Source organism: Pseudomonas petroselini, assembly GCF_045037875.1.
GTDB classification, from domain to species: Bacteria; Pseudomonadota; Gammaproteobacteria; order Pseudomonadales; family Pseudomonadaceae; genus Aquipseudomonas; species Aquipseudomonas petroselini.
Genome location: NZ_CP173614.1, coordinates 2034744 through 2092414 on the forward strand (window position 1 = coordinate 2034744; position 57671 = coordinate 2092414).

Here is a 57671-nt window from a genome sequence, read left to right on the forward strand (position 1 = left end):
CAGGTCGAGGATCAGTGCGCTCAGCACCAGCAGGCCCAGGCTTGTCTGACCGGCGGATTCGTCCGCGTGCTGCCCATACCACTGCAGTGCCGTGATCAGCTGTTGGCCCAACGCACGCGCGGGCTCCAGGCCGAGCAGTTGCTTGAGCAGAGCGTCGGCCTGTGTGCGGATCTGCTCAGGCGTTTTGCCGTTCAGCAGGGCGCCGCACAGCTGATCGAGCAGGCGTGGGCTGCGGTTCTGCCGCCCGGTATTGATCGTCTCGATAATGGTTTTTCGTTGGGCGGTATCCAGTTGCACCGGCGAGCGGGCCGTGGCGCTCAACAGCGCGTGGTAGTCACCGAATGCAGGGGGCCTCGGCAGGGTCATGTGCAGGCTCAGCAGGGTGTCGTCGGCGGCGGCCACCGTGTCGGGTATGTCGAGTTCATGGTGGTGCAACAGCTGCTTGAGGCTGAACGGGCCGCAAGCGGAGCGGGCACTCACGGCGGGATGGCGGGCGCTGTCGGGCTGGCGGGCGCTGGAGTCTGGATCGGGTGTCAGTGGCACGCCGGCGGTGTCGATCAGGGTGTCACTGTCCTTGCCCAGGACCAGGGCCTTCAACGCGTCTGCCATGAGCGCCCGGTCGTGATCCAGCGCCAGCCATTGCAGGTATTGCATCAGGGCGATGTCGGCGTTGGCCAGGTCGGCGACGGGCAGTACCGTCAGCGCCGTCGACTGGCGCAGGGTGTCGATCAGTGCCCGGGCCTCCTCAGGTGTGTCGGGTACCGGTTGGTCGTGGCACTGCAGGAGTTGGGCAACGCTGAACAGGCCACTCTGGTGGACAAGGGTGCAGAGCTGTTCGGCGACGTCGACCAACTGCTGCAGCTGGGCTTCGGGCGGCAACGCCAGCAACTGTTCGATGCCGATGTCGACCAACATGCCCAAGGCATTCTTGCCGCTGAGCCGGCGCGTGGCGGGGTCGAACGCATACATGCCGGGTTGCAGGTTTTGCGCCGAATCGAGCGCCAAGAAATCTGCATGGGTGGTGAGGATTGTAAGCAGCGCTGCGCCGGCTTGCTGGGTCGTGGCCCAAAACGAGCCGGACTCGAGCTTGAGGTAGGTCTTGTAGGTGGAAAACAGATTGAAATCGTCTTCATCCACCAGGTTTTCCAGGCGGTCGGCGAGTTGGTGCAGGTCCTGGTTCAACCGCTTGAGGCTGTCATTCAGGCCCACCTTGGGGTCGGCAAAGGTGTTCAGCTGGTCCAGGGCCTGGGTGATCACCCGGCGCTCCCCGTGATGGCGGGGGTGTGGATAACCGTAAAAGTTCAGCACCTGTTCTGCGCCAAGCGCCAGCTGCGTGGTGTCTTGTTGCACGTTCAGGCCACCCAGGTCCAGTGGCAGTCGTGTGAGCCAAGCCTGCACGTTCGGCCGGTTGAGCGCTTTGCGGTAGAGCTGCAGCCAGCAGCCCAGTGACGAACATTCTGGAATGCGCAAGGCGGTGGTGTCGGTGGATTCCAGGTGATTGATCAGCGCGGTCATCAAGTGGCTATCGGCCGCCAGGCGCAGCGCCTGACCCTGCTTGAGTACGTCGAGGGTGTTTTGCATGAGGATGTCCCTTCGGTGTCATTGCCGTCCTGGCAATCGAGGATTGCTGATCGTGAAGGGCCTGCGCCTGAAGCGGTATCGGCACGGTGCGCCTCAACCCGTGGCCGAGTTCGGTGTTGGCGGTGTGATGGGCTGAACAGGCTGAAATAGAGCCTTTTGCCAGGCCCGTCCGATCAGGCGAGGGGCATGACGCTGCACGGCGGCTGTGCAATACTCGCCCGCCTCGCAACACCTGGAAAACGTCTGAACACAGGTCATGCTTTCTCGTAGAAAGTACATTTGCCCAGACTAATCGCTGAATTTAGTCGTTTATAGAGTGAAAGGCCCCGCGTTCGGGTTTTTATACTGCATGCCCCACCGATCCTGCAGGACGGGCCTGTTTACCCCTCAGGCCCGATCAGAGTCGCCCCGGACCTATCGGTCTTACGGCGGCAAGTTCGGTGGTTCATCCAATAACAAGACGAGGTTGTACCCTTATGCCAGTTGGCAACTCCCTGCCCCATGGCGAGACCGCTCAGGGCGGCCCGCTCAAACGCGAATTGGGCGAACGGCATATCCGCCTGATGGCCCTCGGCGCCTGTATCGGTGTCGGCCTGTTCCTGGGTTCGGCCAAGGCCATTGAAATGGCCGGCCCGGCGATCATGCTGTCCTACATCATCGGCGGTCTGGCGATCCTGGTGATCATGCGCGCCCTCGGCGAGATGGCCGTGCACAATCCGGTCGCCGGCTCCTTCAGCCGCTATGCACAAGACTACCTGGGCCCGTTGGCGGGCTTTCTGACCGGCTGGAATTATTGGTTCCTGTGGCTGGTGACTTGTGTGGCGGAAATCACTGCCGTCGCGGTGTACATGGGCGTCTGGTTCCCCGACACGCCGCGTTGGATCTGGGCCCTGGCGGCCCTGATCAGCATGGGCACCATCAACCTCATCGCGGTCAAGGCGTTCGGCGAGTTCGAGTTCTGGTTCGCACTGATCAAGATCGTCACCATCATTGCCATGGTGATCGGCGGTGTCGGCATCATTGCGTTCGGTTTCGGCAATGACGGCGTGGCATTGGGCATTTCCAACCTGTGGGCCCACGGCGGCTTCATGCCCAACGGCGTGACAGGCGTACTGATGTCGCTGCAAATGGTGATGTTCGCCTACCTCGGTGTGGAGATGATCGGCCTCACCGCCGGTGAAGCGAAGAACCCGCAGAAGACCATCCCCAGCGCCATCGGCTCGGTGTTCTGGCGCATTCTGTTGTTCTACGTCGGCGCGCTGTTTGTGATTTTGTCGATCTACCCGTGGAACGAAATCGGCACCCAGGGCAGCCCCTTTGTGATGACCTTCGAACGCTTGGGCATCAAGACGGCGGCCGGCATCATCAACTTCGTGGTGATCACGGCGGCACTGTCCTCGTGCAACGGCGGCATCTTCAGTACCGGGCGCATGCTTTACAGCCTGGCGCAGAACGGCCAGGCCCCGGCCACCTTCGGCACCACCTCCAGCAATGGCGTGCCGCGCAAGGCCCTGCTGTTATCGATCTTTGCCTTGCTGTTGGGCGTGCTGCTCAACTATCTGGTGCCGGAGAAGGTCTTCGTCTGGGTCACCTCCATTGCCACCTTCGGCGCGATCTGGACCTGGGCGATGATCCTGCTGGCCCAGCTCAGGTTCCGTCGTGGCTTGAGCCCGGCCGAACGTGACGGGCTCAAGTACCGCATGTGGCTGTACCCGCTCAGTTCCTACCTGGCCCTGGCGTTCCTGGTGCTGGTGGTGGGCCTGATGGCGTACTTCCCCGATACGCGCGTGGCGCTCTATGTCGGGCCGGCGTTCCTGGTAATGCTGACGGTGCTGTTCTACGTGTTCAAGTTGCAGCCGACGCAAGCCACCGTGCCCGCCCGATAGGCCCTATCGCCGGAGCGGTCAGTGGACCCTTTGGGCCAACTGCGCCGCTTCGGTCAATTGCCGGACCAGGCGGTATTGCTCCAGTTTTTCTCGCTCTATCAGTGACTGGCGTCGTTCCAGGTATTCGTCGGAGCGCTTGTTCTGCACCTGCTGATCCAGTTCCTGCTGCTTGAGCTTGGATGCATCCCGCACCGTCAGGAACGGCTCCGGGTAGCTGAGTGCCAGGTATTCGATCCAGAATTCGCGCTCCAGTATCGAGTCCTGCAACGCCGGTGTGCTGCGCAAGGCATTCAGGTGGTCGCGGGCTTCCTGCACGTGCTGTTCGGTCACGCGCTCGTCAATGGCATACAGCATCTGTTCGGGGTGCACCGGCAGGCTGAATTCTTCGGTGAGCCTGACCCTGAAAAACAGCGTGACTTCGGCCGCATCCAGCGGTTCTTCCGGCGTTTCCAGGCGAGCGATGAGGTCCTCGGAAAACTGGTCGAGCTGTTCGATCAAGTAACTGCCTTGCGCCAGCACCAGCAAGTCCTTGTCCACTTGATAGCTTCCCTGTTGAGACTTGGCCTGGTGCGCCCGGTGCATGAGCTCCATGTTGCTGAACGTCAAAATCGCGCCGTCACCGCAGGTGCCTGCGGCGTAAGTGTTGAGGAAGATTGTCTCGCACAGGTGGTTCGAGTTGCCCATGGCAATCAACAGCGTCCACACCCGCTGAGTCAGGCCGGCCCTGATCCGCCCGCCCTGTCGATAATCGTATGACTGGGTCAAGTCCCTCAGCACCCTGAAGGTGTCGTCGGGGCTTGCCCCTTCGTGCTCGCGCAAGGCGTCCCAGAGAAATCGCAGGCTCTCATGTTTATTGGCGTGTACGCCCGACAGCCAGTGATTGAAGTCCTTGGACGGACCCGGCAGGTGCACGATTCCGGGCCTCGCGCCGCGCAGGTTGACCCGGGTTTCGGCGCTGTACCGGCCGAGCCGCTGGCGTGTCTCGAGGGTCAGTGGGTTGTCATGCAACAGCGTACGCCGTTGACGTTCCAGGGCCTGTGGGCTGCTGAAGAGGCTCTCGGGAAGGGTGGTGATGTGGTTCTCCTCCAGGTGCAACAGGCTGAGGTTGGGCAATGCCCACGCGCTGTGTGGCCACTGAGTCAAGCCGGTGTTGCGCAGGTTCAGGGTTTGCAGCTCGGTCAGTGCGGCGAAGTCCGGAACCACCCCCAGTGGGTTATCGCTCACGTTCAGCTCGCGCAGATTGACCAGCCTGCTCAGGCGTTCGGCGGAGGTGGCTGTCAGCACGATACGGTTGTCTGCCAGGTCCAGGTGGGTGAGGTGGGCCATATCGCTGATTGCGCTGGGCAGTTCGTTCAGGTCACAGTCGATTTTCAACGCGCGCAGCTCGCTGAAATGGCGCAGGAAGGCATCCCCTTGGACGGGGAAAGTATCGCCTGCGAGGTGCAGGTATTCGATGTGTTCGAACGTGCGCGAATCGATGCTCAGGGTCGGCAATGTATTGATGGTGTCCAGTTGCAGGGTCAACGAGGACAGGTGAAATAACCCGAAAATGAAGCGCTGAGGGTTTTCCCGTCGGGCGGCTTCGCACAGGCGTAGGGCAAGTGCGCGTCGTGTTGTGAGGTTGCTCCAGGATTGCCGGTCACTGTCGCTATCACTGTCGCTTTCCAGGTTGTCATCTTGGCTGTAGGTCGCATCGGACCAGCGTTGCAGCTCGGTCGGCAATGCTTGGATTTCGGCCTGGCGCCGATCCAGTTCAATCAGCGCAGCGGGTTCGCTGAGGTTCAGTGAACGAATGAAGCGCCGAGCGTCGTCGTTGGAAAAACGCGGGTAGACCTGCTGGACCCTCGACATCAGGTCAGGCGGACGATTGCCGCCGAAGGGCCACAGCCCACTCCACAGCGGGTAGGCCAGGAACGTTCGATTCACGCCCAGCGGCGGCACCATCCAGGGTTGCACGTGAGGCAGGTCCAGCAGACGTTTGATTTCGACCCGGCGCCCCAGGGCAAGGGCGGCGATTTGTTCGCGTAAGTCAGCAATACCCGGTTCGCCCACGCCCCCCAGCGCGGCTTTTTCGCTGTCGGACAGTGTCTTGACGATGACGTCCAGCAGCGCGGGCGATGGGGCACCCAGGTGTGCGCCGTCCGCCGCGTAGCCTTGATAGCCGCGTTGGGTGCGAGCGAGTACCCGGCGTACCGAACCGTCCAAGTTCCCGGCGCTTTCCAGCAGGCGCCCGCGCGAGTCACCTTCGTGGATATCGATACGCAGCCCCTTAGGCCAGGTGGGCAGGGATTTGAGCAGGTGCAGGGTGATTTTGTCGCTGTCGGGGTGGGTCCAGGCGCTCAGGTAAAGCCCTTCATAAGCCCGGTTCAAGCGCAGGTCATGGCTGGACAGGCGCACCTGTTCGGCAAGCCGCAGGCTCACTTGGTGCTTGTCGCGAAGTTGCCTGAGTTCACGCGGGCTGGCGTGTTCGAGTATGGCCTTGACCAGCGGGGTGGGTAGTTCCGGGAACTTGGCTTTGAAGCGTTTATCGCGCAGGTTGCCGGTGGTCTCGCTCTGGGCGTAGAGCGAATTGAAGATGTCGGCTTTTTCGCGTTGGGCAAATTCGACGATTTTCTTAACCAGCTTGAACAGGCGTTCGTCGTGGGACGCGGGTAATTCACCGAGCAGGCCTTGGGTGATGGCGTCGTTTTGACTCAGCACTTCCAGCAGTTTGGCGTCTTTGTAATCGTGCTCGGTGACCTTCACGGCCTGGGCATCGGGTGCCTGACTGACCGGGTATTGTTGCAGCACCCGGTTCTGGCGATCGACGATCTGCAGCACGTGGCTCGATGGCCAGTCCGGCAGGCTCGATATCACCAACATCTGCAAGTGCGGCTGGGCGCTGCGCGAGGTCGGCTCGGCGCGCATGGCCTCGATGAACCGGTGGATTTCCTGCTCGATCTTCAAGCGTTTGCAGGTGTCTGCCAGCAGCGGAGGTACGGCGCGACCATTGCGGTGGACTTGGCGCAACAGCGGCGCGGAGGTGTCGGTCAGGGCCAGGATTTTAGCGGCCATGTCCCGTGTGAAGGCGTACGCGTGGTTACCCAGCCGATAGAGCAGGCGATGGTCGTCCCAGGTCATCGGGTTTTCGCTCGACAGGCGCCAGGTGCCTTCGCCGTTGTGTTCAAGGGTGGGGGTATCGACGCCGATTTTCGTCGGGTGGTGCAGCCGCCATTTGAGGCGCTTTTTGTCGAAGGCAATCCGGTAGAGCGCATCCAGCAACGGCAGGTAGTGGCGCCCGTCGAGTACGAAAATGCCGTTGGCGGTGGGCGCCAGGTCCGGTGGCAGGTCCAGGCGTTGTTCGTATTGCACCAGCGAGCCGTTGACCAGGCTGACAAACCCTTCGGTATTGCGCTGGTTGCTCATGTAATCCCCCAGCGTGTTACGCAGGCCTTGGCTATCGCTGGCGCTGTTCATACCCAGTAGCTGGCGTTCATGGGGGTGCAGCACCGAACCGATGGCCAGGTAGAAACTCTCGTTGTCGGGAGCTACCGGAATCGTTCCGCCGTTACGCAGGTCGTACGCTTCATAGCGCCCACGGCCGTAATGGCGCAGTTCCACGGTCGGGTCGTCCGAGCCGCTGGAGATGTAAGGGGTGGCGATGTCACCGGCGACCACTTCGGTGATCACGAAAGGCCGTTTAAGCGTGTTGCGCACCAAGGCCGAGGCAAACTCCCGGGCCCATTGGTCAATGTCGTCATTGTGCGCGCGTGGGTGATACAGCCCGTCTATTGCGGCGTCGATACGCAGCGCCGTGCGGTGGTGATCCAACCATTCGGCAAACGCCGTCGGCAGGGTGCCGGCGTCAAGAAAGGCCTGATGCTGGCGTGGCGTGAGTGGGTTAACCGTGAGCAGTTGCTCAAGGTGGGCGGGCGACAGCGGCCGGTTCAGGTCGCGCATTTTTTTCAGCAGCGGCGTGACGGCCACCCAGGGAGGTGATGCCTTGAACGGCAAGAACCGTCGCACATCGGCGGGAGGAAGTCGCTCGCCTTTTTCGTAACCCGAAAAGTCGACCACGGCACTGAACAGTGTCATCCGCTCCTGCCGAGCGAGGGCCACGACCTGCTCACGAATGGCGACGACCCGTTGGTCCGGCGAACGGTTGTGGTGGGTTTCCTGGCCCAGGGTCGAACCACTGGGTTGCAGCTGGAGGATGAGTAACAGCAACGTGTCGGCGGAACCGGGCGATACCCGCTGGCCATCGGTGGCCAGGTAGCTGCCGTCCTCACGACGCGTCAGGCTGATCAGGTGAGGCCTGGTCGGCGCGTGTTCAAGTTTGCTATAAATTTCAATCACTTCGCCGGCTTCCTCACGGATGCTCAACAGGGCGTCGACCGGCCAGCCCGCCAATTGCGTCAGCAGGCAAAACACCGTGCTGTCGCCGTGCGGGGGCATGTACCCCGGCTGGTCGAAGTGGTCGATGATTTGCTGGATAACCCGGTCGGCTTGCAGGCGCCTGACCCCTTCGATCAGGTTCAGCGGTGCGCTGTGTCCGGCCCAGACCCGGTCCAGGGTGGCGCGCGGTGTGGCGGTGCTCTTGAGCATGTGCTCCAGGTCGGCCACGGGTGCATGGGAAGAGCCGTTGGGCAGCATGCGCTGCAGCAATTTGATGTCGGACAGCGTGTGGACGTTATGCAGGTCGAACTTCCAGGCCTGCCAGGCGGGTTCGAAAATGATCGGTGGGTTATAGGTGTCAGCGTTTGCGTGTTTGAGCACGTAACGCATGCTCTGCGAGTCGTGCCGCACTTCCACCACCAGTGCCTGGTCGTCGTGGCGCAGTTTGACGTAGCGTTTGCCCTTGACGGAAAAGACCCCCAGGGCGTCCGGGGTTTTGCCGTTAAGCAGGGCCTGGTTGGCCACCGCGTACGGTTGCGCGTCGGGTTTCCAGAGTGCTTCGACGCCGTCCGGGCGCGTGACTTTGCGTGGGTTGCCCAGCCGGTTCAGGTAGTCGAGCATGCGCTGGCGGTGCAGCCTGCCGGCAGTGGAGATCAGTCGGCCGCTGACGGCCAGGTCGGCGACATCCGCCATGGCGCTGGCGAAACCACTTGCATCACCCTGGATCGCTTCACTCAGGCCTTGGCCGACGCTGTAGGTCAGGCTGCCCATGACGGCCAGTTGCATCACGCGGTTCAGCCCGGTCACGCCGCCGGGCAGTGGTGTCAGCAGCAGTTGCAGGACTTCGCCGGCAATCGCGGCCACCGCGTCCGTGAGGGCCTGCCAGTCGGCTTCGGAACGCGGGGTCGCCAGGGTGTCCAGGTCGGCCTGGAAGCGTTGAATCTGCTGGTGAGTGAACGCTTCGACCAGCGTCAACGGGCGATCCGGGCGCATGGCTGTCGAGAAGCGCACGCTGTCGAGGGTCCGCTGCGGGAAGGCTTTGTGAAAACCGTCATACAGCAATCCAGTCAGCCAATTCATGTCCTTGGGACGCGGCTCTTGGCGCAGCAGCGATTTAAAGGTCGCCAGGCCAATCAGCGGCAGTTGTCGCGAAAACCAACCCAGGTCCTGTTGCTGGTGGCTGGCATTGAGTTGCTCGCGCCAGGCGTTTTCGGCCGCCTGCGCGTCAACGTGATAGCGCAGCGCGCCGCCTGGGCGAAAAGGGAAATACGACAACACCCCGAGGCTGGCCACATTGATCAGCAGTAAGGGGATGGGCATTGCGGTGTGCCAGGCGGTGTGCGGCTTGGGGAGGATGGGCGTGCGACTGGACGTCAGGCTCAGCATGTCGAAAGCCGGTTGCGGGCCATCGCCGTTGAGGGCGGCGTGCAGCGTGTCATACATCGGGCGGGTCAAGCCGGTGACGACGCGGTTGCGCCAGGCGTCGAGCAAGTCGAACAGCAGCAGCGCCTTGGATGAGGCCTTGATCAGGTTTCGCAGCGTGCCGTCGCTGCTTAACGTCGGGTTGATGAGTGCCCGCAATCGCCCCCCCAGGTTCAGCTTGCGGGCTACGGCGATGAAGTCTTTGACCGGCAGGCTCCGGTCGTCGTTGCCGCCGATGATTTCACTGGCTTCTGCCAGGCTATAACCCGAGGCCTGAATGACCGAGCTGGTGAACCCGAAGTTCAGGCAGGCGGCTTCCCACAGGGTCATGCTTTTGGTGTGCTCGATGTACTGCCATTCATCCAGGGCGCGGCGAGGGCGATACGGCGGTTCGGTGACGCGGGGCTCCCAGGGAAAGGGTTGTTCGCGTTTTTCCAGGTAGGTGGTGTAGAGGCGGTAGTTTTCCGGATCACGTCCGCCGATCTTCTCGCGCAGCTCAGCCAAGCCCTCGACTTTGAAGGCCTGGATCAGGCGGTTTTTTTCGGCTTCGACGGCGTTGACGGCAGCCAGGGCTTCGCGTTGCAGCTGGAGGTAACGGGTTTGCTCTGGCGGCGTCAGGCCTTGCATGGCCTGCGCGACAGTGTGCTGAATCAGTTCGAGGGATTGTTGCCGGGCCCAGGCTGTGCTGGATTGCAGGTTGCCGGATAAGCCGTTGAGCAGTTGGTGGGTGGGCATGTGTTGGGGCCTTTCACAATGGGTGGAAGGCCAAGGGGACCATGGCGCCTTGGGCGCCTGGGGTTAACTATGTACCTGGGTTGCAGACTTCATGGGCGTGTTCAGGCGCTTGTTGAACTCCAGCCACGCGGCCAGCGTCGCCATCAGCGCAGCGCCGGCCAGGGCGGTTAAAACCTGCATGGTAAAGGCATCGCCAGCCAGGGCGTTGACCATATCGGCCAGCGGCGCCAGCAACACGCCCAGGCAGAACACTTCCAGCGAATAGCGCCCCATCCGGCAGGTTTGCCGTGCCAGCCAGTTTTGCGTCCAGGTACGCCCCGGCAACAGTTTGGCGGTGACATAGGCCAGGGCCAGGAAGTGCAGCAAACGGACCGGCGACAGGTCGGTCTTGCTGATCGGGTAGAGCAGCTCGCTGAGTGCGGAAGGCATCAACGCGTCATGTACGTCGGGCCAGCGCCAGGCAATCGTGATCACGCAGGCCACCAGCGAATAGACCGCTGCGGTGACGAACAGCGGCTGGCGTAGCAGGGGGCGATCATCCTGCGCCCGTGGCGTTTGCCCGTGAATGGCCGCCGCACCGCCCAGTATGAACAGGAACTGCCAGGTGACCGGGTTGAAGTACCACACACCGTCTGCGATCGCCGCCAGGTTCCAGCCCAGGTGCGGCGCCAGCAGGTACACCGCCATCGATACCGCGACCACCGCCCAGGTCTTGCGCAGGAGCAACGGCAGCACCAACGGCAGGCCGGCCAGCAGCACGATATACAGCGGCAACGGGTCCATCAGGTTCGGCTTGAAGCGCAGCAGCAATTCATCCACCAGGGCTTGCTGCGGGTGTGTGACGAAATGCGTCAGGCCCATCTCCTCTACCAGGTCGCGGGTTTCCACATGGCTGTTGGCGAAGAACACGATACCCATCAGCATCGCCAGCAAAAAGATATGCACCACGTACAGCACCCACGTGCGCCGCAGGATCTTCAAGCAGGCCATCCAGTAGCCTTCGCGCTGCAGGACCTTGCCGTAGGCCAGCACGGACGCGTAGCCAGCAAGAAACACGAAGACTTCAGCCGCGTCGCTGAAGCCGATATTGCGCAGGGTAATCTGGCCAAGGGGATTGTGGGGGACGTGATCCCAGAAAATGAAGATCAACGCCAGGCCCCGAAAAAAATCGATGCGCGGGTCGCGTCCGTTCAGCATGGCAGCGGGCTCTTGAACAAATAGTTTAGTAATGACAGGCGCGTGGCAGGGATGTCGCACGCCGCACGTCGGGCGGGCGCAGGTTGGCGGTATTTGTAAGCAATTGCAAAGCCGGGATATTACTGAATGTCTCTAGATATCCATGATCACTCACGCAGCGTGGTAGCCGGCGAATACGCCATGGGCGCTGCCGGCTTGCACGCAATACGAGCGGCCTAGAAAGCATCCATCAGCAGTACACGGCAGGGCTTTGCCTGGTACTCATTGATTTTCGGTACCGGCTTGATGAAATCTTCGGCGATGACTTTTAACACGGTATCGCTCCCTTACGCTGCCGCCACTTCATGCGGCTCAAAACTGTCCGCTCGCGCCATCTGCCACATGCGCGAATAAAACTCGCCGTTCACCTCGCCCGTCAGCAACTCGCCCGGCTTGAGGAACACATGCAACTGCGAGAACAGCTTGATCTCAGTCGCCGACATGCGCCGCACCAAGTGCTTGGCCGACAGCTGTGACGGATGATCCAGGCCGGCCGCCGCGAGCATTTCCGCCAGCGCCTTGAGCGTGTTGCGGTGGAAGTTGAACACCCGCTGGGCCTTATCCGGCACCACCAGGGCGCGCTGGCGCAGTGGGTCTTGGGTGGCGACGCCGGTGGGGCATTTATTGGTGTGACAGCTTTGCGACTGAATGCAGCCGATGGCAAACATGAAACCGCGCGCCGAGTTGGCCCAGTCGGCGCCGATGGCCAAGACGCTGGCGATATCGAATGCACTGACGATTTTGCCACTGGCGCCGAGCTTGATCTTGTCGCGCAGGTTCAGGCCCACCAGGGTGTTGTGCACGAACAGCAGGCCCTCACGCAGCGGCACGCCGATATGGTCGGTGAACTCCACGGGCGCGGCGCCGGTGCCGCCTTCCTTGCCGTCGACCACGATAAAATCCGGGAGGATACCGGTGTCGAGCATGGCCTTGGCGATGCCCATGAATTCCCACGGGTGGCCGAGGCAGAACTTGAAACCCACCGGTTTACCACCGGAGAGTTCACGCAGTTGGGCGATGAACTGCATCAGTTCGATCGGCGTGGAAAATGCGCTGTGGCGCGACGGCGAGATGCAATCCTCGCCCATCATGATGCCGCGGGTGTCGGCAATTTCACGGGTGACTTTGTGCTTGGGCAGGATCCCGCCATGGCCGGGCTTGGCGCCCTGGCTCATCTTGATTTCAATCATGCGCACTTGTGGGTTTTGTGCCTGCACGGCGAAGCGTTCCGGGTCGAAGCGGCCGTCGCTGGTGCGGCAGCCAAAGTAGCCGCTGCCCAGTTCCCAGGTCAGGTCGCCGCCGTGTTCGCGGTGGTAGGGGCTGATGCTGCCTTCGCCGGTGTCGTGGGCAAAGTTACCCAGCTTGGCACCCTGATTGAGCGCGCGGATGGCGTTGGCGCTCAACGAACCAAAACTCATCGCCGAGATGTTGAACACCGACGCCGAGTACGGTTGCGTGCACTGTGGGCCACCCACCATCACGCGAAACGCGTTGGGGTCGCTCAGGGGCGCGGGACGCATGGAGTGGCCGATGAATTCGAAGCCCGACTGGTACACGTCGATCAGGGTGCCGAAGGGTTTGTCCGCCGTTTCGTTCTTGGCGCGCGAGTAAACCAGCGAGCGCTGGGACCGCGAGAAGGGCAGGGCATCGCTGTCGGACTCAAGCAGGTATTGGCGGATTTCCGGGCGAATGGCTTCCACCAGGTAACGGATATTGCCCAGGATCGGGTAATTGCGGCGCACGGCGTGGGGGCTTTGCAGCAGGTCGAAAATGCCGATCAGGCTCAACACGCCGGTGACCAGGGTGATGGGCCACAGCCATTCGTGGTGGATAAAAGGGAGGCTGGCGAGGGTGAAAATGACGCACACGGCAAAGAAGGCGTAACGGCTCAGTAACGACAGGCTCATACGGTTTTTTCCTCAGGTTCAACGCTACAGGTCGATCCGCCATTCTGCGCCTGTAGGGAAAGCCGGGACAACCGATAAGGGCATTGAAATGGGGCTTATCCTTATTGCAATCGGTTCTCGTTTGGGTGCATTATTTGCGTTACTGTATAACACATCGAATCCACCCAGACGCCCAGGAGGCCTTATGAAAGCTGGTATCCATCCCGACTACCGTACCGTGTTGTTCCACGACACCGCCGCCGACGTGTTCTTCCTGATCGGCTCCACCGCCGACAGCGACCGCACCCATGTACACAGCGACGGCAACACCTACCCGTACATCCCGCTGGACGTCTCCAGCGCCTCGCACCCGATCTACACCGGCCAGCAGCGCAAGACTCAGGTTGAAGGCCGGATTGCCGGTTTCAACAAGCGGTTTGCATCGTTTGGCTCCGGTGCGAAGAAAGCTGAGGAGTGAGGGACTCACCTTTCACCTCAAAGGCCGCTGCCGCTCCCGGAGCGGCTTTTTTTGACTATTGTCGACCGCTCGTCGCAACCCCTCAGTGGCTATTCAACTGCCAGTTGAATATCCCGAAAACCAATGTAGAGTTAGTCGTTAACGCATAACGTTAAGCATTAAAAGATGATAAGAAGCTTTAAATGCGCTGATACCAGAACCCTTTTTGAAACCGGTCGAACGCGTCGTTGGTCAGCCATCCTTTCAGTGGCGGAACGAAAGTTGAGCATGCTGGATGCTGCGGTTGAACTCACCGACCTGCGTTCGCCGCCGGGAAACCGATTGGAACAGCTATATGGTGACCGCGAGGGGCAACACAGCATACGAATCAATGGTCAATTCCGAATCTGTTTCATCTGGGGGCCAAATGGTCCGGAAAACGTTGAAATTGTGGATTACCACTGAGGTGAATCATGTTTAAGAATGGCATGCGTCCCGTACACCCTGGGGAAATTCTCAAGGAAGAGTACTTGGAACCGCTGGGCCTTACCGCCGCTGCTCTCGCAAGGGCGCTGCATGTTTCCGCGCCTACGGTCAATGACATCGTATTGATGCGCCGCAGCATCAGCGCGGATGTCGCGTTACGTTTGGCTGCTGCCTTTGAAACATCCGCGCAATTCTGGCTGAACCTGCAGACTGCCTATGATCTGCGCACAGCGGAAATCACCAAGGGGGCTCAGATTTACAAGGAAGTCGAAAAAGTTGCGCATTGCGCATGATGTTTTACTTGGTGCATTAAAAACCCGGCAAATAGCCGGGTTTTTAATGCTGATCGTTTCGTGGGGTTGTTTAACCCTCTCTATACAGCCCTACGCCGCCGTTTGCCGTATCGGCAACACCACCCGAAAGGTCGTTCCCTTGCCCACCTCGCTGCTGACGGAGATGTTGCCATGGTGTTTCTTGATGATGCCGTAGGAGAGTGACAACCCCAGCCCGGTGCCTTCGCCCACCGGCTTGGTGGTAAAGAACGGGTCGAAGATCTTCTGCACGGTTTCGGGTGTAATCCCACAGCCGTTGTCCGCCACTTCCAGCCAGATATTCTCGCCTTCCACACCGTTGCTGATGGTAATGGTGCCGCGTTCCGGCCCCATGGCTTGTGCGGCGTTGATCACCAGGTTCATCACCACCTGGTTGAGCTGTGAGGCCAGGCATTCGATTTCCGGCAGTGGGTTGTAGTGTTTGACCACATCGGCCCTGTACTTGAGTTCACTGGCGACGATGTTCAGCGTCGAATCGATGCCCTGTTGCAGGTTCGCAAATTGCCAGGTCTGGTCGTTGTCGACACGGGAGAAGTTCTTCAGGTCCTTGACGATCTGCACCACGCGGCCGATGCCTTCCTTGGACTCCCGGATCAGAATCGGAATGTCCTCCTTGAGAAAATCCAGCTCCAGGCCGGTTCGCAGGGCTTTGAGTTGATCGCGCTGTTCTTGCGGGGCAATCAGTTCTTCGGCGCTTTGATAGGCATCGAGCATCTGTTGCAGCTGGTTGAAGTAGCTGTCCAGGGTGCTGAGGTTGGATGAGATAAAACCCACCGGGTTGTTGATTTCATGGGCCACACCCGCCGCGAGTTGGCCAAGCGAGGCGAGTTTTTCCGACTGCACCAGTTGGCTTTCCAGGTGTTTGCGCTCGTCGATTTCCAGTTGCAGCGCCTGGGTGCGTTGTTCCACCAACTGCTCCAAGTGAGTGGTTTGCAGCGTGGCGCGACGGGCCATGTCCCATTTATTGGCCAGGGTATTGGCCATTTGCTGGACTTCAATGTTATCGAACGGTTTTTTCAGGATCAGCAAGCGATCATGGCCGTGCAGGCGGTCCAGCAGGTCTTCCCAGGCATAGTCCGAGTAGGCGGTGCACACCACCACCTGCAGGTCGGGGGCGATTTTCCAGAGTTCTTCTATGGTCTTCGCACCGTCCCAGCCCTGGGGCATACGCATGTCGACGAACGCCAGGGCATAGGGCTGCTGCTGTGCCATCGCCGAGATGAGCAATTGCAGGCCTTCCTCTCCGCCGTAGGCTGAGTGCAGCTCGAAGCCCGGGCCCTTGGCTTTGACCGTAGCGCCAAACAGTGCTGACTCCATCTCATCCAGCACTGGGTTGGAATCAACCACAGGCATCAGGATCTTGCGGAAGTCGTCGTGAATCGACGGCGTGTCATCAATCAACAGGATGCGTCGGTTTGGGGGCTTGTTCATGCGGGACTTCCGGCAAGGGTCATAGGAATGGTCAAGGTAAATACCGCGCCCCGGCCCGGCCCGTCGCTGTGGGCGGTGAGCTGGCCATTCATCTCCACAGCGGCCAGGGCGCAGCTGTGCAGGCCAAAGCCGTGGCCTTCCTTGCGGGTGGTAAAACCGTGGGTAAAGATGCGGGTCATGTTTTCGGCCGGTATGCCTTCGCCATCGTCCTTCACGCTGATCTGCAGGGTATCGTCATCCCTCTGCTCGACCCTGAGGGTCATCTGCCGTGGCCGGTCGCTGAGGTTGGACATGGCATATTTGGCGTTGCTGATCAGGTTGACCATGATCAACAGCAACCGGTGTTTGTCTGCCAGGATTTCCGGCACCTGCGCGTAGTGCTTGACCACCGTCACATTGTGGCGGCTCAGCGCACCGGCATTCATCCGCAAGGCATCTTCCATCAACACGCTGATATGCACCGGCTCCAGCAGCGTTGACGCCCCGGCATAGGATTGCTGGGTTGAGACGATGTCCTTGATGTGGTCGACGCTTTTGCTCAGTTGCGCCAGTTCGTCGGTCATGCCTTGCTGCTCGACGGCAATCGCCTCAACCAGTTGGTTCAGGTAGCCGGGCAGCAACTTACCCTTTTCATCCTGAGTCAGGAAGGTACCCAGGTCCCCCTGGTGTTCGTTGATCAACTGCATGGCCTTGCCCAGGCCCTGGGCCTTGCTGCTGCGTAATTTGCGCGCAACCATGTCGGCGGAAATGTTCACGCTGTTAAGCACGTTGCCGACGTTGTGCAGCACGTTGGTAGCAATCTCCGCCATGCCGGCCTGACGGGCGCTGTCGAGTAACTCACTCTGGGCATCCTTGAGCTGCTGCGTGCGCCGCTCCACGCGTTGCTCCAGGGTTTCATTGGCGGCCTGCAAGGCCCGATTGACGCGGTTGATCTCGGCAAAGCTGCGCAACAGGCGCACGGCCAGGTACAGCAGCAAAACCACCAGCAGGGTGGCGAACACCAGCAGGTAACGGTGGTACTTCTGGTCGACGAGGTCGGCCGTCTGTTGATCCTGGTTGAGGTAATGGGTCAGCTCATCCAGGCGGTCGGCCACGGGAATGGCTGCAATCCGTTCGAGCAAATTATTGACCAGCGGTTGTTCGCGCAAAATCAGCTCGATGTGCTTGCTCAGGATCTCAACCGGTGCCTGGAACTCGGTTGGCAACTGTTCCTTGTTCACCGCCAGCTTGCCCAGGCCCACCAGGATATCGGCGGCACGCTCGTCGCTGGTGACCTGGGCGAACTCCAGGCTGCTGAGCAGCAGGTCGTAGGTGTCGGTGGCGACGCTTTGCAATTGCCGCCTGCCGTCCTCGTCATAACGGCTGAACTGGGCCTGGATATCGTCTTCGGCGGTCGGCAAGAAGGCCAGGGAGTTGCGCAGCACCGCGTTGTGGGATTTGAACTGATCCACCAACCGGGCTTTTTCCTGGATCGCCGCCTGGTAACCCTCCAGGGTGGCTTGCCAGCGGGACAGGTCTTCTGGGGCGTGATAGGTGGGGTGACTCTGCAGATCTGCCCACAGCCGCGTCATTTCCCGCAGGGGAGTAACCAGAGGGTCGTAGTTGTGCGTGACGGCGATCCTGGCCTTGAGCACCTCGCTGTCCCATTGGGCATTGAGTTGCTGCAGTTGGCGGATCAGGTCGCGGGACTGGGTGTAAGTGGCCGTCTGATCGCGGGACGACTTCACGTACAGAAACACCAGGATCGAGGCCAGCAGCAGCGTCATCAGGCTGAGCAGAAACTGGCTGGTACGGCGGCGAGAAAGGGTCATGAGAGTTGGCTCATAGCGGCTTGCCTGCCCATTCGCCGGTCAGGGTCTTGAGAAACTGCACGATCAGCGCCTTGTCTTCGGCGGAGGGCGTGCGGCCCAGTTGGTACGTGAACATCACATCCACCGCTTCTTCCAGTGTTTTGGCCGACGCGTCGTGAAAATACGGCGCGGTGACCGCCACGTTGCGCAGGCTGGGCACTTTGAACACATGGCGATCTTCCTCGTCCTGGGTCAGCAGGTAGCGCCCCAGGTCCGATTCGACCGGGTTGCCGCGCGCCTTGAAGTAGTCCCCCATCACGCCGAACTTCTGGAACATATTGCCGCCGATATTGATGCCCTGGTGGCAGGCGATACAGCCGTACTCCTTGAAGCGCTGGTAGCCGTACTTTTCCTGGATCGTGAGGATATCGGTATCGCCCAACAGGTAACGGTCGAACCGCGAGTTGGGGGTCAGCAGCGTTCGCTCATAAGTGGCCAGCGCATTTTGCACGTTGGCGGCGGTGACGCCGTCGGGGTACGACTGGCTGAAGGCGGCCTGGTAAGCGGGCAGGGCGGACAGGTTCTGCACCACGGTTTTCCAGTCGCTGCCCATCTCCACCGGGCTGATGACCACTTGTTCGATCTGCGCTTCCAGCGTGTCCACCCGGCCGTTCCAGAACTGTTTGAAATTCTGGCTGGCGTTAAACACCGTGGGCGTGTTGATCTCCACCGGGTGGCCATCGAAGCCAATGGAGAACGGTTTGTTATCGGCACCGCCGCTGTCCAGTCGATGGCAACTGGCGCAGGACAAGGTGTTATTGGCCGACAGCCGCGGCTCGTTGAACAGCTGGCGGCCCAGTTCGACTTTAGCCGGGTCCAGGGCCGGCGCCGCCGGCAACGGCTTGAGCGGCTCGTCCAACGGGGCGGCCACCAAGGGCGCTGCCGTGACCAGCCAACACGTGAACATCAGGCCAATTCGAGTAGTTGAGACTGCGCTCAAACGAGCACTCCTTGTGTTCGGCTATTGATCGGGCATCAGGGGCGCGGAGCCCACTTGCAGCAACTGGGCGAAATCCTTTGAAGGTACAGCCTTACTGAACAGATGGCCTTGGCCTTCTTCACATTGCTGGGTTTGCAGGAACTTCAGCTGCTCCAGCGTCTCCACCCCTTCGGCGATAATGCTCAACCGCAGGCTCTTGCCCATGCTGATGATAGCGCTGATCAACTGTTCGTCTTGGTTATTCACATTCAGGCCTTGCACAAAAGACTGATCGATTTTCAGCACGTCAATGGGGAAGCGTCGCAGGTAGCTGAGGCTGGAGTAACCGGTGCCGAAATCATCCAGGGCCAGGCGTACGCCCATGGCTTTGATCTTGTTCAGCATTTCAACGGTGTCGTCGACATTTTGCATCAACACGCTTTCGGTGATCTCCAACTCCAGTCGGTCGGGAGGCAGGCCGCTTTGCTTCAGGATCGCGGCCAGGTTGTCGACAAAATCCCGCTGGCGGAAGTCAATCGCCGAGATATTCACCGAGATGCACAGCGAGGGCAGGCCCATCACGCGCCACGCCTGTGCCTGCTGGCAGGCTTCGCGCAGTACCCATTGGGTCAGGCGCACGATCAGGCCACTGTCCTCAGCCACGGGAATGAAATCCACCGGGCTGACCCACCCTGAGCGGGGTTGAAACCAACGTATCAGGGCTTCCGCCCCCACGATCTGCCCGGATTTCAAGTTCAGCTTCGGTTGGTAGTGCAGCACAAACTCATCGCGCTCCAAGGCCTGGCGGATCGCACTTTCCAGGTTTTGCTGATGCTGGGCGCGCAGGTTCATGGCGTCGGTATAAAAGCTGAAACTGTCGGGGCCGCGCTCTTTACTGGTGTGCATGGCCGTTTCAGCATGTTTGATCAACTCCACCGCGGTGCCGCTGTCATTGGGGTAAATGCTGATGCCCAGGCTGGCCGTGATGCTCAGGTCATGCCCCGCGACGTGGCGAGTCGCGCTGATGACCTTGAGGAGTTTCTGGGCAACGCCCTGGGTCTGCTGGGGGTGCAGGATATCGTTGAGCACGATCACGAACGTGTCGGAGCCGTAGCGGAACACCGAGTCCGACTCACGCACCGCCGCCACCAGGCTTTGGCTGACCTGCTGCAGCACCTCGTCGCCTACCGGATAGCCCAGGGCATTGTTGATGCGCTTGAAACGGTCCAGCCCGATGAACATGACCGCCAGTTGGGTGTCATGCCGACGGCCCAAGGCCATGGCCTGGGTCAGCCGGTCGCCCAGCAGCGTACTGTTGGGCAATTCGGTCAGCGCGTCGTATTGCAGCAAGTGCGAGACTTTCAGCAGTTCCTGCACACGTTCTTCAACGGTGCGCTCCAGGCTGCTCACTTTGAGCGCGACGTCCTGGGCCAGCTGCCACTTCCACGTCAAGGCGCTGGCCATCTGGCGGATTTCCAGGTTGTCGAAGGGCTTTTTGAGGATCAGCAACTGGTCGTTGTATTTCAATCGCGCTTCGATGGCCTCGAAGGAATAGTCGGAATACGCCGTGCACAGGGCAATCTGCAGGTTGGGGTCGGCATTCCAGAGGGCTTCGATGGTTTGCAAACCATCCCAACCCGGCGGCATGCGCATGTCGAGGAACGCCATGGCATAGGGAGCGCCGGCGGCGAGTGCCTTGTGGACCAGGGCCAGGGCTTCCTCACCCTGGTAGGCGGAGTCCAGCTCAAACACCTGGCGCACTTTGGCCGGGGTGCCGAACAGCGTGTGTTCAAGGGTGTCCAGCGAGGGCTGGGCGTCTGCGTCGGCACAGAGGATCTTGCGAAAGTCCTGGTGGATGGAGGCGGTGTCATCGACGATCAGAATACGACGGTTGGCCCTGACTGAATCCGGGGTCATACGGCGCACGGCGACTGCAAAAGGTGCGACTGCATAATGACTTCTTCCCTGGTTGCACGTCTGAGCGGGGTGCCAGCGGCTATGAGAGCATAGTCGAGCTCCCTTGATATCGACGGCCAGTTGGCGTCAAATCAACCCCACGCCTTAAGCGAGGGAAGACGGCTTGGGACAAGGGCTCAATGTAGCTCAATTCTGTTTAACTTGAAGGCGCAGTCGGCATGGATGAACAACTCGCGAAGCTTTCCACCGAAAAACCCACCATTTTGCTGGTCGACGATGAAGAGTCGATCCTCAATAGCCTGCGCCGTTTGTTGCGCGGCCAGCCCTACGATGTGCTGCTCGCCGGCAGCGGTGCCCAGGCCCTGGAAATCATGGCGTCACAGCCCATCGACCTGGTCATGAGCGATGCGCGCATGCCGGGCATGGACGGGGCCACGTTGTTGGCCAAGGTGCATGATGTGTATCCCACCACCAGCCGCATCCTGCTGACCGGGTATGCCGACCTCCCGACGATCATCAAGGCGATCAACGAAGGCCAGATCCACCGTTACATCGGCAAACCCTGGAATGACGATGAACTGAAGCTGATCCTGCAGCAGGCCCTGGAACATCAGCGCCTGGAGCGCCTGACCCAGGCGCAGAACGAGCAGCTCAAGGTGCTCAATGCGACCCTTGAAAAGCGCGTGGAGTCGCGCACCGGCGAGCTGCAGCAGACCGCCGACATGCTCGACCTGGCCTACGAAGAACTCAAACGCAGCTACGTGACGGGCACCGAAGTGTTTTCGCTGTTGGCCAACTTGCGCCTGCCCAAGGACAAGCAGACCAACCGCCAGTTGATCGACCTGATCCGGGTGTACTGCAACGCCCAGGCCATGGACGAGGTCAGCACGCGCGACCTGACCATGGCCGCCGCGCTCTACAACATCGGCAAACTCAGCTGGACCGACAGCATGATGACCGCCCCGTCCGATAGGCTGCACAGCACCGACCGCGATCTGTACCGCGCTTATCCAACGCAGAGCGAGTCGCTGCTGATGACGCTGGAGCCGATGAAGGATGCGGCGCGGATCATTCGTCATCACCAGGAACGCTATGACGGCAGCGGCTTTCCCGATCACCTCAAGGAGGAGGCGATCCCGTTCGGTTCACGCCTGCTGAAACTGGCGGTGGATTTCATCGAGTTGCAGAAAGGCCTGATCCTTGAGCGGCAGATGAACAGTGATGAAGCGCTGCTCTACATCCAGAAGTATGCCGGGCGCCTTTACGACCCAAGCCTGGTCGACGATTTTATTCAGGCCTGTGCCAAGTTCCTCAGTGATGTGACGCTGGGCGATCCCACCGTCAAGGTCCTGACCACCCGTGAACTGGCGGACGGCATGGTCCTGGCGCGTAACCTCAATGCCGATAACGGCATGTTGCTGCTCAACGCCGGCAAGGTGCTGAACCTGCCGCTGGTGGACAAGCTCATTGCGTTTGAGGCAATGGAAGGCGCCAAATACGCCATTTTTATCAAAGTACCCGAAGAGACCGCGAACCTTTCATGAGCACCTCTACTATCCGCATCGCCGCCGCCCTCCTGATCGGCAGCGACGGCCAAACATTGCTTGTACGCAAGCGTGGCACCCAAGCGTTCATGCAGCCTGGCGGCAAGATCGACGCCGGCGAGCAACCTGCCGAGGCCCTGGCCCGCGAGCTGCACGAAGAGCTGAACCTGCGCATCGACCCCAGCGATGCCCTCTACCTCGGCAACTTCAGCGCGCCCGCGGTCAACGAGCCGGGCTTTACCGTCGAAGCTGAGTTGTTCCAGGTACGCATCGATGTGCCGGTCACCCCCGCTGCTGAAATCGAAGAGGTACGCTGGATCGATCCTGCCGGTGATGGCGGGTTGCACTTGGCGCCGTTGACACGCGACCTGATCCTGCCGTTTTACCGTGCGTCACTGACCGCAACGGCCTGAAGCCTATGATCATCCGTGCACTGGGGGCCCACGACGCCGAGGCTTATCGGGCCTTGATGCTGGAGGCGTACGGCGCCTATCCGCAGGCATTCACCTCCAGTGTGGCCGAGCGGGCGGCGATGCCGTTGAGCTGGTGGCAAAAGCGCCTCGACAACCCACTGGATCGGCTGCTGGGCGGTTTCGACGGCGATGAACTGGCGGGTATTGTCGGTCTGGCGTACGAGCCACGCGAGAAGGCGCGGCACAAGGTGACCCTGTTCGGTATGTACGTGACCGGGGCCTATCAGCAAAGAGGCCTGGGCCTGCGGTTGGTCGAGGCGGCCCTGGATGAAGCGCGCCGACATCCGCGCTTGAAAGTGATCCAGCTGACCGTCACCGCCGGTAATGACGCCGCGTTTGCGCTGTACCAGCGCTGTGGGTTCACTCAATACGGTCTGGAACCGCTGGCGGTGCGGGTGGGCGTGGATTACTTCGACAAAATCCACATGTGGCGCGAACTGCAAGACCAGTGATACGCCCTGTGGGAGGGGGAAAGCCCCCTTCCACCGGTTGAGCTGAGCCTTTCAACGCACCGCGCTGACCCCATCCAAGGTGGAAAACGAGGTGTCCTTCGCGGTCAGCAGAAAGTCGCGCATATACGGCGCATCCAGCATGTCCGCGCGAATCCCTGCATACAGCGTCGCAAACAAACCCTTCTCACCCAGCCGCTTGGCTTTCACGTAGCCGCGCGAGCTGTATTCATGCAGCGCCCAGTGGGGCATGCCGCACACGCCACGGCCGCTGGCCACCAGTTGCATCATCATCACCGTAAGTTCCGAGGTGCGCACCTGCGCCGGCTCAACATCGGCCGGTTCGAGGAAGCGGGTGAAGATGTCCAGGCGGTCGCGCTCCACCGGGTAGGTGATCAGGGTTTCGGTCAGCAAGTCTTGCGGCACGATGTAGGCCTTGTTCGCCAGCGCGTGCTGGTTGGCCACGGCGAGCATGGCTTCATAGGTGAACAGCGGCACATAGGTAATGCCTGGCAGTTCCAGCGGGTCGGACGTCACAACCAAGTCCAGGTCACCCCGGGCCAACGCCGGCAGCGGCGCGAAGGCAAAGCCCGAGGCCAGGTCCAGCTCGACTTCCGGCCAGGCATCGCGGAACTGGTCGATGGTCGGCATCAGCCACTGGAAGCAGCTGTGGCACTCGATGGCCATGTGCAAACGCCCGGCGGTGCCGCCGGCCAAGCGTGCAATGTCGCGCTCGGCGCCGCGCAGCAGCGGCAGGGTGGCGTCGGCCAGTTGCAGCAAGCGCAGGCCGGCGCTGGTGAAGCGCAGCGGCTTGGTCTTGCGCACGAACAACGGCATGCCCAGGCGCTCCTCCAGTTCCTTGAACTGATGAGAAAGCGCCGATTGAGTCAGGTGCAGGCGTTCAGCGGCTTCGACCAGGCTGTCGGCTTCGCGCAAGGCGTGCAGGGTCTTGAGGTGGCGGATCTCTAGCACGGGTTATCCATGAGTAAATTTGATGTTTGAGAGGGAATGATTGAATTTGTCTCATGTTTACAGCCTCTCATTCAACCCCTGCCGAGCGTCACGACGCCGAAACCTCGTCGGCAGCGACCCACAACGGACGGATATGAGGCAGCGCCGAGGATTTTTTGCCGATATCGGAAAACGGCAATGTCGGGTCATCACCGTGAGTCAGGCCTCGATGCTCCGGCAGCTTCAAGTGGGCTTTCTCGAACTGATCGAATGTGGCTGCGCGCCGGTTGTAGTGAAAGTGCGCGTACCACAGCGGCGTTGGCGGCAAGGCGGTTAAATCCCAGATTTCATATTCCTGCATGAAATCCGGACGCCCTTCACGTAACAGGGGCAGGCGTTTCAACCCGCTGTTACGCCTTACCTCGACCACGTTATGCCTGGCCAGGTCATCAAGCATGCCATCGGTGGGCTTTTTACTGGACAGGGAAAACTCCGTCCGCAGGGCACGGCCGGTTGTCGTCAGCTGTGTGGCGCCGTCCTGCAGCTGTTTGAGGGTTATATGATCGGGTGCCAAGGGCGCGATGGTTCGCGCCCGGGTGAGCAGCTCATCGGCCTCTCTTGCCAGCATCTCCTCCATCTCCACCGGCAACAGGCCTTGACGGGCGTAGTCACGCACTTTTTTGATGTAAGCCGCCACGGCCTTCAGTCGCGCTTGCGCTTCACTGATCAGGGCGTTGAGGCTCCTGGCGGCGACAACCTCGGCAATCGGCTCGGGGTTGGTCAGGTAATACCGGCCATTGGCGGTTTGCTCCCAGATTTCGGTACGGCCTTGGGCACCGGTGATGGTGTAGCGACGTACGCGGGTCGAGGGTTCCCAGCTTTCCACACCGATCAGCAGCGTGTTGTCTTCAGTTTCGAAAATTCTGCGGGGGCTGCTGATAGGCTTGCGCGGTGCAGGCTCACGCAAGGTTTTACGGGCGCGCTCGGCCATCTTTTCCAGTTCGGCGCGCAGTTGGGGGACGTAAACCGCGTCGAAATGTTGGGGGTAACTGGTTGACCAGCGGTCCAGGTTCATCCGCATGTTTTCGTAGGCATCAATGCAGAAATTGAGGATCGTGTTGCGTTGGTTGAGGTTCGAACTGATTTCCAGCAAGTCGGTTTGCAGATCCAACGCACGCCAGGTCGTGGTTTTGGCGTTCTTCAGCGCACCTTGCAGGTAATGCCAGGAGACGTCCGACAGTGCCTTGCCATGATCGATGACGTCCAGCAGGGCGGCGACCTTGGTGTAGTTACGTTTTCTCTCGGACAGGTGCCGGTTTATCACCTCTGAGGCAATGTTTATTCGTTGTCGGTGCTCACGGAGGGAGACCCGGCTGTTCCAAGTGTTCATGGTCTCCATCGCGGTCTCGGTGTGGCGAAAGTGCTCAAGGTTGGCAATGTGTTTGCCCCTGATCTGTTCTCTGAGGGCCGCCCGTACCGTCACCTGCTCATAGGGCATGGCCTCTAGGAGAGCGGTCAGTTTTTCAATGTCATCGGAATGGGTGACCATCCGTTCTCCCCTGAGCTTGATCAGCCATTGTGACTTCCAGACCACTTCATACGCGGCATCACTTTTGGCTTTAGTCCCAACGCTGGCCCGGTTGCCGCGGGAAAATGGAAGGACTTGCTCGAACTGCTCATGAAGCTGTTTGGCAAGCGCTATGCCTTGCGTCAGGTCGGTTACAAGCTCGTCGAACAGGGCGGTCTCGCCGTTTTCGTAGCGATCTACCAGAGTCCCTACGCGCTTATGGTTTTGGTCGAAACGATGATAGATCTGGTCAATGCTGGCCTCGAGTGCGTACTGCCGGCGGTAGACCTGATCGGTCCACCAGCGCGGCAGACGCTCACGAATTGCCAACGGCCACAGCGGGTCCAGCCTGTCCGCCAGGTGCCCGAGCGCCGCACCGCCGCCTGCCAGGCCACCGGGGTGTGAGGTGCCGTAGACACCGAAGTGCGTGTCCCATTGCCCGGTTTCATCCAGGGCAATCGGCTGCTTGTAGGTTTTTTTCGAGTTGCCGCTCAGGCGCCAGTGACCATCCTGCAACTCAACCTGATAGAGCGCATGCCTGCGCAGGATGAAGTCGCCGTCGGCATGCCGGTAGATGTGACGATAAAGGCCGTACGTCGCCGGCTGCAGGTGGCCGAGCGAGAGCGCTTTCTCGTATTCGTAACCGCTGAACCGCAGGCCTATATGGGCACTGCGGCTCGGTGGCGGACGCAAATAACCGCTCACGTTGAACGCGTTGCGCAGTTGGCGCGCGGCGGTGCGTGCACGCGCGGCATTCGGGGTGATGAGCACGCCGGTGCCCACGTCGATGGCGGCATCGATCAGTGATTGCAGGACCTGCGTTACCGCCTGTAATCCTTCAACCGGGTCGCCGCGCCGAAACGCACGGACGGCGTCGTTGGCGCTGGTCCAACCATCGTGTAGACCGATGGCGGTACCCACGATGGGTACCACGCCCATGGCCATCTTGATCCAGGTAAAGGCCTGCTCACCCTTCATCGCATAGCGTTCCCGGTACAGCTCGCTGTTGGAGCGTGAGGTGGCGCGGTGAGCCTCAAGCAAGCGGCCCATGTGGGCGTTGAACACGTGAGTGGCCAGCGACGGTGCGCCTGGCCAGGGTTTGCCGATGGCAATCAGGGCACTATAGTTTTTCAGCGCGGCCTGGTTGATCCGACCGGCATGGCGTTCGACGTCTCCGGGCACTGCGCGTGCGGCCAGGTAACTGACCATGTCGCTGGACAGGCACAGGTTGTAGAGGGCCTGGCGGGCTTGCTCGCGGGTATCGAAGCGCCGCACGTACTGGCGGTCCGGGCTGTCGGGCAGGTAGAGGAGGGTCAGCCCGGTGCTTTTTTCTTCAATGAAGCTGATGCCGGACAACGTGCTGGGGCCGTCATCGGTGTCCGCCCCGCCGACACTGAGTACGGCGGGCAGCACAACGAGACCCACCGGCTTGGCCTGCTCGGCGGCCCGGTTGAACACCTGCAGTTCATCCGCCGTGAGGGTGCCGTTCAAGTGCGCCAACCGACCCTGAATCTTCAGTATCAGGCGGTGGGGTTCCATCAGGCATTCCAGGCGAGCGTCGCGAGTAAACGAGGCTTCTCGGTCGGTGCCCAGCCATGTCTCCTTGATCAGGTCCTCATACTGTTGTGCCACGTCCAGCTCGGTGACCATTGTTTTCACGTAGCGCGGGGTGAGGGCTGCCGCGAGGACTTCACGCTCATTCGTATCGAGCGTGCTGACGAGCACTTTCATAAAGCCCAGGCGTTCACTGAGTGCGTTATCGATGTTACCCAACGCCAGGTCTTCAAGGCTCAGGCTGACTCGGGCCGTGCTGGGTTCCAGCACGGTTTTGGTCGGGGTTCCCGGTGCGCCGGGCGCGGCGAAAAAGTGCTGCCGGTGGGCAACGGTTTCGGGCAAATCCAGTGTCACGGAAAAGGGCTGTTTGAGGGCGAAATCCCGGTTCAGGCGCTTTTCAAGCTGGGTCTTGCAGTAGGTGTGGCTCAGGGGCAGTTTTTGTTCCAGCGCGTGATCGGCCCTGCGCATGGCCCGCCAATAGTCTTCGATCCATGCCTTGAGCTGGGCTCGGTCTTCGGCGCTGACGGTAGTGAGCCAGGTGGTCAGGTGTTCGGCCAGGGCGCCCGTCTGCTGTCGCTCACGCCACTGGGTATAAGCCAGTTCGCGTGCTTCATTCGCCGGTACGCCCAGTTCGTGCAGCAGTTTTACGCGGATGGCTTGCAGTTCGGTGGCTTGTTGCAGGGCCTGTTCGGGCTCGGATGTACGGTGCAACAGCGCTTCAATCTGCTGCACACCGTTGGAAAGCTGCTGGTGCAAGCTGTAGTCGAAGGCCTTCTGGCTCAGCAGGCGGGGCTCAAGCGTCAGCGCCGGCTGAGTGGAGGTTTGGACGAAGAACCACGCTTGCAACTGCGCAAAGTTTTCAAAGCGATGCACACCACCATTGTGGCCTGGCCAGTAGAGCAGCAGGCTGTTGGGCGAGGAGGGCAATGCTTTCAAGGTGCTGGCTTGGGTAATCAGCAGCACACCCTCGAGTTCTTTTTGGCTGATGGTTTTTTCGCCGTTCTTCTGCTCGATCATGGACAGGACGAGGCAGGCGACCGCGATGTCCTTGGCGGGTGGTTTGTCGGGGTCCAGCCCATCCATCAGCCACTGATACTCAGCGGTGTTGATTTGCTTCAACTGTCGTAGCAGCTCGGCTTCCTGCTTCAACCCCTGCCATCGCGCCTGCAGCAGGGCGGTGTATTGAGGGGTGTGCTTCTGCAGTAGCTCCGACAGCATGAGCGCCGGTTTTTGATCGAGCAAAGCGCCGGCTGCTGTGTAGGCCTGCTGCCGGGCCTGATGCAGTGCATCGAATAGAGGGGTGAGTAAGGCCAGGCGCGAGTCGTCCTCGCCCACGAAGATTTCAAGGGCGTTTTGCTGTTGTTTCAAGGCCTGGCGGCGTAGCCCCAATGGCACATCGGCGGTCAAGCCAGTAAAGGGCGGCGGGTTTTCGGTACTGTCGGGTGCAGCGGGTAGTTCTGGGGCTGCAGCGAACAGTGGCTCCCGTTGCAGGCGGTCGATCCGCTCGGCAGTGTGCAGCGAGCTCGCGCCGTGCTCGGCCAAATCACCGTCGGTCGCAGACGTCAGGGTGTCTTGTTTTTGCTTGATCCAATGCTCCTGAAGGTGTGTCAGCCCTGCCTGCAAGGGGGGCTCAACCGTGCGGTACTCGATGCTGTGCTCGCGGGTTATCTGTGCGACGCCGGGGAACAATTCCGGCTGATCACGTAGCCAGGTTTCCAGGCGGACGCGGTCGCCAAACACCATCAGCGCCGGCTGTCGGGTGGGCAAGTACACACACTGAGTCACAGGGTTGTCCTGGTCGGTACGGGTCATGACCAATGCACCCGGCACCTCGACCGTAGGGCCGCTGGCAGACGTCAACAGCAGTTGCTCGACATACAGGGCCTGGCCGTCGGCGGGTTGTTCGTCGGCAGGTGGATCGACCAGCCGTAGGAGCGGGGCCACCTGGTCGGTATTGATCTCGCCCACGGCGACGGCATGTTGGGCGGCGGCCAGGAAATGCTGGCGGTACAGTTGGTTGGCCAGTTCGCGCCGGGCCATCGGGGTGCCGGGCGCGCGGGCAATCCACCAGGTGATCCAGTGGCTTCTGATCCCATGCCGCAGGTTCAGCTTCAGCAATCGTTGCAGCAGCGCAACCGGTGTCGTCTCTTCAGAGAGACCAGTGAGTGTGCAGCGTTGGTCGAGGGTGGGGTCCACGCCCGCGAACGCATAGTGTTGTTGAGCGTAGGCCCAGGCGTCCGTGAGCGTGACATCCCGGGCAGGGGCATCACCTTGCGCGGCGAAGTGCAGATGTACCTGCTCGCCATCCACGTCCAATTCCTGCCTGATCAGTGTGTTGATCGATGCGCGCACGCTGGGCGCGGTCGCCATCAGGTCGCGCAAGCGCTGGCGACTGTCCTGCCAGCTCTCGCGCGCTTGCAGCAAGAGATTTTCATCCACCGCACGGCCAAGAGGGGATGAGGGCCTGCGAATGTCGCTGAGGGTAATGCGTGTGTTGAGTTGTTCCGCCATCAGAATGTCTCGGGATCAATGAAGTAACGGGCATTGAACGTCGGCGTGACTTCTGTGGGGGCTTAGATAGTTGTCGCAGTGACCGTTGAGCGGGCTTCATCAAACTGTCACGCAACTGTGGCAGCGCGCTTGAACAAACTTCATCAGACTCGCGCTCTACTGGGGTTCTGCGTTTCGGTGTTTTTCATGCGCGTGTTGCTTTTACTGGCCGCTCTATTGTTCGGCCTGCCGTCTTTTGCGGCTTCTCGATGTGACGTTAATGTCCCGACCCAAACGGTCGACCTGGCTCAGGTGAGCATCGCCTACCAGAGCATCGGCCGTGCGTCCGACCCGGCCTTGCTGCTGGTGATGGGACTGGGCGGGCAGTTGATCCACTGGCCCGACGAAGTCGTCGTCGCCCTGTGCCAGCAAGGGTTTCGGGTGATCCGCTATGACAACCGCGACGTCGGCCTGTCCACGTGGCGCCAGGCACCGGCCAATGCCAACCTGACCTTTGAAGTGTTGCGCTACAAGCTCGGCCTGCCGGTGGCGGCGCCGTATACCTTGACCGATATGGCCGACGACGCCATCGGCTTGATGGACGCCTTACAGATCCAGCAATTCCACGTGCTGGGCGCGAGCATGGGCGGGATGATCGCCCAGCACCTGGCGGCCATGGCACCGCAGCGGGTCGAGAGCCTTACGCTGATCATGACCAGTTCCGGCGCCGAAGGCCTGCCGGCACCGAACGCGGCGCTGGTGCAATTGCTGTCGCGGCGCAGCGCGCCGAATCGTGAAGTGGCCCTGGAGCAGCAAGCCGATCTACTGGCGGCGCTGGGCAGCCCGAACGTGAAGGATGATCGCCAGGTGTTGCTGCACCAGGCGGCGCTGTCCTATGACCGGGCCTTCAACCCGGACGGCGTGAAGCGCCAGATCATGGCGATCCTCGCCGAACCGAGCCGCGTGCCGTTGCTCAACCAACTGCGCGTGCCGACCCTGGTGGTGCACGGTACTGCTGACCCGTTGCTGCCGGTGATGCATGGCGTGCACCTGGCGGCGCATATCCAGGGCAGTCAGTTGAAGCTGATCCCCGGCCTGGCCCATCGTTTCCAGGAAGCGTTCAAGGCGCCGTTGCTGGCGGCGGTGTTGCCGTACCTGCAAGCCCATCGCGAAGATGCCGCGCACTGGGCGCAGATTGACTTGGGCGAGCCTGCAAAGGTGTTGTGACATTGGTGTATCGTGCAACCTTTACGGCACATTACTGCTAGCGAGGTTGCCTGCCATGAGTACCCCCCTGAAAATCGATTTCGTCAGCGACGTGTCCTGCCCCTGGTGCATCATTGGCCTGCGCGGCCTGACCGAAGCCCTCGACCAGCTTGGCGCCGAGGTGCAGGCCGAGATCCATTTCCAGCCGTTCGAACTGAACCCGAATATGCCTGCCATCGGTCAGAACATCGTCGAACACATCACCGAGAAATACGGCTCCAGCGCCGAAGAATCCCAGGCCAACCGTGCGCGTATCCGCGACATGGGTGCCGAGCTGGGCTTTGCCTTTCGCACCGATGGCCAGAGCCGCATCTACAACACCTTCGATGCCCACCGCCTGCTGCATTGGGCCGGGCTCGAAGGTTTGCAGTACAACCTCAAGGAAGCGCTGTTCAAGGCGTACTTCACCGATGGGCAGGACCCGTCCGACCACGCCACCCTGGCGATCATCGCCGAAAGCGTCGGCCTGGATATCAAACGCGCGGCCGAGATTCTTGCCTCCGACGAATACGCCGCCGACGTGCGTGAGCAAGAGCAGCTGTGGATCTCCCGTGGCGTGAGCTCGGTGCCGACCATCGTGTTCAATGATCAGTACGCCGTCAGCGGTGGGCAGCCGGCGGAGGCGTTTGTGGGCGCGATTCGCCAGATTATCAACGACGCGAAAAACTAAAGCCGAACACGGGTCAACATGGGGGAGGGGGCTTGCTCCCGATAGCAGTGGTTCAGTCGAAACATGTGTTGACTGACACTCTGCTATCGGGGGCAAGCCCACTCCCACATTTGTTTCTCGGTGTTCTTGAGATAAGTGCTGGCCCGTCCCTTGCATTGACCCCTTAAAGCCTTAGGGGACACTGCCTTGAACATTCTTGACCTCGACCACAGCCTCACCGCCCAGGCACCGATTGCCCGGCGTTTGGCCAGTGGCCGCGCCCACCGTATCGACCTGCTGGACCTGGGCCCCAAGCTGCGCTTATGGTCCACCGAAAAAACCTGGAAGCGCTTCGCCGAACGCCTGGCCCAACGGCCCCGGCCTACGGATGCGCGGCCGGAAATCCTGTTTGTCGGCTCCGGCGACTATCACCACCTCACACCGGCCTTTCTGGCCGATCTCAAAGAACCGATCAGCCTGATCCACTTTGACAACCACCCCGACTGGGTACGCTTCGCGCCCAAGCGCCACTGTGGTTCGTGGGTCAACCGTGCGCTGAAAATGCCGGCGATCAAACGCATCGTCACCCTCGGCCCGTGCAGCGACGACCTGCATAACCCGCAACTGCGCGGCGGCAACCTTGGCGCTCTCAAGCGCGGGCACTTGCAGTTGTTTCCCTGGCAGCACGCGCCCTCGAAAGTCTGGGGGCGGGTAGGCGATGGCGCCGGCCATCGTCAGCAGGAAGACCACCTGCACTGGCGCAACCTGGCCGAGCTGGATTGGACGGCGTTTCTCGAGCAGATGATCAGCAGCCTGCCCACCGAAGCGATCTGGATCACCGTCGACAAAGACGTGCTTGCCAGTGAAGACGCGGCGACCAACTGGGACCAGGGCGGCATGCGCCTGACTCACCTGCTGCAAGCCCTGCGGGCGTTGGCGGCGCGCAAGCGCATCATCGGCATCGATGTGTGCGGCGAGTTCGCCCAGCCTGCCTTCAGCAATGCGTTCAAGCGCTGGGAAGCCAAGTCCGACCAGCCGCCACCCGAGCGTTGGAGCGCGCAAGACCTGCAGCGCAACGCCGCCACCAATGAAGCCTTGATTGATCTGTTTGAGGAGCTGTTCCCGTGACCTTGACCGTGGTGTTGCTGGTGGCGTTTTCCATCGTGCTCGATGTGATCGGCCAGCTGTGTTTCAAGATCGGCCTGGACCGGTTGCCCGAGCTGGACGGCGGCTTTCGCCTGAATGCGTTCTGGGGCCAAGTGTTTAATGCGCCGTTGCTGTGGGCCGGGATCGGCGCCTATGCGATCGAATTTTTCGTGTGGCTCGAGGCCTTGTCCCGCGCGCCGTTGAGCCTTTTGTTTCCGGCCGCCGCGTTGGCGTATTGCGGGGTCGTGCTGGCGGGCAAGGTGGTGCTGGGCGAGACCGTCAGCCGCCGCCGTTGGGCGGGCACGCTGGTCATTACCTTGGGTGTGATGTTGGTGGCGATTGCAGGGAGCCAGGCATGAGTACGCAAACGATGAATACCGGATGGCTGCACGGGCGCTTCGGCACGGTGGTGCTGTGGGCCTTGTTGATCTGCACCGAAAGCGCGGGCCAGCTGTTTACCAAAGTGGCCGGGGATCAATTGGGGCAGATGGATTTCAATTGGCAGTGGCTGGGTGAGGTGGCGCGCAACCCTGGGATCCTGGCGGCGATCGCCAGTTATATCGGCGCGTTTTTCGTCTGGATGCTGATCCTGCGGCGCAGCAGCCTGTCCCTGGCGTTTCCGCTGAGTTCACTGGTGTTTGTGGTGGTGTTGCTGGGTTCGTGGCTGGGGCTGGGGGAACATATCAGCCCGCTGCACTGGGTGGGGGTGGCGGTGATCATTGGCGGGATTGTGTTGTTGGCCGAAGGTGAAGAGAACTGATCGGCTTGGTTTTTGTAGTGAACGGGCTGGCCTCGCGCGGGGCAAGCCCGCTCACTACAAGGTCGGGGTTGCCGCCGAAGTCCCAGACCCACCTCAATCGAACTTATAGCTGATGGCCGTCTGCACCTGGCCCTGGTTCACGTCGCCGGTTTCCTTGACGATGCTGCTGTTGGCGGCCGAGCCTACCAGGTGGACCCAGCTGGCGCTGGTCAACAGCGACCAGTTGGCCGCCAGGGGGAATTCAAAGCTCTGGGTCAGCGTCATGTTCTGGAAGCCACCACTGGCGTTGTAGGGACGGATGCCGGAATCCGCAGACTCATTGGCATCAACCCCGAAAAAGGTCTGGGTCTGGCGGGCGTCGGCAAAGTGCGCCAGCAGGCCGGTGCTGCCAATGATGCCGCCACCCAGGGGATAACCCAGCTCACCGCCGACCTTGCCCAGCACACCGCTTTGATCTCGCCCGCCGCCGACGGCCTGGCCCATCTGGGCGTATACCCGCCAGAAGTCAGCCGGCGCATATTGGATAAAACCGCCCACCTCGGCCATGTCCGACACATTGCGCAGCCCCTGCAGCGAGCCGTTCGAGGTGCGCCCCTGCAGGTAATTGATATACGGGCCGGCGGTAAAGCCGTGGGTGTCCAAGGCGCTCCAGGTCAAGCCGTCATCGGTACTCAGGCTGACGGGGCCCCAGTCCAGATCGAAATAGGGCACCGGCCGCGTTTCGTAGCGGCTGCCGGTAGGGTCATGGGGCTGGTAGCTGACGCCTGCGCCGACTTCGCCGGTGATACCGTCGGCCAGTGCCAGGCTTGAAACACTCCACAGGCCAAGTAACCCGGCGAGTGCAGCGCATGTGATCCTCAACATGGTCACAGTTCCTTGATTGAATACGTGCGCATGAACGCGCAAAGCGCCGTGCCCACGCAAGCACTCATCTTGTTTGTAGCAAGCTACAAAAATTGTAGCTGCTACGACACAAATCGCCCTCCATTCCGAGCAAAGCCCCAGCCCCGCTGGGCCTGCGCCAGTTGGCACACTCCCTGCTCTACCCCTTGTTGCAAGCGCACACAGCGCGCTCCTCCAAGGTAAACAACGATGATCCACTGGCATATCGTGTGTGACTTCGACGGGACCATCACCCCCACCGATGTCATCGACAACGTCCTCCAACGCTTCGCCGGCCCCGAGTGGGAAACCATCGAACAGGAATGGCTGGATGGGCATATCGGTTCACGCGAATGCCTGAGCCGCCAACTGGCACTGATCAAGGCCACCCCCTCCGAACTGCTGGCGTATTTCGACAGCGTCGAGATCGACCCGGACTTCCCCGACTTCGTCGATCACGTGATCGGCCTGGGTGCGTCCATCGAAGTCGTCAGCGACGGCATCGAGCAGGGCATCGCGCGGATCCTGTCACGCAACTACGTGACCCTGCTGCCGATCCTCGCCAACCGTCTGCGCCAGGTCGACCAGAACAGCTGGCGCATCGACTTCCCGTACGCCAGCGATGCCTGCCGCGCCGCTTCCGGCAACTGCAAGTGCAAGTCCACGCCGCGCCACAAGCGCGTGCTGGTGATCGGCGACGGCAAGTCCGACATGTGCGTGGCCTCCACCGCCGACTTCGTGTTTGCCAAGGGCAGCCTCGCCGACTACTGCGTGGCCAACCACATTCCGCACGCGCGCTTCGACACCTTTGCCGAAGTGCCTGCATTGCTGGCGCTGCTGCCACAGGGCATCGCCGCCAACGCCACCACTTTCAACACCTCTTCTGACGATCAGGAACTCTTCCACCATGTCTGATATCCGTATCGCTACCGCCGAAGACCAGATCCTTCTGGATAAAGAAGCCAAATACTGCTCCTACGGCGACACCGTCCACTACATCGAGCCGCCACGTATTTTCAGCCGTTGCGAAGGCTCCTACGTGTGGGACACCGAAGACCAGGCCTACCTCGACCTGCAAATGTGGTACTCGGCGGTCAACTTCGGCTACGCCAACCCGCGCTTGAACAACGCGCTGAAACAACAGATCGACACCCTGCCGCAAATCGCCAGTCAGTACCTGCACAAAGGCAAGATCGAGCTGTCGGAAATGATCGCGGTCGACGCCAAGAAGAAATTCGGCCTCGACGGTCGTGTGCACTTCAACGTCGGCGGTTCGCAGTCCATCGAAGACTCCCTGAAAGTGGTGCGTAACGCCACCAACGGCAAGAGCCTGATGTTCGCCTTCGAAGGCGGCTACCACGGGCGTACCCTCGGCGCGTCGTCGATCACCTCCAGCTACCGCTACCGTCGCCGCTACGGCCACTTCGGCGAGCGCGCGCAGTTCATCCCGTTCCCGTACCACTTCCGCGGCCCTAAAGGCATGACGAAGGAAGAGTACGGCAGCCACTGCGTGCAGCAATTCGCTCGCCTGTTCGAGACCGAATACAACGGCGTGTGGGACCCGAAAGTCGGCCAGAGCGAATACGCCGCGTTTTACGTCGAGCCGATCCAGGGCACCGGCGGCTACGTGATCCCGCCGATGAACTTCTACCGCGAACTCAAGCAGGTGCTGGACCAGCACGGCATCCTGATGGTGTCCGACGAAATCCAGATGGGCTTCTACCGCACCGGCAAGTTGTGGTCGATCGAGCACTTCGACGTGCAGCCGGACGTGATCGTGTTCGGCAAGGCCCTGACCAACGGCCTCAACCCGTTGGGCGGCATCTGGGCCCGTGAAGAATTGATCAACCCGAAGATCTTCCCACCAGGCTCGACCCACTCCACCTTCGCCTCCAACCCGTTGGGCACGGCGGTCGGCCTGGAAATGTTCAAGATGACCAACGAAGTCGACTACGGCGCGATGGTCATGGCCAAGGGCAAATTCTTCCTCGAAGGCCTGCAAGACCTGCAGAAGCGTTTCCCGATCATCGGCGACGTCGACGGCCTGGGCCTGGCCCTGCGTTGCGAAATCTGCGGCCCGGATGGTTTCACGCCGGACAAGGCGACCCTGGACTACATGGTCGAAGAAGGCATGAAGGGCGACATGGTAGTGGATGGCCAAAAACTCGGGCTGATCCTCGATGTGGGCGGTTACTACAAAAACGTGATCACCCTGGCACCGTCCCTGGAAATCAGCTACCCGGAAATCGAACTGGGCTTGAAGCTGCTTGAGCAACTGCTGGTGCGGGCGACCAACCGGTGAACACGGCAGAGATCGACCTCGGTGAAGGTACTGCCGGTTTCGTTCTCGGTGAAGGTCCGGTCGGGATCCTGTTGATCCACGGCCTGACCGGCACTCCCACGGAATTGCGCCAGGTTGCCAAGGGCCTGGCCAAGGCGGGTAACTGCACGGTGTATGTGCCCACCCTGGCCGGGCATTGCGGCGACAACAGCGACTTGCAAGCCACCGGTTGGCGTGACTGGTACGAAGGCGTACGCAAGACCTTCGTGGGCGTGAAGCAGCGCCACGAGCAGGTGTTTGTCGGTGGCTTGTCGATGGGGGCGGTGATGTCGATGTACCTGGCGTCGGAGCATCCGGGGCAGGTGGCCGGGTTGCTGATGTATTCCACCACGCTCAAGTACGACGGTTGGAGCATCAACAAAATGGCGTTCATCACGCCGTTGCTGATCCGTATCCCGTTCGGCGTGCGCCTGTTCCGCTTTACCGAGAAGCCGCCCTACGGCATCAAGAATGAACGCCTGCGTGCCATCGTTGAACGGCAGATGAAGGAAGGCGAAAGCAGCGAAGCGGGCCTGTTGACGATGGAGGGCGTGACGGTGCGCGAATTGCACTGGATGAACGCCGTGGTCAAAAAACGCATGCCGTCGATCAACGTACCGGCGCTGGTGCTGCACTCCATCGAGGACGACATCACCAGCCGCTGGAACGCCGATTACGTGGAGCGCCATCTTGGCGGGCCGGTGACCAAGATCCTGTTGGACAACTGCTACCACATGATCACCGTCGACCTGCAATACCGCCGAGTGATCGAGCTAAGCGCCGCTTTCATCAGCGAACGAACTCTATGTAGTGAGCGGGCTTGCCCCGCGCTGGGTGGCGAAGCCGCCCCATTTCCGGCACTGAGTTTTTCCAGTTAAACCGCAATTGCAGTTTTTAGGGCGGCTTCGCCCCCCAGCGCGGGACAAGCCCGCTCACTACAGAAATAAGGGACCGAAGTGATTACCACCCAAGCCTTCCCGACCATCCGGGCCATCCAGCGCAGTGCCTGGAACGACTGCTTCCCCGGTGCCCTGGAGGACTGGGACTATTACGTCGCCGTGGAAAACGCCGCTATCGATGATTTCCAGTGGCGCTACCTGGCGGTTTACCAGGATGGAACGCTGGTGGCCGTGGCCGCCGCGTTCATCACTCATTATCGCCTCGACACCACGGTGTCGGGCGCCGGCAAGCGCTTGACCGAGCGTGTGGAGCGACTGTGGCCGGGGCTGTTGCAACTGGGGCTGTATGCCCTGGGTTCGCCGGTGGCCGAACGCTGCGACGCTGGTTTCGCCAGTGGCGTGCCGCAGGCGAGCCGTGCGCTGTTGCTCCAGCACCTGCTGCAAGCTGCACGCCGGGATGCCGATGACTTTGGTATTGGCCTGGTGGCGGTCAAGGACGCGCCGAGCAAAGACCCGCACTGGCTTGAGAGTTGCCGGGCGGCGGGCTTCCAAAGCATGCCGAGCTTGCCCACGGGCGTGTTGCCACTGCCCTATGGGTCGGTGGACGCCTACCTGGGCTCGCTGGGCAAATCCACGCGCAAGGACCTGCGCCGCAAACTGCGCGCACCAGGGCCGCGGGTGGAGTGGCGGCGCACTATCGACGACGTGCTGCCCGACGTGATGCGCTTGTACGAGGCCACGCTCACGCGTGCCGAATTGCAGTTCGAGCGACTGCCCGCCGGCTACTTCACTGGGGTGCTCGAACGGCTGGATGAGCGCGCGGTCTGTGTTCTTTACTGGGTGGACGAGCAACTGGTGGCGTTCAACCTGATCCTAGTGGACGAACACCGGCTGGTGGACAAGTTTTTCGGGCATGACGTCGCGTTCACCCGCGACTACAACCTGTACTTCCGCAGCTGGCTGACCAACGTCGACTACTGTATTCAACACAATATTGCGTTGTATGAGTGCGGACAGGCCGGGTATGCCAGTAAGCTGCGCCTGGGCTGCGAGTTCCAGGGCAACAGCGTGTTTTTCCGCCACCGCAACCGGCTGGTCAACGGCCTGCTCAAGCTTGTAAAACTGTTTATTCGACCGGATCGTTCCGACCCTGCCATGGCTGCTGCGATAAGCGAAACCTGATGATCACCAAGACCCGCCAGAAAGCCCGCCCCTTTGCCATTTCGCGTTGGAGCGTCCAGCGCAAGCTGGTGCTGGCCTTCTGGTTGGTCAGCGTGATTCCCACCATGATCGCGGCCGAATTGGCGGCGACCACGTTGTCGCAGATCTTCGACAGCAACGTGCGCATCTGGCTGCAGGAGTCGACCAAGATCGTCAAGGACGAGATCGGCGACATCCTTCACGACAACGCGCGCATGGCCAAATTGTTCCTGCGTTACACCAGCCCGCCGTCGAGCCGGCAAGCCGCCAAGCACGACCGGCTGACCGCCGACATTGCCGACGCCACCGATATCGACGTGGTGGCGCTGATCCGCGTCAGTGACAACAAACTGGTGTTCAGCACCGCCGCCGATGACATCGTCAAGCAGATCAGCCTGGCCAACAACACGGTGTTGCAGACGGTGCAGGTGGGGGGCGTATCCACCGGCATTGTGGTCTCGACCTTCGAGACGACCCAGGACGGCGTCGACTATTTGCTGCTGGTCGGGACCTACCTGGACAGCAGTTTCCTCACCAGCGTGGCCGATGTGCATTCCCTCGACTTGCGCCTGTACCTGGCCAACCCCGACGGATTCTCCGAGATCTTTTCGACCCAGCGCTTCGAGGACCACCCTTCGCGCATTCCCAAGAACGTCGAAACCGCGATGCGCAGCACCAAGCAGCCCAGCGAGCAGTTCACCAATAACTACAGCGGGCTGTACTGGCCGATCTTCAACGACGCCGGCGACTTGCAGGGCGTGATTTTCAGCGGCCTGCTGCGCCACACCAGCCTGGTCGGGCTGGTGAACCAGAGCAATCTGTTCGTGTTGATCTTCCTGCTCAGTTCGGCACTGTCGCTGGCAGCGGGGGTGTTGGTGTCGCGGCGCCTGACCAAGCCGCTGCGGGACCTGTCCCAAGGCGTGAGCGCAGTGATCTCCGGCGATTACGCGCACCGCGTGGTGGTGAGCGGCGGCGACGAGCTGGCGCAGCTGAGCAGCACTTTCAACCACATGACCGAGCGCCTGGGCGAGTTGCATCACCTCGAAGCGCAGTTGCGTCGGCGTGATCGCCTGCACGCCCTGGGCGAGGTCGCCATGGGCCTGGCCCACGAGATCCGCAACCCGCTGGGCATCATCAAGACCGCAACGCAGCTGCTGCACCGCCGCGCGGATCTGGCGGACACCGACAAGCGCCACCTGGAATACGTGATCAGTGAAGTCAGCCGCATCAACGACCTGATCACCGAATTCCTCGACTTCGCCAAGCCCAACCCACCGCTGCGCGTGTTGCAGCCTGCGCGGCCCTTGGTGGAAGAAATCCTCGGCTTCTGCGCCCCGGAACTGGCCACCCATAACATCGACGCGCACATCGATGACCAGGCGCCGGGGGCGACGATCTACGCGGATGCCAAGCAACTCAAGCAGGCGTGCCTCAACCTGATTATCAACGCCATCGACGCGATGCCCGAAGGCGGGCGCCTGACCCTGGGCATTCGCACACTGGACGACACTACCGTGATCAGCATCGCCGACACCGGCCAGGGCATTCCGGCAGACATGATCGAGCGTATCTTCACGCCATTCGTCACCACCAAGGCGTCCGGCACCGGCCTGGGCCTGGCCAAAGTCTATTCGATCATGGAAAGTCACGACGGCAGCATCGAATGTGCCAGCGAGAAAGATGCCGGCGCCACCTTCAGCCTGTACATTCCGGCGATGGGCGAAGACGACGAGGACAGTCATGACGCATAACATTCTGGTAGTCGACGACGAACCCAAGCTCTGCGACCTGCTGGCGTCGGCCCTGGGCCAGAACAACGTACAGGTGTTTATCGCCGGCAACGGCCTGCACGCGCTCAAAGTGCTGGAGCAGGAAGACATCGACCTGGTGATCAGCGACTGGCGCATGCCAGGCATGGACGGGCCGGCGCTGCTGGCCGAGATCAAGGTGCGTTACCCGCATGTGCCGGTGATCGTGATGACCGCCTACAGCACGGTGAAAAACGCCGTGCAGTCGATGCGCAACGGCGCCTACGACTACATCGCCAAGCCGTTCGACATCGACGAGCTGGACATCACTGTGGCCAAGGCCCTGCAGTTTCGCGACATCATGCGCGACAACGCGCGCCTGCGTGCCGAGCTGGACGAGCACGCACAGTTCGACAGCCTGGTGGGCGACAGCCCGGCGTTTCGCAAAGTGCTGCAAGCGGTGGACTCGGTGCGCGACAGCAGCGCCACCATCCTGCTGACCGGCGAAAGCGGCACCGGCAAGGAAATGGTCGCCCGCGCGATCCACAAGCACGGCAGCCGTGCCGACAAACCGTTCGTGGCGGTCAACTGCGCGGCCATCCCGGAAGGGCTGCTGGAAAGCGAAATGTTCGGCCATCGCAAAGGCGCGTTTACCGGCGCCGTGGCCGACCGGGTAGGGCGCTTCCAGCAGGCCGACAAGGGCACGCTGTTTCTCGACGAAGTGGGCGACATGCCCCTGGCGCTGCAGGCCAAGATCCTGCGTGCGTTGCAGGAGCGGGTGATCGAACCGGTGGGCGATCCTCGCGAGCGCAAGGTGGACGTGCGGGTCATCGCCGCCACCAATAAGAATTTGCTCGAGGCGGTGGCCAACAAAGAGTTTCGCGAAGACCTGTATTACCGCCTCAACGTGTTCCCGATCCCGCTGCCGGCCTTGCGCGAGCGCGTGGAAGACATCGCGCCACTGGCCCGCCACTTCGCCCAGACCCTGAGTGCCACCGCCGGCAAACGTATCACCGGTTTCAGCCCGGAGGCCCTGCAGGCCATGGCCGCGTATCACTGGCCGGGCAATATCCGTGAGCTGCAGAATTGCGTGGAGCGCGCGACCATCGTGGCCGCAAAGCCGGTGATCGAGGACATCGACTTGCCGGGTTACCTGTTTGCGTCCAGGCCGAGTGAGGGCGGCGTGACGGCGATCCTCAGCGACGGGCCGGGCATTCCCCAGGATTTGGACGCGGCGTTGGCGGAGGTGGAGAAGGCCTATATTCTGGCGGCGTTGCAGGAGAGCAACGGCGTGCAGGCTGCGGCGGCGGCGAAGATCGGGATTTCCGAAAGGAGCTTCTGGTATCGCCTGAAGAAGCTGGGCATCCAGGTCGACAAAATCGTTCGCTGATTCAACTCGGATTAAAAATGTGGGAGGGGGCTTGCTCCCGATGGCAGTGTGTCAATCAGCGAATTTATTGCTGATACACCGCCATCGGGAGCAAGCCCCCTCCCACATTTTTTGATCGAGTCGGGTCAGGAATGGACGCGTACCCAGATGCTGACCAGGACGGTTGCGGCCATCAACCAGGCGACAGCCGCCACGGCCAGCGACGCTTCCAACCGCATCCGATCCACCATCACATACAACGTCGCCAGGTACACAAAGTACGGAATGATCGACCACATCCCAAACAGGATCGTGGTCTTCAAGTCGTCCACCGAACGGCCCTTGCCGACGATGTAGTGGGCGATCAGCGCAAAGGTCGGGAACAGCGGCACCAAGCCTGCGATGTAATAGTTCTTGGTTTTGGCCAGGGCGGCCAGGATCAACACCACTGCCGCGCCCAGGGCGGCCTTCAATACCAGGTCCATCAGTGGCTCAGCCCGTATTTCTTGACCTTGTCGAACAGCGTGGTCTTGGCCATCCCCAGTTCCTGGCTGGCCTGGGTCAGGTTGCCGCCGCTGCGTTGCAGGGCATCGTTGAGCAGGTTGCGCTCGAAGGCTTCCACCGCTTCGGTAAACGCCAGGCCCTGGCTGCCGCTGCTGGCGCCGCTTTTCTTGAAGGCGGGCAGGCCGAGGGCGAAGCGTTCGGCGACGTTGCGCAGTTCGCGCACGTTGCCGGGCCAGTCGTGGCTCATCAGGCTGGACAGGGTCTGGTTGTCCAGTTCAGGCGCGGTGCGGTCGAAACGCAGGGACGACTGCTGCAGGAAGTGTTCGAATAGTTGCAGGATGTCTTCGCGGCGCTCACGCAGGGGCGGCAGTTCCAGGGTCACCACGTTGAGACGGTAGTACAGGTCGCTGCGGAACTGGCTGGCGCGGCTCAGTTCATCGAGGTCGGACTTGGTGGCGGCGATCACCCGGCAATCCACCGCCACGCTTTGGTTCGAACCCAGGCGTTCCAGGGTGCGTTCCTGCAACACCCGCAGCAACTTGATCTGCAGGTTGATCGGCATGCTTTCCACTTCGTCGAGGAACAGCGTGCCTTCGTGGGCGTGTTCGATCTTGCCGATACGGCGCTTGCCCGCGCCGGTAAAGGCGTTGGCTTCGTGGCCGAAAATCTCGCTTTCGAAGAGGTTCTCCGGCAGCCCGCCGCAGTTCAGGGCGACGAACTGGTGCGAGTGACGCCGACTGAAATCATGCAGGCAGCGCGCGACCAGTTCCTTGCCCGTTCCGGTCTCGCCTTCGATCAGCACGTTGGCCGAGGTGTCGGCGACGTTGGCGATCAGCTCGCGCAGGTTCTGCATGGCCGGCGAGCGGCCAATGATGCGGCCTTCCAGCGAATCGCGCTCGGCCAACTGGCGGCGCAGCGACCAGACTTCCCGCGCCAGCCCGCGCTGCTCCAAGGCACGACGGGCGACGTCGACCAGGCGTTCGGGGGAGAAGGGCTTTTCCATGAAGTCGTACGCGCCGTTGCGCATCGCGCCGACCGCCATGGAGATGTCGCCATGCCCGGTGATCAGCACCACCGGCAGGCTTTTATCCAGGGCCTTGAGGCGTGTGAGCAACTCCAGGCCGTCGATGCCCGGCAGGCGGATATCGCTGATCACAATGCCGGCGAAGTTCTCGCCGATGCGCTTCAACGCCTCTTCGGCACTGCCCACGCCGACGCTGGGAATATCTTCCAGGGCCAGGGCTTGCTGGCAGCCGAGCAGCACATGGGGGTCGTCTTCGACGATCAACACGGTGAGGTCGTCTTTCAGGGCTGTAGCGTCTGTATTCATGTCGACTCAGCTTTTTGAGCGCCCGCCAACGGCAGGCACAAGACAAAGGCCGTTCCACCACTGGCCGGGTGTTCCACGGCAAGGTTGCCGCCGGTGGCCGCCGCGAGGCTGGCGGACAGGGTCAGGCCCAGGCCCAGGCCTTGCTCGCCGGGTTTGGTGGTGAAGAACGGTTCGAACAAATGCTTGCGGGCCTCGGGGTCGATGCCATGGCCATTGTCGCGCACTTGCAGGCGGTATTTGCCATCGACGGTGCTGCCTTCCAGCCACAGTTCCGGGGCTGGTTGGGCTTGCATGGCGTCGAGGGCGTTGCCGATCAGGTTGACCAGGATCTGCTCAAGGCGCGTCTGGTCGATTTGCAGTTGGGCGTTGGAAAAGTCGCGATGCAGGGTCAGCGGCAGGCTGTCCAGGCGTGCGCCGAGTACCTGGAACGCGGCGTCCACGGCCTTGGCCAGGCTCGCTTCGCCTTGATCGTCACCGCGTCGGGCAAAAGAGCGCAGGCTGGCGGTGATGCGGCCCATGCGGTCGATCAGTTCGTTGATGGTCTTCAGGTTGGCGCTGGCGGTGTCCAGGGCGCCGCGCTCAAGGAAGCGCACGGTGTTGCCGGACAAGGTACGCAATGCGGCCAGGGGCTGGTTCAGTTCATGGGCAATGCTGGTCGACATCTGGCCGATGGCCGCGAGCTTGCCGGCCTGCACCAGCTCATCCTGGGCGCGACGCAGGGTTTCCTCGGCCTGGCGCCGTTCGCGGATCTGGCCCTTGAGCCGTTCGTTGCTGGCGCGCAAGTCGGCGGTGCGTTCGGCAATCCGTCGTTCCAGCTGGCTGTTGGCTTCCTGCAGGGCTTCGCGCGCGGCGAGGCGCGTGGCGATGACTTTACGCCGCTCGTTCCAGGCAATCAGCAAAAACGCCACCAGGCCAAACGCGACGGCCACCAGGATGCCCTGGTTGATCGCGGCGCGGCGCAGGTCGTTGAGCGGGGTGAGCAGGGTGAAATTCCACGGCGTGTCGTTGAGCGGACGGGTTTGCGCCAGGTAGCTGACTTCATGCTCGTCATTGACCACTTCGCTGTTGGCCGGGAAGGTCAGTTTCTCGCTGACTTCGTTGAGGCGCTCGCGGGCCAGGGGTTCCAGCTCGTTCAAGGTTGCCCAGTAATATTGCAGGCTGTGGGCCAGGCGTTCCTTTGTGTCATCGCTCAGCGGGCGTACGGCCTTGAGGCGGCGGGCCGGGTCGCTGGAGAGGATGATGATGCCGTTCTCGTCGCTCACAAACGCTTCGAGGCGGGCGCGTTGCCAGCGTTCTTCCAGGGCTTCGAGGCGCACCTTGACCACGGCGACGCCGATGATCTTGCCGTGCTCTTCCAGGCCGTGGGCCAGGTAATAACCGGGTTCGCCGTTGGTACTGCCGATGCCATAGAAGCGGCCGGGCTGGCCACGCACGGCGTTCTGGAAATAGGCACGGAAGGACAGGTCTTCACCTTGGTAACTGTCGGCATCGCGCCAGTTACTGGTGGCCAGCACGCGGCCGGTGGTGTCCATCACATAGATGGCCCGACTGCGACTGCGTCGGTTCAGGCCTTCGAGGTAATCGTTGACGGTCTTGCGGGTTTCCTGGTTCGGGTCGGCCAGCAGCGTGGAGACGCTGGACTCCAGCTCCAACAAGCTGGGCAGGTAGGTGTATTTGCTCAGTTCGCTTTCGACGGTACGGGCATGCAGCTCCAGCTGGCGTTCGCCGGTGTCGCTGAGGGTGCGGATGCCGTAGTACTCGCTGATCCAGAAGCCGATATAACCCAGGCCGATCATCAGGGCGACGATCAACGGCGGCAGGAACAGTTGGCGGATCAGACGTGGTTTCACGGCAAGTGATGGCGGTGCGGCGCGAAATTGGTTGGGGTCGCATTTCATCACAGATGCCTTGGGTCAACCAGTTGTGGTGAAGCAGCTTGTCCTGGTCTGTAGTGAGCGGGCTTGCCCCGCGCTGGGTGGCGAAGCCGCCCTAACCGAGTCATCACGATGTGCCAGACAGATCGCGATGGCTGGTTTTTGGGCTGCTTTGCAGAGCCGTGCTGGGCTGCGAAGCCGCTCCAATAAAACCACCGCGGTTTTTTAGAGAGACCGCGGCGCTTGGGTTTGGGGCGGCTTCGCCCCCCAGCGCGGGGCAAGCCCGCTCACTACAATGGCGTTCAAGCTTAGTGCTGCAGGATTTTCTCAAGGAAGTGCTGCGCGCGTTCGGAGCGGGCGCTGATGTCGCCGAAGAATTCTTCCTTCGGACAGTCTTCGATGATCTTGCCGGCGTCCATGAAAATCACGCGGTCGGCCACTTTGCGGGCGAAGCCCATTTCGTGGGTCACGCACATCATGGTCATGCCTTCGTGGGCCAGTTGCACCATCACGTCGAGCACTTCGTTGACCATTTCCGGGTCGAGGGCCGAGGTCGGTTCGTCGAACAGCATGACGATCGGGTCCATGGCCAGGGCGCGAGCAATCGCCACACGTTGTTGCTGGCCACCGGAGAGCTGGCCCGGGTGTTTGTGGGCATGTGCCGACAGGCCGACGCGCTCCAGCAGTTGCAGGCCCTTCTTGGTGGCTTCTTCCTTGCTGCGGCCAAGCACCTTGATCTGCGCGATGGTCAGGTTCTCGGTGATGGTCAGGTGCGGGAACAGTTCGAAGTGCTGGAACACCATGCCCACGCGTGAGCGCAACTGCGGCAGGTTGGTCTTCGGGTCGGCAATCGAGGTGCCGTCGACGACCACGTCGCCCTTTTGGAACGGTTCCAGCGCGTTGACGCACTTGATCAGGGTGGATTTACCCGAGCCGGACGGCCCGCACACCACGATCACTTCGCCTTTTTTAACCTCGGTGCTGCAATCGGTCAGCACCTGGAAGTCGCCATACCACTTGTTGATGTTCTTGATAGAGATCATACGGCAAACCTTTTTTGCAGACGCTTGACCAGCAGCGAGGCGGAAAAGCTGATGATGAAGTAGACGACACCGGCGAAGATCAGGAACTCATTGGAGCGGCCGATGATGTCGCCGTTGGAACGGGCGGAGTTGAGGAAGTCCACCAGGCCCACGGTGTAGACCAGCGAGGTGTCCTGGAACAGGATGATGCTCTGTTGCAGCAGCAACGGGGTCATCTTGCGGAACGCCTGGGGCAGGATGATCAGACGCATGGTCTGGCCATAGGTCATGCCCATCGCCTGTGCCGCCGCCATCTGGCCCTTGGGGATCGACTGCACGCCGGCCCGCACGATTTCGCAGAAGTACGCGGCTTCGAACATCATGAAGGCCACGACGCAGGAGGTGAACGCACCGATCGGGGTGTCTTCGCCGGTGATCCAGCGCAGTACGAACGGCACCGCCAGGTAGAACCAGGTGATCACCAACAGCAGCGGGATCGAGCGGAAGTAGTTCACATAAGCGCCGGCCACCCGCGACAGCAGTTTGCTGGAAGACAGGCGCATCAGCGCCAGGATCGTACCCAGCACGATACCGCCGACCACACCCATGACCATCAACTGCAAGGTCATGACCATGCCGTTCCACAGGCCCGGGATGGCGGGGATGATGCCGCTGAAATCGAATTCCATTATTTACCCCCCACGGAGATCAGGCCGGGCACGGCGACTTTCTTCTCGACCACGCGCATCAGCAGCATCAGGCTCATGTTCAGGGTGAAGTAGATCAGCGTAGCCAGGGTGAAGGCTTCAAACAGGTTGGCCGAGAACTCGGCGGTCTGTTTGGTTTGCGCCAGCAGTTCCATCAGGCCGATCAAGGACGCCACGGAGGAGTTCTTGAAGACGTTGAGGAATTCCGAGGTAAGCGGCGGAATGATGATCCGGTAGGCCTGGGGCAGCAGCACGTTCCAGTAGATCTGCGGCAGCTTGAAGCCCATGGCGCGCGCGGCGGATTCCTGGCCACGTGGCAGCGCCTGGATACCGGTACGCACTTGTTCACACACACGGGCGGCGGTGAACAGGCCCAGGCACACGACAACGCTCAGGTAGGCCGAGGTGGTCGGGTTGAGGTCTTGTTTGTACCAGTCCTGCAGGTTCTGCGGCAGCATGTCGGGTACCAGGAAGTACCAGATGAACAGCTGAACCAGCAGCGGCACGTTACGAAACAGTTCCACGTAGCAGGTCGCGATGCCCGATACGAGGCGGTTTGGCACCGTGCGCATGACCCCTAGAATGGAGCCCAGCAGCAAGGCGATAATCCATGCCACGATGGCGATGGCGATGGTCCAGCCCAAGCCAGCGATGTACCAGTCGAGATAAGTCTCGCTGCCCACGCCGGTGGACTTGAAGAACACGCCCCAGTCCCAGTTGTAATTCATTAGGGTCTCCCCTCGAGATCGATCGATGTACAAGCACCCGCTTGGGGAAAATCCATTCCCGCCCGACGATGAACGCCAGGCACACGCGATCGGCTCGAAAACCGCCAGGTCGAGTGTTCCAAAAATAAAGCCAGCAGGTAGTAACAGACGCCTGAGGGAGGGTTGGCTCCCTCAGGAGATAAGCTTAGTCAGGTATCAGATTTTTACGTCAGGCGCCGGCTTGTCGCTTGGGTTAGCGATCAGCTCCTTAACCTTGTCGCTCATCGGGAAGTTCAGGTTCAGGCCTTTTGGTGGGATCGGGCTCTCGAACCACTTGCTGTAGATCTTGTTGATTTCGCCGGATTTGTACAGGGCAACGATGGCGTCATCGACCGCTTTCTTGAAGGCCGGGTCGTCTTTACGCACCATGCACGCGTAGGCTTCGAAGGACTGCGGAGTACCGGTGATGACCCAGTCGTCCGGCTTCTTGGCCTTGGCTTCTTCACCGGCCAGCAGGGCGTCGTCCATCATGAAGGCAACGGCGCGGCCGCTTTCCAGCATCTGGAAGGATTCGCCGTGGTCTTTGGCGGAGATGACGTTCATGCCCATCTGCTTGTCGGCGTTCATCGCTTTGATGATGCGCTCGGACGTGGTACCGGCGGTGGTCACGACGTTTTTGCCTTTCAGGTCAGCGAAGTCGGCGTAGCTCGGCTTGCCGTCCTTGTCTTTCTTGACCAGCAGACGGGTGCCGATTTCGAAGATGTTGACGGTGAAATCAACTTGCTGGGCGCGTTCGGTGTTGTTGGTGGTGGAGCCGCACTCGAGGTCCGCAGTGCCGTTCTGGATCAGCGGAATACGGGTTTGCGAAGTGACCAGGTTGTACTTGGCCTTCAGGTCGGGTTTGTTCAGGTCTTTTTTCAGTTGCTCGACGACGGCCAACTGAATGTCGTGGGAATAGCCCACGGGTTTGCCCGAACCATCCGCGATGTAGGAGAACGGAATGGAGCTGTCGCGGTGAGCGAGAGTGATGGTGCCGGAGTCGTTGATCTTCTTCAGCGTGCCGGTGAGTTCAGCGGCAAACACTGGCGTGCTGATCAGAGCGGCAGCGATAGCTGCGCCCAGAATATGGGGAACGATGCGCATCAATACTTCCTCGACATTTGTTTTTTTTATGAAGCCGGCTAAACGGCTCTCTTGTACAGCGAATGCCCGTGACGGCTCCTGAGGCGTCTCAGGCAATCGTCCAAGAGTGTAGAGCATGAGTCGTGCCAGGCCAGGATTAAAAGGTTAATTGGTTGATTTTTAAGAAGATTAACTTTGTATGACGGGTGATTTTTAATTCTTGGGTCCGGCAAACCGAATACGCCGGGGTGCGATGTTCGGAAAACCGAATGCCAAAAAAAGCCCCTGGACCTTACGGCGCAGGGGCTTTTGTGGGCGTGAGCTGTCAGGCAGCTTCAATCTTGCTGCGGTTCTGCTCAACTTTAGACAGGTAGCGCTGCACGTTGTCCTGCTCTTGCGGGGTGGTGAACAGGCCGAGCTTGGTACGGCGCCACAGTACGTCCTGAGGGTGGGTTACCCATTCTTCGGCGCAGAGGTAATCGACTTCACGGGTGTACAGGCCGCCACCCAAGTGGTCGCCCAGGTCGGTCAGCGATTGCACGCCTTCCAGCAGGCGCCAGGTGCGGCTGCCGTAGGTGGTGGACCAGCGACGGGCAATCTCGCTCGGTACCCAGTCAAATTTGTCGCGAATGGCGTCGGCCAGGGCTTCGGGCGTGGTCATGTCTTCGCCACCGGGCAGGCTGGCCTTGGCGGTCCAGCTTGGACGCATCTGGGTGAAGTACGGGGCCAATTGCGCCATCGCCGACTCAGCCAGCTTGCGATAAGTGGTCAACTTGCCGCCAAACACCGACAGGATAGGCGCCTCGCCCGTGCCGCCGGACAGCGCCAGGGTGTAGTCGCGCGTGATAGCCGACGGGTTGTCCGACTCGTCGTTGCACAGCGGGCGCACGCCGGAGTAGGTGTGGACGATGTCGTCGCGGCTCAGTTGTTTCTTGAAGTGAGCGTTGACCACCTTGAGCATGTAGTCGGTTTCACCTTCGGTAATCGCCACTTTCGCCGGGTCGCCGGTGTATTCACGGTCGGTGGTACCGATGATGGTCAGGTGATTCAGGTACGGAATGGTGAAGACGATGCGCTGGTCTTCGTTCTGCAGGATATGCGCGTGGGCGCCTTCGTACAGTTTCGGCACGATCAGGTGGCTGCCTTGGATCAGGCGGATGCCGTACGGTGAGTCCAGCTTCAGGTCGTCCTTGATGAACTTGGCGACCCAAGGGCCGGCGGCGTTCACCAGGGCGCGGGCGCGGATCGAGAACAGGCTGCCGTCGGCGCGTTCCATGTTCATTTCCCACAGGCCCTTGCTGCGGTGTGCGCTCACGCAGCGGGTCTGGGTATGGATGTGCGCGCCTTTTTCGCGGGCGGCCATGGCATTCAGCACCACCAGGCGGGCGTCATCGACCCAGCAGTCGGAATATTCGAAGCCTTTGGTGATTTCGCTTTTGAGCGGGCTGTCAGGGCCGAACTTGAGGCTTTTCGAACCGGCCAGTTTCTCGCGCTTGCCCAGGTGGTCGTAAAGGAACAGGCCGGCGCGGATCATCCATGCCGGGCGCAGGTGCGGGCGGTGTGGCAACACGAAGCGCATCTGCTTGACGATGTGCGGGGCCTTGGCCAACAGCACTTCGCGTTCGGCCAGGGCTTCGCGCACCAGGCGGAATTCGTAATGTTCGAGGTAGCGCAGCCCGCCGTGGATCAGCTTGCTGCTGGCGGAAGAGGTGTGGCTGGCCAGGTCGTCCTTTTCGCAAAGGAATACCGACAAACCGCGACCGGCTGCGTCTGCTGCAATCCCGACGCCGTTGATCCCGCCACCGATTACGGCAACGTCATAGACTTCGGCAAGCGGTGGAGCAGGCAAGGTAGAAGGGTTCATCGGCTGGCCTCGCGATCTTTTTCGTATTGGAATTCGAACATTAATGTTCATTTGCGAAAATGGTAGCTGATAAACGCGGGCACAGCCACCCAAGTTCGATTGAAAAAACTCATCGAAGGGCGGGAAAAGGAAAATTTGTGAACATCAATGGGGGGGAGCTACTTTTGTAGTGAGCGGGCTTGCCCCGCGCTGGGTGGCGAAGCCGCCCTAAACCCAGGCAACTCGGTCACTCTGATGCGGCCTTATTGGGGCGGCTTCGCCGCCCAGCGCGGGGCAAGCCCGCTCACCACAGGGTTATACGACTTCCAACCGAACCTTATGCTCATTCAACAATTGCACCAGCGCTGGCACCGGCTGCTGGTCCGTCACCAGGCAGTCCACCAAACTGATCGGCCCCAGGCGAATCATGGCGTTGCGCCCGAATTTGCTCGAGTCCGCCGCCAGGATCACCTGACGGGCATTGGCGATAATCGCCTGGGAAACCCGCACTTCCTGGTAGTCGAAATCCAGCAGGCTACCGTCTTCATCGATTCCGCTGATGCCCACCAAGGCAAAGTCGACCTTGAACTGGTTGATGAAGTCGACACTCGCCTGGCCCACCACACCGCCATCACGGCGCACATTGCCGCCGGTCAACAACACATCGAAGTCGTCCTTGGCGCTGAGCATGGTGGCGACGTTGAGGTTGTTGGTGATGATTTTCAGGTGGTTGTGGTTGAGCAACGCACGGGCGATGGATTCGGTGGTGGTGCCGATATTGATGAACAGCGAGGCGTGATCAGGGATTTGCGCGGCGATGGCTTCGCCGATGCGCTGTTTCTCGTCGCGCATCTGGTCGGCACGCATGGCGTACGCGGTGTTTTCGACACTGGAGTCATAGGCCGCGCCGCCGTGGTAGCGGCGCAGCAGATTGGCGTCCGCCAGTTGGTTGATATCGCGGCGGATGGTTTGCGGGGTGACAACGAACAGCTGCGCCATTTCCTCGATACTGACGTAGCCGCGTTCGCGGACCAGCTCGAGGATTTGTTGTTGGCGGGGAGGCAGATTCATGGGGCGTCCTTTGGGCTGCCATACAAAAGTGGCCCATGATGACGCAGGAATCCGCTCCCTGCCAGTTACAACCTGACGTTGGCTTATTCAGCGCCTTCGTGCGGCTCCCAGTCACGGGTGCGGCTGACCGCTTTTTGCCAGCCGGCGTAGAGCTTCTCCTTGGCGCCCTCGTCCAGCTGCGGTTCGAACTCGCGCTCGATCACCGCCTTGCCGCGCAACTCATCCAGGCTGCCCCAGAAGCCGCACGCCAGGCCGGCCAGGTAGGCCGCGCCCAATGCGGTGGTTTCGCGCATTTGCGGGCGCTCGACCTGGGTGCCGAGGATGTCGGCCTGGAACTGCATGAGGAAGTTGTTGGCCACCGCGCCGCCGTCCACGCGCAGGGCCTTGAGGCGTTCGCCCGAATCCTGCTGCATGGCGTCCAGTACATCGCGGGTCTGGTAGGCAATCGACTCCAGGGCGGCACGAATGATGTGATCCACGCGTACGCCACGGGTCAGGCCGAACAACGCGCCACGGGCGTAGGGGTCCCAGTACGGAGCGCCCAGGCCGGTGAAGGCCGGGACCAGATACACGCCGTTGCTGTCCTTGACCTTGCCGGCGAAGTATTCGGTGTCGGTGGCATCGGCGATGATCTTCAACTCGTCACGCAACCACTGTACGGTGGAGCCGCCGTTGAATACCGCGCCTTCCAGGGCATACGCCACTTCGCCACGCGGGCCGCAGGCGATGGTGGTGAGCATGCCGTGGTTGGATTTCACCGCTTTGTCGCCGGTGTTCATCAGCAGGAAGCAACCGGTGCCGTAGGTGTTCTTGGCTTGGCCGGCTTCGACGCACATCTGGCCGAACAGCGCAGCCTGTTGGTCACCCGCGATGCCACCGATGGCGATGCCGCTTTTGGTACGGCCGTAGATTTCCGAGGACGACTTCACTTCCGGCAGCATTTCGCGCGGTACGTCCAGGATCTCCAGCATCTTCGCATCCCACTCCAGCGTGTGGATGTTGAAGAGCATGGTGCGCGAGGCGTTGGTGTAGTCGGTGACGTGGGTCTTGCCGCCGGTAAATTTCCAGATCAGCCAGCTGTCGATGGTGCCGAACAGCAGTTCACCGTTACGCGCACGCTCGCGACTGCCTTCGACGTTGTCGAGGATCCACTTGAGCTTGGTGCCGGAGAAGTACGGGTCGGTGACCAGGCCGGTGGTGTCATTGATGTATTGCTCGTGGCCGTCGCGTTTGAGCTGCTGGCAGATCTCAGTGCTGCGGCGGCATTGCCAGACGATCGCGTTGTAGATCGGGCGGCCGGTGACTTTGTCCCACACTACGGTGGTTTCACGCTGGTTGGTGATGCCGATGGCGGCGACTTGGTCATGGTGCAGGCCGGCCTGCGCCAGCGCTTCGACCATCACTGCGCTCTGGGTCGCGAAGATTTCCATCGGGTCATGCTCGACCCAGCCCGCTTGCGGGTAATGCTGAGTGAATTCACGCTGGGCGGTGCAGACCACGTTGGCGTCGCGATCGAAGATGATCGCGCGGGAACTGGTGGTGCCCTGATCAAGGGCAATGATGTAGTTCTTATTCTGAATGTCGGTCATGTCGATTGCCTTAGACGGAAAATAAGGAAGTAAGGAATCAGCCGGGTCCGCAAAGGGGCAGTGCGGGCCCGGCCGGCGGTATCAGGAAATACGCGTCTTGCCGTTGACAGCCGTGTCAGGTGTTTCTTCAGCTATAGCAGGTGCGGCGCTCGGCAGGTGACGGGCAATCAGCCCGCGATACGCTGCGGCGCCGAGGCATGCGCCGACGATCGGTGCAAAAATCGGTACCAGGAAGTAAGGAATGTCACGACCGCCAGTAAAGGCCATTTCACCCCAGCCCGCGAAAAAGGTCATCAGCTTGGGCCCGAAATCCCGCGCGGGGTTCATCGCAAAGCCCGTCAGCGGGCCCATGGCGCTGCCGATCACGGCAATCAACAGGCCGATCAGCAGCGGGGCCAATGGGCCGCGTGGCAGACCGTTGTTGTCATCGGTAAGGGCCATGATTACGCCCATCAGGATGGCGGTGATCACCATCTCCACCAGGAACGCCTGGGCAGTGCTCAGCAGCGCATGGGGGTAGGTGGAGAACACCGACGCCAACTCCAGGCTGGCTTGGGAGCCGCGCACCATGTGGTGAGTTTGTTCGTAATCGAAAAAAAGATTGCTGTAGAGCGTGTACACCAAGGCCGCCGAGCAGAAGGCGCCGGCGATCTGGGCGAGGATATAGAAGGGCAGTTTGCGTTTTTCGAAGTCGGCGAAAATACACAACGCGATGCTGACAGCCGGGTTGAGGTGGGCTCCGGAAATACCGGCGCTCAGGTAGATCGCCATGCTGACGCCGACCCCCCAGATGATACTGATCTCCCACAAGCCAAAGCTGGCACCCGCGACCTTGAGCGCAGCGACACATCCTGTACCGAAGAAGATCAGAAGCGCAGTCCCCAGGAATTCGGCCATGCATTGGCTCGAAAGTGAAGGCTGTTGAAGAGCAGTTGTCATGGAAAACCTCATTTGTTGTTCTTGTCTGGCGCACGACCTCAACGGGCGGTTGCGCGATTTTCACCCTGGCAAGGATCCCCATCCCGGCCACGGCTCACTGCGTGAATGCTGCAGGTGTATTCCTACAGTATTCGGAAACGAAAAAATATAGACAAGAATGACGGCTGTCAAAGGTCGAAAGTGAACTGTCGGTCACTTTCAAACTATTGGTCTGGTGAATGATCACACTTGTCACATGGCACGTGCACCTTAAGAGTGGGCGGACTAGAGCGTTTTGTGCGGGCTTGGCCTAGAATTGGCCATCTGTTTGCCTCGCTCCGGAGACGTCATGACCCCCGCATTGGATTTGTTGAAAAAAGTTCGCGCCGAACATCGAATCCACAGTTACGAACATGATCCGAAGGCTGCTTCGTATGGGCTGGAGGCCGCGGAAAAATTGGGCCTCGACCCGGCGCAGGTGTTCAAGACCTTGCTGGCCAGCAGCGAGAAGGGCGAATTGTTGGTAGCGGTGGTGCCGGTCGTCGGAAGTCTGGATTTAAAAGCCCTGGCTCACGCGGCAGGCGTCAAGAAAGTTGAAATGGCCGACCCGGCAGCGGCGCAGCGTTCCACCGGCTACCTGCTAGGTGGTATCAGCCCGCTGGGGCAGAAGAAGCGTTTGCGCACGTTTATTGATGTGACGGCGCAGCCATTCGCAACGATTTTTGTGAGCGCGGGGAGGAGGGGCTTGGAGGTTGAATTGCCGGCGGTGGTGCTGGCGGAGCATACCCAGGCCAAGTTCGCGCCGATTGGTCGCGCCTGAGATCCGCCTTCGAAGGCTACCGAGGTCCAATGTGGGAGGGGGCTTGCTGCCGATGGCAGTCTATCAGCCAGCTTATCTGTGACTGATACACCGCTATCGGCAGCAAGCGCCTCTCACATTTTTGACCTGGTTTCGTCAGTGAGCGGCGCTGTGGCGCCGCACGCCGGACTCGCTCTGAGGAATCTGCGCCGCCGTGCTGCCGGACGCCTGGAACAACACCAAGTGTTCGGCCGCCACCCGAATCCCCACATCCGCGCCCACCTGATGGTCTGCATGGCTGGGGAAAATCGATTCCAACTGTGCGCCCGTCGGCAGTTGCAGGCGGTACAACGTCGAAGCACCGAGGAAGGTCTTGCCGACGATCCGTGCTTTCAACGCGCTGTCGGGTGCGTAGACGATGTCATCCGGGCGCAGTAGCACGTCCACCGCGCCGCCGGTAGGCCAGGTGTAGGCCCGGTTGCCGCGCAGCTCACCCAGTTCGGTGCTGACCGATTCCGGCGAGCTCAATTGGCCACGAATGAAGTAACCCTGGCCGATAAAACTCGCGACGTAGGGTGTCTGCGGTTCGTGATACAGGTTGTAGGGCGTGTCCCACTGCTCAAGCCGGCCTTCCTTGAACACACCCACCTGGTCGCTGACGGCAAAAGCTTCTTCCTGGTCATGGGTGACCAGGATCGCACTGGTGCCGCGCGCCTTGAGGATGTCGCGCACCTCGTGGCTGAGCTTGCGCCGCAACTCACCATCCAGGTTGGAGAAGGGTTCATCCAGTAGCAGCAATGCGGGCTCCGGCGCCAGTGCGCGGGCGAGGGCTACACGTTGTTGCTGGCCACCAGAAAGCTCATGGGGGAAACGCTTGCCCAGGTTCTTCAGGTTTACCAGTTCGAGCAATTCAGCGACCACGCGGTCTTTTTGCGGGTGTTTGCGAATGCCGAAGGCAATGTTGTCAGCGACGCTGAGGTGAGGAAACAGCGCGTAGTCCTGAAACACCATGCCAATACGACGTTTCTCCGGTGCCAGGGTGAACCCGGCACTCGAGATGACTTCACCGGCCAGGCTGATTTCGCCCTCGTGCACCGGTTCAAAGCCGGCAATCGCGCGCAGGGTGGTGGTTTTGCCGCAGCCCGAGGAGCCCAGCAGGCAACCGATATCACCCGCATTGAGGTGCAGGTTGAGGTTCTGCACCACCCGTTGATCTTGATAGCCGCATGCCAGATTGCGCAGGTTCAGCAGTAATTCATGGCTCATGCGTGGTGGTAAGACGGCGGGACGAGAAATTCGAGCAACGCCTTTTGCGCATGCAGGCGGTTTTCAGCCTGGTCCCAGGCGACCGAACGTGGGTCGTCGAGCAGGTCGAGGCTGATTTCCTCGCCACGGTGGGCGGGCAGGCAGTGCATGAACAGTACGTCCGGCGCGGCCAGGTCGAGCAGTTCGCGGGTGACCTGGTACGGCGCAAACAAGGCCAGGCGCTTGGCGGTTTCGTCTTCCTGGCCCATGGAGGTCCAGACGTCGGTGCTGACCAGGTGCGCGCCGACAACGGCGTCCTTAGGATCGCGCAGCAGTTGTACGCGACCGTCCGCCTTGGCGAGGAATTCGGCGCTGGGCTCAAAACCTTCGGGGCAGGCGACGCGCAGGTGGAAGTCGAACTGGATCGCCGCTTCTATATAGCTGTTGCACATGTTGTTGCCATCACCGATCCAGGCGACGGTCTTGCCCTGGATCGAGCCACGGTGCTCAAGGAAGGTTTGCATGTCGGCCAGCAACTGGCACGGGTGCAGGTCGTCGGACAGGCCGTTGATGACGGGAACGCGCGAATGAGCGGCAAATTCGGTCACGGTGCTGTGGGCAAAGGTACGGATCATCACCGCATCCAGCATGCGTGACATGACCCTGGCGCTATCGGCGATAGGCTCGCCACGGCCCAGTTGGGTATCACGCGATGACAAGAAGATGGCTTGGCCACCCAGTTGGATCATGCCGGCTTCGAAGGACACGCGGGTGCGGGTCGACGACTTCTCGAAAATCATCCCGAGCACGCGGTTTTTCAAAGGCTCGAACAGTACGCCGCGGTTACGCAGGTCTTTAAGCTCAATGCCTCGACGGATCACGCTGACCAGCTCTTCGGGCGTGCAATCCATCAGGGAGAGAAAGTGCCTTGCGCTCATCATTAACTACCTTTTGCAACAGACCGCAGATACTCAAAGCCTTGTTTATTGTGACAACGGGCGAGACCTGCGGCGAAAGCCGCACGGGGCGACGAAATAGGGGAAGGCGCGATCTTATAATTAAATGTCGCGTCTTACCAATAGGGCTACGGTTTTTAAGGGCGTTCAAGCAGGGCGCCGAGGCGCTTTTGAAGACGAATTCCAGACAGCAGCGGTTCATTTG

The 57671-nt window shown here is 61.0% G+C and carries 43 protein-coding genes (1 of these 43 only partly in view); 19 read left to right on the forward strand and 24 right to left on the reverse strand.

Annotated elements, in window-relative coordinates; translation table 11 throughout:
- Nucleotides 1-1581 carry the beginning of a hypothetical protein gene (locus ACI512_RS09480; protein WP_236380702.1) on the reverse strand. 3651 nt of this gene lie to the left of the window's left edge, so the window shows 1581 of its 5232 coding nt (coding positions 1-1581); its start codon is at nucleotides 1579-1581; its stop codon lies off the left edge, out of view.
- Nucleotides 1582-2057: 476 nt separating this feature from the next.
- On the opposite strand from ACI512_RS09480, the gene ACI512_RS09485 reads away from it, so the two are divergent.
- Nucleotides 2058-3467, forward strand: a complete 1410-nt coding sequence (locus tag ACI512_RS09485; protein ID WP_012722443.1) for an amino acid permease — start codon at nucleotides 2058-2060, stop codon at nucleotides 3465-3467.
- Nucleotides 3468-3485: 18 nt separating this feature from the next.
- Here ACI512_RS09485 and ACI512_RS09490 read toward each other — a convergent pair whose 3' ends face one another.
- From ACI512_RS09490 to ACI512_RS09500, 3 genes are all read right to left on the reverse strand, one after another.
- On the reverse strand, nucleotides 3486-9998 hold the full coding sequence (locus ACI512_RS09490) for an NEL-type E3 ubiquitin ligase domain-containing protein (protein WP_405121749.1): 6513 nt from the start codon (nucleotides 9996-9998) through the stop codon (nucleotides 3486-3488).
- A 63-nt stretch (nucleotides 9999-10061) separates the two neighbouring features.
- Nucleotides 10062-11195: an OpgC family protein gene (locus ACI512_RS09495; RefSeq protein ID WP_231808143.1), complete on the reverse strand. Its 1134-nt coding sequence runs from the start codon at nucleotides 11193-11195 to the stop codon at nucleotides 10062-10064.
- 326 nt (nucleotides 11196-11521) lie between these two features.
- Nucleotides 11522-13141, reverse strand: coding sequence for an FMN-binding glutamate synthase family protein (locus ACI512_RS09500; RefSeq protein WP_012722446.1), 1620 nt, complete (start codon nucleotides 13139-13141; stop codon nucleotides 11522-11524).
- A 184-nt stretch (nucleotides 13142-13325) separates the two neighbouring features.
- Here ACI512_RS09500 and ACI512_RS09505 point away from each other — a divergent pair, with 184 nt between their 5' ends.
- The 3 genes from ACI512_RS09505 to ACI512_RS09515 all read left to right on the forward strand — a co-directional run bounded on the left by ACI512_RS09505 (nucleotide 13326) and on the right by ACI512_RS09515 (nucleotide 14356).
- Nucleotides 13326-13598: a type B 50S ribosomal protein L31 gene (locus ACI512_RS09505; RefSeq protein ID WP_012722447.1), complete on the forward strand. Its 273-nt coding sequence runs from the start codon at nucleotides 13326-13328 to the stop codon at nucleotides 13596-13598.
- A 165-nt stretch (nucleotides 13599-13763) separates the two neighbouring features.
- A complete protein-coding gene (locus ACI512_RS09510) occupies nucleotides 13764-14042 on the forward strand; it encodes a type II toxin-antitoxin system RelE/ParE family toxin (RefSeq protein WP_012722448.1) in 279 nt (92 codons plus the stop codon).
- 8 nt (nucleotides 14043-14050) lie between these two features.
- Nucleotides 14051-14356, forward strand: coding sequence for a HigA family addiction module antitoxin (locus ACI512_RS09515; protein WP_012722449.1), 306 nt, complete (start codon nucleotides 14051-14053; stop codon nucleotides 14354-14356).
- A 90-nt stretch (nucleotides 14357-14446) separates the two neighbouring features.
- Here ACI512_RS09515 and ACI512_RS09520 read toward each other — a convergent pair whose 3' ends face one another.
- Genes ACI512_RS09520 through ACI512_RS09535 form a run of 4 tightly spaced genes read right to left on the reverse strand, consistent with a single transcriptional unit; the run spans nucleotide 14447 to nucleotide 20512 of the window.
- Nucleotides 14447-15826 carry an ATP-binding protein gene (locus ACI512_RS09520; protein ID WP_236382236.1) on the reverse strand — a complete coding sequence of 460 codons (1380 nt, stop codon included), beginning with the start codon at nucleotides 15824-15826 and terminating at the stop codon, nucleotides 14447-14449.
- Complete coding sequence (locus tag ACI512_RS09525; RefSeq protein ID WP_236382245.1) at nucleotides 15823-17637, reverse strand: DAHL domain-containing protein; 1815 nt, start codon at nucleotides 17635-17637, stop codon at nucleotides 15823-15825. The genes ACI512_RS09520 and ACI512_RS09525 overlap by 4 nt, the downstream gene beginning before the upstream one ends.
- Nucleotides 17638-17647: 10 nt before the next feature.
- The gene (locus ACI512_RS09530) at nucleotides 17648-18583 is read right to left on the reverse strand and encodes a cytochrome-c peroxidase (protein ID WP_236382265.1); all 936 of its coding nucleotides are present in this window, start codon (nucleotides 18581-18583) and stop codon (nucleotides 17648-17650) included.
- Nucleotides 18584-18637: 54 nt separating this feature from the next.
- On the reverse strand, nucleotides 18638-20512 hold the full coding sequence (locus ACI512_RS09535; protein WP_236382254.1) for a bifunctional diguanylate cyclase/phosphodiesterase: 1875 nt from the start codon (nucleotides 20510-20512) through the stop codon (nucleotides 18638-18640).
- Nucleotides 20513-20730: 218 nt separating this feature from the next.
- Between ACI512_RS09535 and ACI512_RS09540 the strand changes: the two genes are divergently transcribed.
- From ACI512_RS09540 to ACI512_RS09550, 3 genes are read left to right on the forward strand one after another with little or no spacing between them, the layout of a single operon-like run.
- Nucleotides 20731-22056, forward strand: coding sequence for an HD domain-containing phosphohydrolase (locus ACI512_RS09540; RefSeq protein ID WP_064054881.1), 1326 nt, complete (start codon nucleotides 20731-20733; stop codon nucleotides 22054-22056).
- Nucleotides 22053-22469, forward strand: coding sequence for an NUDIX domain-containing protein (locus ACI512_RS09545; protein ID WP_236382263.1), 417 nt, complete (start codon nucleotides 22053-22055; stop codon nucleotides 22467-22469). The genes ACI512_RS09540 and ACI512_RS09545 overlap by 4 nt, the downstream gene beginning before the upstream one ends.
- 5 nt (nucleotides 22470-22474) lie before the next feature.
- Nucleotides 22475-22981, forward strand: a complete 507-nt coding sequence (locus ACI512_RS09550) for a GNAT family N-acetyltransferase (protein WP_012722456.1) — start codon at nucleotides 22475-22477, stop codon at nucleotides 22979-22981.
- Between the two features lie 51 nt (nucleotides 22982-23032).
- Here the strand turns inward: ACI512_RS09550 and metR are convergent, their stop codons facing one another.
- Complete coding sequence (metR, locus tag ACI512_RS09555) at nucleotides 23033-23950, reverse strand: transcriptional regulator MetR (RefSeq protein ID WP_012722457.1); 918 nt, start codon at nucleotides 23948-23950, stop codon at nucleotides 23033-23035.
- 88 nt (nucleotides 23951-24038) lie between these two features.
- The gene (locus ACI512_RS09560) at nucleotides 24039-29561 is read right to left on the reverse strand and encodes a dermonecrotic toxin domain-containing protein (protein WP_405121750.1); all 5523 of its coding nucleotides are present in this window, start codon (nucleotides 29559-29561) and stop codon (nucleotides 24039-24041) included.
- 186 nt (nucleotides 29562-29747) lie between these two features.
- On the opposite strand from ACI512_RS09560, the gene ACI512_RS09565 reads away from it, so the two are divergent.
- From ACI512_RS09565 to ACI512_RS09585, 5 genes are all read left to right on the forward strand, one after another.
- Complete coding sequence (locus ACI512_RS09565) at nucleotides 29748-30767, forward strand: alpha/beta fold hydrolase (RefSeq protein WP_012722459.1); 1020 nt, start codon at nucleotides 29748-29750, stop codon at nucleotides 30765-30767.
- A 55-nt stretch (nucleotides 30768-30822) separates the two neighbouring features.
- Nucleotides 30823-31476, forward strand: a complete 654-nt coding sequence (locus ACI512_RS09570) for a DsbA family oxidoreductase (protein WP_046034427.1) — start codon at nucleotides 30823-30825, stop codon at nucleotides 31474-31476.
- 186 nt (nucleotides 31477-31662) lie between these two features.
- Nucleotides 31663-32583 (forward strand): hypothetical protein, encoded by a 921-nt coding sequence (locus tag ACI512_RS09575; RefSeq protein ID WP_012722461.1) that lies wholly within the window; start codon nucleotides 31663-31665, stop codon nucleotides 32581-32583.
- A complete protein-coding gene (locus tag ACI512_RS09580) occupies nucleotides 32580-32960 on the forward strand; it encodes a hypothetical protein (RefSeq protein WP_064054885.1) in 381 nt (126 codons plus the stop codon). Before ACI512_RS09575 ends, ACI512_RS09580 begins: the two co-directional genes overlap by 4 nt.
- Entirely contained in the window at nucleotides 32957-33361 is a 405-nt protein-coding gene (locus ACI512_RS09585) for an EamA family transporter (protein ID WP_043204854.1), read from the forward strand. Before ACI512_RS09580 ends, ACI512_RS09585 begins: the two co-directional genes overlap by 4 nt.
- Before the next feature lie 93 nt (nucleotides 33362-33454).
- Here ACI512_RS09585 and ACI512_RS09590 read toward each other — a convergent pair whose 3' ends face one another.
- A complete protein-coding gene (locus ACI512_RS09590) occupies nucleotides 33455-34225 on the reverse strand; it encodes a MipA/OmpV family protein (protein ID WP_064054886.1) in 771 nt (256 codons plus the stop codon).
- Nucleotides 34226-34453: 228 nt separating this feature from the next.
- On the opposite strand from ACI512_RS09590, the gene ACI512_RS09595 reads away from it, so the two are divergent.
- From ACI512_RS09595 to ACI512_RS09620, 6 genes are all read left to right on the forward strand, one after another.
- Nucleotides 34454-35158 (forward strand): MtnX-like HAD-IB family phosphatase, encoded by a 705-nt coding sequence (locus ACI512_RS09595; protein ID WP_236382640.1) that lies wholly within the window; start codon nucleotides 34454-34456, stop codon nucleotides 35156-35158.
- Nucleotides 35151-36545 (forward strand): aspartate aminotransferase family protein, encoded by a 1395-nt coding sequence (locus ACI512_RS09600; protein WP_046034430.1) that lies wholly within the window; start codon nucleotides 35151-35153, stop codon nucleotides 36543-36545. Before ACI512_RS09595 ends, ACI512_RS09600 begins: the two co-directional genes overlap by 8 nt.
- Entirely contained in the window at nucleotides 36542-37441 is a 900-nt protein-coding gene (locus ACI512_RS09605; RefSeq protein ID WP_236382635.1) for an alpha/beta fold hydrolase, read from the forward strand. The genes ACI512_RS09600 and ACI512_RS09605 overlap by 4 nt, the downstream gene beginning before the upstream one ends.
- A gap of 78 nt (nucleotides 37442-37519) precedes the next feature.
- Nucleotides 37520-38644: a GNAT family N-acetyltransferase gene (locus tag ACI512_RS09610; protein WP_236381349.1), complete on the forward strand. Its 1125-nt coding sequence runs from the start codon at nucleotides 37520-37522 to the stop codon at nucleotides 38642-38644.
- Nucleotides 38644-40413: an ATP-binding protein gene (locus ACI512_RS09615; RefSeq protein ID WP_405121751.1), complete on the forward strand. Its 1770-nt coding sequence runs from the start codon at nucleotides 38644-38646 to the stop codon at nucleotides 40411-40413. Before ACI512_RS09610 ends, ACI512_RS09615 begins: the two co-directional genes overlap by 1 nt.
- Nucleotides 40403-41800, forward strand: a complete 1398-nt coding sequence (locus ACI512_RS09620; protein WP_012722471.1) for a sigma-54 dependent transcriptional regulator — start codon at nucleotides 40403-40405, stop codon at nucleotides 41798-41800. Before ACI512_RS09615 ends, ACI512_RS09620 begins: the two co-directional genes overlap by 11 nt.
- 125 nt (nucleotides 41801-41925) lie before the next feature.
- Here the strand turns inward: ACI512_RS09620 and ACI512_RS09625 are convergent, their stop codons facing one another.
- The 11 genes from ACI512_RS09625 to ACI512_RS09675 all read right to left on the reverse strand — a co-directional run bounded on the left by ACI512_RS09625 (nucleotide 41926) and on the right by ACI512_RS09675 (nucleotide 54487).
- A complete protein-coding gene (locus ACI512_RS09625) occupies nucleotides 41926-42264 on the reverse strand; it encodes a GlpM family protein (protein WP_064054890.1) in 339 nt (112 codons plus the stop codon).
- Nucleotides 42264-43613 (reverse strand): sigma-54 dependent transcriptional regulator, encoded by a 1350-nt coding sequence (locus ACI512_RS09630; protein WP_012722473.1) that lies wholly within the window; start codon nucleotides 43611-43613, stop codon nucleotides 42264-42266. Before ACI512_RS09630 ends, ACI512_RS09625 begins: the two co-directional genes overlap by 1 nt.
- Complete coding sequence (locus ACI512_RS09635; RefSeq protein WP_046034434.1) at nucleotides 43610-45511, reverse strand: sensor histidine kinase; 1902 nt, start codon at nucleotides 45509-45511, stop codon at nucleotides 43610-43612. The genes ACI512_RS09630 and ACI512_RS09635 overlap by 4 nt, the downstream gene beginning before the upstream one ends.
- A gap of 284 nt (nucleotides 45512-45795) precedes the next feature.
- The gene (locus ACI512_RS09640; protein ID WP_012722475.1) at nucleotides 45796-46530 is read right to left on the reverse strand and encodes an amino acid ABC transporter ATP-binding protein; all 735 of its coding nucleotides are present in this window, start codon (nucleotides 46528-46530) and stop codon (nucleotides 45796-45798) included.
- Entirely contained in the window at nucleotides 46527-47198 is a 672-nt protein-coding gene (locus ACI512_RS09645) for an amino acid ABC transporter permease (RefSeq protein WP_064054892.1), read from the reverse strand. The genes ACI512_RS09640 and ACI512_RS09645 overlap by 4 nt, the downstream gene beginning before the upstream one ends.
- Complete coding sequence (locus tag ACI512_RS09650) at nucleotides 47198-47944, reverse strand: amino acid ABC transporter permease (RefSeq protein WP_236381345.1); 747 nt, start codon at nucleotides 47942-47944, stop codon at nucleotides 47198-47200. Before ACI512_RS09650 ends, ACI512_RS09645 begins: the two co-directional genes overlap by 1 nt.
- A 195-nt stretch (nucleotides 47945-48139) precedes the next feature.
- Nucleotides 48140-49066, reverse strand: coding sequence for a glutamate/aspartate ABC transporter substrate-binding protein (locus ACI512_RS09655; RefSeq protein WP_064054893.1), 927 nt, complete (start codon nucleotides 49064-49066; stop codon nucleotides 48140-48142).
- A 304-nt stretch (nucleotides 49067-49370) separates the two neighbouring features.
- Nucleotides 49371-50909, reverse strand: a complete 1539-nt coding sequence (gene glpD, locus ACI512_RS09660; protein WP_236381344.1) for a glycerol-3-phosphate dehydrogenase — start codon at nucleotides 50907-50909, stop codon at nucleotides 49371-49373.
- A gap of 294 nt (nucleotides 50910-51203) precedes the next feature.
- Nucleotides 51204-51959, reverse strand: a complete 756-nt coding sequence (locus ACI512_RS09665) for a DeoR/GlpR family transcriptional regulator (RefSeq protein WP_017526345.1) — start codon at nucleotides 51957-51959, stop codon at nucleotides 51204-51206.
- An 83-nt stretch (nucleotides 51960-52042) separates the two neighbouring features.
- Nucleotides 52043-53548: a glycerol kinase GlpK gene (gene glpK, locus ACI512_RS09670; protein ID WP_046034437.1), complete on the reverse strand. Its 1506-nt coding sequence runs from the start codon at nucleotides 53546-53548 to the stop codon at nucleotides 52043-52045.
- A gap of 81 nt (nucleotides 53549-53629) precedes the next feature.
- On the reverse strand, nucleotides 53630-54487 hold the full coding sequence (locus ACI512_RS09675) for an MIP/aquaporin family protein (protein ID WP_012722481.1): 858 nt from the start codon (nucleotides 54485-54487) through the stop codon (nucleotides 53630-53632).
- Nucleotides 54488-54815: 328 nt separating this feature from the next.
- On the opposite strand from ACI512_RS09675, the gene ybaK reads away from it, so the two are divergent.
- The gene (gene ybaK, locus ACI512_RS09680) at nucleotides 54816-55286 is read left to right on the forward strand and encodes a Cys-tRNA(Pro) deacylase (protein WP_012722482.1); all 471 of its coding nucleotides are present in this window, start codon (nucleotides 54816-54818) and stop codon (nucleotides 55284-55286) included.
- 135 nt (nucleotides 55287-55421) lie between these two features.
- Here the strand turns inward: ybaK and ACI512_RS09685 are convergent, their stop codons facing one another.
- Both ACI512_RS09685 and argF read right to left on the reverse strand, forming a co-directional pair.
- Nucleotides 55422-56531 (reverse strand): ABC transporter ATP-binding protein, encoded by a 1110-nt coding sequence (locus ACI512_RS09685; protein WP_064054895.1) that lies wholly within the window; start codon nucleotides 56529-56531, stop codon nucleotides 55422-55424.
- Nucleotides 56528-57448, reverse strand: coding sequence for an ornithine carbamoyltransferase (gene argF / locus ACI512_RS09690; protein ID WP_012722484.1), 921 nt, complete (start codon nucleotides 57446-57448; stop codon nucleotides 56528-56530). The genes ACI512_RS09685 and argF overlap by 4 nt, the downstream gene beginning before the upstream one ends.
- Nucleotides 57449-57671: the final 223 nt, after the last annotated feature.

Excerpts from the sequence above, each read along its gene's own strand:
- ACI512_RS09485 (WP_012722443.1), top strand. The coding sequence starts at position 2,058 with ATGCCAGTTGGCAACTCCCTGCCCCATGGCGAGACCGCTCAGGGCGGC.
- ACI512_RS09490 (WP_405121749.1), bottom strand. The coding sequence starts at position 9,998 with ATGCCCACCCACCAACTGCTCAACGGCTTATCCGGCAACCTGCAATCC.
- ACI512_RS09495 (WP_231808143.1), bottom strand. The coding sequence starts at position 11,195 with ATGCTGAACGGACGCGACCCGCGCATCGATTTTTTTCGGGGCCTGGCG.
- ACI512_RS09500 (WP_012722446.1), bottom strand. The coding sequence starts at position 13,141 with ATGAGCCTGTCGTTACTGAGCCGTTACGCCTTCTTTGCCGTGTGCGTC.
- ACI512_RS09505 (WP_012722447.1), top strand. The coding sequence starts at position 13,326 with ATGAAAGCTGGTATCCATCCCGACTACCGTACCGTGTTGTTCCACGAC.
- ACI512_RS09510 (WP_012722448.1), top strand. The coding sequence starts at position 13,764 with ATGATAAGAAGCTTTAAATGCGCTGATACCAGAACCCTTTTTGAAACC.
- ACI512_RS09515 (WP_012722449.1), top strand. The coding sequence starts at position 14,051 with ATGTTTAAGAATGGCATGCGTCCCGTACACCCTGGGGAAATTCTCAAG.
- ACI512_RS09520 (WP_236382236.1), bottom strand. The coding sequence starts at position 15,826 with ATGAACAAGCCCCCAAACCGACGCATCCTGTTGATTGATGACACGCCG.
- ACI512_RS09525 (WP_236382245.1), bottom strand. The coding sequence starts at position 17,637 with ATGACCCTTTCTCGCCGCCGTACCAGCCAGTTTCTGCTCAGCCTGATG.
- ACI512_RS09530 (WP_236382265.1), bottom strand. The coding sequence starts at position 18,583 with ATGTTCACGTGTTGGCTGGTCACGGCAGCGCCCTTGGTGGCCGCCCCG.
- ACI512_RS09535 (WP_236382254.1), bottom strand. The coding sequence starts at position 20,512 with ATGACCCCGGATTCAGTCAGGGCCAACCGTCGTATTCTGATCGTCGAT.
- ACI512_RS09540 (WP_064054881.1), top strand. The coding sequence starts at position 20,731 with ATGGATGAACAACTCGCGAAGCTTTCCACCGAAAAACCCACCATTTTG.
- ACI512_RS09545 (WP_236382263.1), top strand. The coding sequence starts at position 22,053 with ATGAGCACCTCTACTATCCGCATCGCCGCCGCCCTCCTGATCGGCAGC.
- ACI512_RS09550 (WP_012722456.1), top strand. The coding sequence starts at position 22,475 with ATGATCATCCGTGCACTGGGGGCCCACGACGCCGAGGCTTATCGGGCC.
- ACI512_RS09560 (WP_405121750.1), bottom strand. The coding sequence starts at position 29,561 with ATGGCGGAACAACTCAACACACGCATTACCCTCAGCGACATTCGCAGG.
- ACI512_RS09565 (WP_012722459.1), top strand. The coding sequence starts at position 29,748 with ATGCGCGTGTTGCTTTTACTGGCCGCTCTATTGTTCGGCCTGCCGTCT.
- ACI512_RS09570 (WP_046034427.1), top strand. The coding sequence starts at position 30,823 with ATGAGTACCCCCCTGAAAATCGATTTCGTCAGCGACGTGTCCTGCCCC.
- ACI512_RS09585 (WP_043204854.1), top strand. The coding sequence starts at position 32,957 with ATGAGTACGCAAACGATGAATACCGGATGGCTGCACGGGCGCTTCGGC.
- ACI512_RS09590 (WP_064054886.1), bottom strand. The coding sequence starts at position 34,225 with ATGTTGAGGATCACATGCGCTGCACTCGCCGGGTTACTTGGCCTGTGG.
- ACI512_RS09595 (WP_236382640.1), top strand. The coding sequence starts at position 34,454 with ATGATCCACTGGCATATCGTGTGTGACTTCGACGGGACCATCACCCCC.
- ACI512_RS09600 (WP_046034430.1), top strand. The coding sequence starts at position 35,151 with ATGTCTGATATCCGTATCGCTACCGCCGAAGACCAGATCCTTCTGGAT.
- ACI512_RS09615 (WP_405121751.1), top strand. The coding sequence starts at position 38,644 with ATGATCACCAAGACCCGCCAGAAAGCCCGCCCCTTTGCCATTTCGCGT.
- ACI512_RS09620 (WP_012722471.1), top strand. The coding sequence starts at position 40,403 with ATGACGCATAACATTCTGGTAGTCGACGACGAACCCAAGCTCTGCGAC.
- ACI512_RS09625 (WP_064054890.1), bottom strand. The coding sequence starts at position 42,264 with ATGGACCTGGTATTGAAGGCCGCCCTGGGCGCGGCAGTGGTGTTGATC.
- ACI512_RS09630 (WP_012722473.1), bottom strand. The coding sequence starts at position 43,613 with ATGAATACAGACGCTACAGCCCTGAAAGACGACCTCACCGTGTTGATC.
- ACI512_RS09635 (WP_046034434.1), bottom strand. The coding sequence starts at position 45,511 with ATGAAATGCGACCCCAACCAATTTCGCGCCGCACCGCCATCACTTGCC.
- ACI512_RS09640 (WP_012722475.1), bottom strand. The coding sequence starts at position 46,530 with ATGATCTCTATCAAGAACATCAACAAGTGGTATGGCGACTTCCAGGTG.
- ACI512_RS09645 (WP_064054892.1), bottom strand. The coding sequence starts at position 47,198 with ATGGAATTCGATTTCAGCGGCATCATCCCCGCCATCCCGGGCCTGTGG.
- ACI512_RS09650 (WP_236381345.1), bottom strand. The coding sequence starts at position 47,944 with ATGAATTACAACTGGGACTGGGGCGTGTTCTTCAAGTCCACCGGCGTG.
- ACI512_RS09655 (WP_064054893.1), bottom strand. The coding sequence starts at position 49,066 with ATGCGCATCGTTCCCCATATTCTGGGCGCAGCTATCGCTGCCGCTCTG.
- glpD (WP_236381344.1), bottom strand. The coding sequence starts at position 50,909 with ATGAACCCTTCTACCTTGCCTGCTCCACCGCTTGCCGAAGTCTATGAC.
- ACI512_RS09665 (WP_017526345.1), bottom strand. The coding sequence starts at position 51,959 with ATGAATCTGCCTCCCCGCCAACAACAAATCCTCGAGCTGGTCCGCGAA.
- glpK (WP_046034437.1), bottom strand. The coding sequence starts at position 53,548 with ATGACCGACATTCAGAATAAGAACTACATCATTGCCCTTGATCAGGGC.
- ACI512_RS09675 (WP_012722481.1), bottom strand. The coding sequence starts at position 54,487 with ATGACAACTGCTCTTCAACAGCCTTCACTTTCGAGCCAATGCATGGCC.
- ybaK (WP_012722482.1), top strand. The coding sequence starts at position 54,816 with ATGACCCCCGCATTGGATTTGTTGAAAAAAGTTCGCGCCGAACATCGA.
- ACI512_RS09685 (WP_064054895.1), bottom strand. The coding sequence starts at position 56,531 with ATGAGCCATGAATTACTGCTGAACCTGCGCAATCTGGCATGCGGCTAT.
- argF (WP_012722484.1), bottom strand. The coding sequence starts at position 57,448 with ATGAGCGCAAGGCACTTTCTCTCCCTGATGGATTGCACGCCCGAAGAG.